The 57,671-nt window shown below is 72.6% G+C and carries 43 protein-coding genes (2 of these 43 cut by a window edge); 19 read left to right on the plus strand and 24 right to left on the minus strand.

Features of this window, described 5'->3' with window-relative positions:
• The 4 genes from ACWDAS_RS06295 to ACWDAS_RS06310 form a co-directional block, all read right to left on the minus strand.
• Positions 1-761, minus strand: the beginning of a protein-coding gene (locus ACWDAS_RS06295) for a BTAD domain-containing putative transcriptional regulator (protein ID WP_450387674.1). It extends 2,161 nt beyond the left edge of the window; 761 of the gene's 2,922 nt are visible here — the first part of the coding sequence; the start codon lies at positions 759-761; the stop codon falls past the left edge of the window.
• Entirely contained in the window at positions 742-1,629 is an 888-nt protein-coding gene (locus ACWDAS_RS06300; protein WP_450387675.1) for a dioxygenase family protein, read from the minus strand. Before ACWDAS_RS06300 ends, ACWDAS_RS06295 begins: the two co-directional genes overlap by 20 nt.
• The gene (locus ACWDAS_RS06305; RefSeq protein ID WP_450387676.1) at positions 1,622-2,725 is read right to left on the minus strand and encodes a maleylacetate reductase; all 1,104 of its coding nucleotides are present in this window, start codon (positions 2,723-2,725) and stop codon (positions 1,622-1,624) included. Before ACWDAS_RS06305 ends, ACWDAS_RS06300 begins: the two co-directional genes overlap by 8 nt.
• Positions 2,726-3,019: 294 nt before the next feature.
• A complete protein-coding gene (locus ACWDAS_RS06310; protein ID WP_450387677.1) occupies positions 3,020-4,114 on the minus strand; it encodes an ABC transporter permease in 1,095 nt (364 codons plus the stop codon).
• Positions 4,115-4,180: 66 nt separating this feature from the next.
• Between ACWDAS_RS06310 and ACWDAS_RS06315 the strand changes: the two genes are divergently transcribed.
• Positions 4,181-4,630, plus strand: a complete 450-nt coding sequence (locus ACWDAS_RS06315; RefSeq protein ID WP_450387678.1) for a MarR family winged helix-turn-helix transcriptional regulator — start codon at positions 4,181-4,183, stop codon at positions 4,628-4,630.
• A gap of 156 nt (positions 4,631-4,786) precedes the next feature.
• On the opposite strand, the gene ACWDAS_RS06320 is transcribed toward ACWDAS_RS06315, so the two are convergent.
• Together ACWDAS_RS06320 and ACWDAS_RS06325 are read right to left on the minus strand one after the other, a co-directional pair.
• A complete protein-coding gene (locus tag ACWDAS_RS06320; protein ID WP_450387679.1) occupies positions 4,787-5,485 on the minus strand; it encodes an anti-sigma factor family protein in 699 nt (232 codons plus the stop codon).
• Positions 5,482-6,039 carry a sigma-70 family RNA polymerase sigma factor gene (locus tag ACWDAS_RS06325; RefSeq protein WP_450387680.1) on the minus strand — a complete coding sequence of 186 codons (558 nt, stop codon included), beginning with the start codon at positions 6,037-6,039 and terminating at the stop codon, positions 5,482-5,484. The genes ACWDAS_RS06320 and ACWDAS_RS06325 overlap by 4 nt, the downstream gene beginning before the upstream one ends.
• 300 nt (positions 6,040-6,339) lie before the next feature.
• On the opposite strand from ACWDAS_RS06325, the gene ACWDAS_RS06330 reads away from it, so the two are divergent.
• The 3 genes from ACWDAS_RS06330 (at position 6,340) to ACWDAS_RS06340 (ending at position 9,672) form a co-directional block, all read left to right on the plus strand.
• Complete coding sequence (locus ACWDAS_RS06330; RefSeq protein ID WP_450387681.1) at positions 6,340-7,443, plus strand: hypothetical protein; 1,104 nt, start codon at positions 6,340-6,342, stop codon at positions 7,441-7,443.
• Positions 7,444-7,534: 91 nt separating this feature from the next.
• Positions 7,535-8,602 carry a right-handed parallel beta-helix repeat-containing protein gene (locus ACWDAS_RS06335; protein ID WP_450387682.1) on the plus strand — a complete coding sequence of 356 codons (1,068 nt, stop codon included), beginning with the start codon at positions 7,535-7,537 and terminating at the stop codon, positions 8,600-8,602.
• Positions 8,599-9,672 carry a methyltransferase gene (locus ACWDAS_RS06340; protein ID WP_450387683.1) on the plus strand — a complete coding sequence of 358 codons (1,074 nt, stop codon included), beginning with the start codon at positions 8,599-8,601 and terminating at the stop codon, positions 9,670-9,672. The genes ACWDAS_RS06335 and ACWDAS_RS06340 overlap by 4 nt, the downstream gene beginning before the upstream one ends.
• Before the next feature lie 4 nt (positions 9,673-9,676).
• On the opposite strand, the gene ACWDAS_RS06345 is transcribed toward ACWDAS_RS06340, so the two are convergent.
• The 10 genes from ACWDAS_RS06345 to ACWDAS_RS06390 all read right to left on the minus strand — a co-directional run bounded on the left by ACWDAS_RS06345 (position 9,677) and on the right by ACWDAS_RS06390 (position 18,605).
• Positions 9,677-11,023, minus strand: coding sequence for an acetyl-CoA carboxylase biotin carboxylase subunit (locus ACWDAS_RS06345; protein WP_450387684.1), 1,347 nt, complete (start codon positions 11,021-11,023; stop codon positions 9,677-9,679).
• Positions 11,024-11,029: 6 nt separating this feature from the next.
• Positions 11,030-11,662: an acetyl-CoA carboxylase biotin carboxyl carrier protein gene (locus ACWDAS_RS06350; protein ID WP_450387685.1), complete on the minus strand. Its 633-nt coding sequence runs from the start codon at positions 11,660-11,662 to the stop codon at positions 11,030-11,032.
• On the minus strand, positions 11,659-13,407 hold the full coding sequence (gene accA, locus ACWDAS_RS06355; RefSeq protein ID WP_450387686.1) for a carboxyltransferase subunit alpha: 1,749 nt from the start codon (positions 13,405-13,407) through the stop codon (positions 11,659-11,661). Before accA ends, ACWDAS_RS06350 begins: the two co-directional genes overlap by 4 nt.
• A gap of 1 nt (position 13,408) precedes the next feature.
• Entirely contained in the window at positions 13,409-13,741 is a 333-nt protein-coding gene (locus ACWDAS_RS06360) for a TcmI family type II polyketide cyclase (RefSeq protein ID WP_450387687.1), read from the minus strand.
• Entirely contained in the window at positions 13,738-14,199 is a 462-nt protein-coding gene (locus tag ACWDAS_RS06365) for an SRPBCC family protein (RefSeq protein WP_450387688.1), read from the minus strand. Before ACWDAS_RS06365 ends, ACWDAS_RS06360 begins: the two co-directional genes overlap by 4 nt.
• A 2-nt stretch (positions 14,200-14,201) precedes the next feature.
• Positions 14,202-14,459 carry an acyl carrier protein gene (locus ACWDAS_RS06370; RefSeq protein WP_450387689.1) on the minus strand — a complete coding sequence of 86 codons (258 nt, stop codon included), beginning with the start codon at positions 14,457-14,459 and terminating at the stop codon, positions 14,202-14,204.
• 29 nt (positions 14,460-14,488) lie between these two features.
• Positions 14,489-15,709, minus strand: coding sequence for a ketosynthase chain-length factor (locus ACWDAS_RS06375; RefSeq protein ID WP_450387690.1), 1,221 nt, complete (start codon positions 15,707-15,709; stop codon positions 14,489-14,491).
• On the minus strand, positions 15,706-16,974 hold the full coding sequence (locus ACWDAS_RS06380) for a beta-ketoacyl-[acyl-carrier-protein] synthase family protein (RefSeq protein ID WP_450387691.1): 1,269 nt from the start codon (positions 16,972-16,974) through the stop codon (positions 15,706-15,708). The genes ACWDAS_RS06375 and ACWDAS_RS06380 overlap by 4 nt, the downstream gene beginning before the upstream one ends.
• The gene (locus tag ACWDAS_RS06385; protein ID WP_450387692.1) at positions 16,971-17,408 is read right to left on the minus strand and encodes a cupin domain-containing protein; all 438 of its coding nucleotides are present in this window, start codon (positions 17,406-17,408) and stop codon (positions 16,971-16,973) included. The genes ACWDAS_RS06380 and ACWDAS_RS06385 overlap by 4 nt, the downstream gene beginning before the upstream one ends.
• 90 nt (positions 17,409-17,498) lie before the next feature.
• Entirely contained in the window at positions 17,499-18,605 is a 1,107-nt protein-coding gene (locus tag ACWDAS_RS06390; RefSeq protein ID WP_450387693.1) for a SchA/CurD-like domain-containing protein, read from the minus strand.
• Between the two features lie 140 nt (positions 18,606-18,745).
• On the opposite strand from ACWDAS_RS06390, the gene ACWDAS_RS06395 reads away from it, so the two are divergent.
• Both ACWDAS_RS06395 and ACWDAS_RS06400 read left to right on the plus strand, forming a co-directional pair.
• Positions 18,746-20,383 (plus strand): FAD-dependent oxidoreductase, encoded by a 1,638-nt coding sequence (locus ACWDAS_RS06395; protein ID WP_450387694.1) that lies wholly within the window; start codon positions 18,746-18,748, stop codon positions 20,381-20,383.
• Between the two features lie 104 nt (positions 20,384-20,487).
• Positions 20,488-21,525 carry a phosphatidylinositol-specific phospholipase C domain-containing protein gene (locus ACWDAS_RS06400; RefSeq protein WP_450387695.1) on the plus strand — a complete coding sequence of 346 codons (1,038 nt, stop codon included), beginning with the start codon at positions 20,488-20,490 and terminating at the stop codon, positions 21,523-21,525.
• A 39-nt stretch (positions 21,526-21,564) separates the two neighbouring features.
• On the opposite strand, the gene ACWDAS_RS06405 is transcribed toward ACWDAS_RS06400, so the two are convergent.
• The 5 genes from ACWDAS_RS06405 to ACWDAS_RS06425 form a co-directional block, all read right to left on the minus strand.
• Positions 21,565-22,446 (minus strand): scabin-related ADP-ribosyltransferase, encoded by an 882-nt coding sequence (locus ACWDAS_RS06405; RefSeq protein ID WP_450387696.1) that lies wholly within the window; start codon positions 22,444-22,446, stop codon positions 21,565-21,567.
• A gap of 290 nt (positions 22,447-22,736) precedes the next feature.
• Positions 22,737-23,339 (minus strand): ATP-binding protein, encoded by a 603-nt coding sequence (locus tag ACWDAS_RS06410; RefSeq protein ID WP_450387697.1) that lies wholly within the window; start codon positions 23,337-23,339, stop codon positions 22,737-22,739.
• Between the two features lie 149 nt (positions 23,340-23,488).
• Positions 23,489-24,256, minus strand: coding sequence for an enoyl-CoA hydratase/isomerase family protein (locus ACWDAS_RS06415; RefSeq protein WP_450387698.1), 768 nt, complete (start codon positions 24,254-24,256; stop codon positions 23,489-23,491).
• Between the two features lie 64 nt (positions 24,257-24,320).
• Entirely contained in the window at positions 24,321-25,502 is a 1,182-nt protein-coding gene (locus ACWDAS_RS06420; RefSeq protein WP_450387699.1) for a L,D-transpeptidase, read from the minus strand.
• 199 nt (positions 25,503-25,701) lie between these two features.
• Entirely contained in the window at positions 25,702-26,853 is a 1,152-nt protein-coding gene (locus ACWDAS_RS06425) for a L,D-transpeptidase (protein WP_450387918.1), read from the minus strand.
• Positions 26,854-27,144: 291 nt separating this feature from the next.
• Here ACWDAS_RS06425 and glgX point away from each other — a divergent pair, with 291 nt between their 5' ends.
• The 6 genes from glgX (at position 27,145) to ACWDAS_RS06455 (ending at position 39,008) form a co-directional block, all read left to right on the plus strand.
• Positions 27,145-29,382 carry a glycogen debranching protein GlgX gene (glgX, locus tag ACWDAS_RS06430; protein ID WP_450387919.1) on the plus strand — a complete coding sequence of 746 codons (2,238 nt, stop codon included), beginning with the start codon at positions 27,145-27,147 and terminating at the stop codon, positions 29,380-29,382.
• A gap of 135 nt (positions 29,383-29,517) precedes the next feature.
• Entirely contained in the window at positions 29,518-30,717 is a 1,200-nt protein-coding gene (locus tag ACWDAS_RS06435; RefSeq protein ID WP_450387920.1) for an MFS transporter, read from the plus strand.
• A gap of 34 nt (positions 30,718-30,751) precedes the next feature.
• Complete coding sequence (locus ACWDAS_RS06440) at positions 30,752-32,620, plus strand: ABC transporter ATP-binding protein (RefSeq protein ID WP_450387700.1); 1,869 nt, start codon at positions 30,752-30,754, stop codon at positions 32,618-32,620.
• Positions 32,617-34,485: an ABC transporter ATP-binding protein gene (locus tag ACWDAS_RS06445; protein WP_450387701.1), complete on the plus strand. Its 1,869-nt coding sequence runs from the start codon at positions 32,617-32,619 to the stop codon at positions 34,483-34,485. The genes ACWDAS_RS06440 and ACWDAS_RS06445 overlap by 4 nt, the downstream gene beginning before the upstream one ends.
• 272 nt (positions 34,486-34,757) lie before the next feature.
• Complete coding sequence (locus ACWDAS_RS06450; RefSeq protein ID WP_450387921.1) at positions 34,758-36,314, plus strand: M4 family metallopeptidase; 1,557 nt, start codon at positions 34,758-34,760, stop codon at positions 36,312-36,314.
• A 318-nt stretch (positions 36,315-36,632) separates the two neighbouring features.
• Positions 36,633-39,008 (plus strand): M4 family metallopeptidase, encoded by a 2,376-nt coding sequence (locus ACWDAS_RS06455; RefSeq protein ID WP_450387702.1) that lies wholly within the window; start codon positions 36,633-36,635, stop codon positions 39,006-39,008.
• Positions 39,009-39,093: 85 nt separating this feature from the next.
• Here the strand turns inward: ACWDAS_RS06455 and glgP are convergent, their stop codons facing one another.
• On the minus strand, positions 39,094-41,730 hold the full coding sequence (gene glgP, locus ACWDAS_RS06460) for an alpha-glucan family phosphorylase (protein ID WP_450387703.1): 2,637 nt from the start codon (positions 41,728-41,730) through the stop codon (positions 39,094-39,096).
• A gap of 569 nt (positions 41,731-42,299) precedes the next feature.
• Between glgP and ACWDAS_RS06465 the strand changes: the two genes are divergently transcribed.
• The 4 genes from ACWDAS_RS06465 (at position 42,300) to glgB (ending at position 50,381) form a co-directional block, all read left to right on the plus strand.
• Positions 42,300-44,297, plus strand: coding sequence for an alpha-1,4-glucan--maltose-1-phosphate maltosyltransferase (locus ACWDAS_RS06465; RefSeq protein ID WP_450387704.1), 1,998 nt, complete (start codon positions 42,300-42,302; stop codon positions 44,295-44,297).
• Positions 44,294-45,994, plus strand: a complete 1,701-nt coding sequence (treS, locus tag ACWDAS_RS06470; RefSeq protein WP_450387705.1) for a maltose alpha-D-glucosyltransferase — start codon at positions 44,294-44,296, stop codon at positions 45,992-45,994. The genes ACWDAS_RS06465 and treS overlap by 4 nt, the downstream gene beginning before the upstream one ends.
• A gap of 252 nt (positions 45,995-46,246) precedes the next feature.
• A complete protein-coding gene (locus tag ACWDAS_RS06475) occupies positions 46,247-47,734 on the plus strand; it encodes a maltokinase N-terminal cap-like domain-containing protein (protein ID WP_450387706.1) in 1,488 nt (495 codons plus the stop codon).
• A 37-nt stretch (positions 47,735-47,771) separates the two neighbouring features.
• The gene (gene glgB / locus ACWDAS_RS06480) at positions 47,772-50,381 is read left to right on the plus strand and encodes a 1,4-alpha-glucan branching enzyme (RefSeq protein ID WP_450387707.1); all 2,610 of its coding nucleotides are present in this window, start codon (positions 47,772-47,774) and stop codon (positions 50,379-50,381) included.
• 325 nt (positions 50,382-50,706) lie between these two features.
• On the opposite strand, the gene ACWDAS_RS06485 is transcribed toward glgB, so the two are convergent.
• Entirely contained in the window at positions 50,707-52,077 is a 1,371-nt protein-coding gene (locus tag ACWDAS_RS06485) for a cation:dicarboxylate symporter family transporter (RefSeq protein WP_450387922.1), read from the minus strand.
• A 142-nt stretch (positions 52,078-52,219) separates the two neighbouring features.
• Between ACWDAS_RS06485 and ACWDAS_RS06490 the strand changes: the two genes are divergently transcribed.
• Positions 52,220-53,854: a sensor histidine kinase gene (locus tag ACWDAS_RS06490; RefSeq protein WP_450387708.1), complete on the plus strand. Its 1,635-nt coding sequence runs from the start codon at positions 52,220-52,222 to the stop codon at positions 53,852-53,854.
• Complete coding sequence (locus tag ACWDAS_RS06495) at positions 53,851-54,534, plus strand: response regulator (protein WP_450387709.1); 684 nt, start codon at positions 53,851-53,853, stop codon at positions 54,532-54,534. The genes ACWDAS_RS06490 and ACWDAS_RS06495 overlap by 4 nt, the downstream gene beginning before the upstream one ends.
• A gap of 50 nt (positions 54,535-54,584) precedes the next feature.
• Here the strand turns inward: ACWDAS_RS06495 and ACWDAS_RS06500 are convergent, their stop codons facing one another.
• Positions 54,585-55,610 (minus strand): ATP-dependent 6-phosphofructokinase, encoded by a 1,026-nt coding sequence (locus tag ACWDAS_RS06500; RefSeq protein WP_450387710.1) that lies wholly within the window; start codon positions 55,608-55,610, stop codon positions 54,585-54,587.
• 159 nt (positions 55,611-55,769) lie between these two features.
• Here ACWDAS_RS06500 and pta point away from each other — a divergent pair, with 159 nt between their 5' ends.
• A protein-coding gene (gene pta / locus ACWDAS_RS06505) for a phosphate acetyltransferase (RefSeq protein WP_450387711.1) crosses the window boundary here: on the plus strand, positions 55,770-57,671 show its 5' portion. The gene runs 177 nt beyond the window's last position; only the first 1,902 of its 2,079 coding nucleotides appear in the window; the start codon lies at positions 55,770-55,772; its stop codon lies beyond the right edge, outside the window.

Here is a 57,671-nt window from a genome sequence, read left to right on the forward strand (position 1 = left end):
CGGTCCGGGGAGGACAGCCCCAGGGCGTTCGCGGCGTCGGCGGTCACCTCCTCCAGCAGGCTCGTGGCGACCAGCAGCGTCACCTCGGCGTCGGTGAGCTGCCGCAGCAGGTCGGCGGCGAGGAGGTCGAGCCTGCCGGAGGGGGCCGGGGGTTCGGTGGCCCACCAGTCGTGGAGGACTCCGGTGGCCCAGCCCCCGGTGGCCTCCACCCTGAACCGTGCCTCCCCTTCGCGCCCGTCGGGGCGCAGGGCGCGCGCGGCCTCCGAGACGTCGAAGGCGAGGTCGGCGTCGTCGAGGAGGGCGACGCGGTGGAGGTCGCCGAGGCCTCCGACGCCCTGCGCCGGCCCGGTCCGGGAGACGAGCACCAGCCGCAGGTCACGGGGTGGTTCGGCGACCAGAGCGGTGAGCGCCCGCTCGGCGGCGGGGCGCCCCGTGAGGTGTTCGAGGCCGTCGACGACGAGCACGGACGCCCCCGCGCCGGGAGCGGGCACGGCCGCCGCGAGGCGGTCGCGGAACGCCTCGCCCGCGCTGTCGCCGGCCGGGAGCCCGCCGGGCCCGATCCAGCCGACCGGGCCGGGCAGGGCCCGCGCCGCCTGGAGCACCGCGGTGGTCTTGCCCGCTCCGGCCCGGGCCGCCACGACGAGTACGGCGTGCCCGGCGAGCGCCTGCAGGACCTTGCGCGTCACCCGCGGCCGGGGGGTGACGCGCGCCGGGAGCCCGGGCAGGGCCGAGTGCCGCCCGTCAGGGGTGCCGCGGGTCATGAGCCGACCGTCCCGGCTCGAGCACGAAGGTGTGCCGCAGCAGGGTGTACGGCTCGTCGGTCCCGGTGGCGAACGGTCCGCTGCCGGCCGGATGGGTCGCGTACTCGGCGACGAGCGACTGCTTGACGCCGAAGACCGGGTCCTGGTCGAGGTAGGCGTCGTCGGAGGGGAACAGCATCGTGGTCACGCGCTGGAACCCCGGTGCGGCGATCCTCAGGTGCAGATGCGCGGGCCGCATGACGGACCGGCCGGTGGCCCGCATCATCTCGCCGACGGTGCCGTCGTCGGGGATGGGGTACGAGGAGGGGCGGATGGAACGGAAGCGGAAGCGGCCGTCGCCGTCGGTGCGCAGCAGGGCCCGCATGGCGGGGTCGGCGAGGCCGGGGACGTCCACGTCGTAGTGGCCGTCCGCGTCGCTGTGCCAGACGTCGACCTGGGCGTCGGCGACCGGTGTCCCGTGGTCGTCGGTCACCAGCCCCTCGAAGAAGAAGGGCGTGCCCGGCAGTCCCTCGGAGATGTCGGCGCCGTCGGGCAGGGCGGGGCGGTCGTCGCGGAAGAAGGGCCCGAGGACGCTGTTCTGCGTCGAACCGGCGGAGCGCCGGTTGCCGAGCGCGTCGACCAGCATCGTCACGCCCAGCACGTCGGAGAGCAGGATGAACTCCTGCCGTGTGGCGCTGCACTTCTGCCCGGTCCTGGTGAGGAAGTCCACGCCTCGCGCCCATTCCTCCTCGGTGAGGCCGGTCTCGCGCACGAAGTCGTGGACGTGCCTGACCAGCGCCTGGAGGATCTCGGCGAGGCGGGCGTCCTTGGCGTCCCGCACCGTGGCGATGACCGCCTCGGTGATGGTGTCGTCCGTGAGGTCACGCATGGCGGGCTCCCGTGGGGTCGTCGGAGTGGTGGGGGGTGGCCAGGGGCGGTTCGCCCGCCCAGGCCCGTTCGAGGAGGTCGCGCACGGCGTCCCGGTGCACCGGCCGCGGGTTCCAGTACCCGTCGCGGACGACCAGGTCGGCGGCCTCGCGGATGCCCGACTCGGGCATGCCGAGGTCCTTCAGCGCGCGGGGGGCGCCGAGCCGGCCGGCGAATCCGAAGACCGCGGCGGCGGGATCGGCGCCGGGCAGCGCCCGGCCGATCCGGGCCATGGCCGGGGCGGCCGCCGGGGCGTTGTACGCGATGACGTGGGGCAGCACGACGGCGTGGGTCTCCGCATGGGGCAGGTCGAAGGTGCCGCCCAGGACGTGGCACACCTTGTGGTGCAGTGCCATGCCGACGGTGCCGAGGCAGGTGCCGGCCAGCCAGGCGCCGTAGAGGGCCGTGCCGCGCGCCTGCGGATCGGCGGGATCGCGCAGGATCGCCGGCAGCGCGGCGGCGAGGGCGTCCAGGGCCTCCCCCGCCGCGAGGAAGGCGAGCGGGTCCCGGTCCTGGGCGTACAGCGCCTCCACGGCGTGGGCCATGGCGTTCAGCCCGCTCACCGCGGCGACGTGGGCAGGCAGGGTGAGGGTGAGGTCGACGTCGTAGACGACGGTCCTGAGCAGCACCTCGGGCAGCCGCCGGGTGGTCTTCGCGCCGCCCTGGGTCTCGCCGAGGATGGGCGTCATCTCGGAGCCCGCGTAGGTGGTGGGGAGCGCGATGTGCGGCATTCCGGTACGCAGGGCGACGGCCTTGCCCAGGCCGATGGCCGAGCCGCCGCCGACGGCGACGACGCAGTCCGCGCCGGCCGCCCGGGCGGCGTCGACCGCCTTCTCGGTGACGGCGACGGGAGTGTGGGGGGCGGCCCCGTCGAAGACGCCGGAGGCGAGCGGTCCGAGCAGCTCGCTCGCCTCCTGGGCCTGGCCGGTCTGCCCGGGGGTGCACAGCACCAGCGCCCGGCCCCGGCCCAGCGCCCTGACCTCGTCGGCGACACCCCTGCGCGTTCCGCTGCCGAAGACCACTTTCGTGACCTGTCCCCGATGCACGAACGACTTCATGGCTGTTCCTCGCAAATTCTTTACGGGAATCGGAGTCTCACGGGCCGCGCGATGACGCGTCAATGAATCGTCCGCATGATGACGCGCCGTCGGCTCCGAATACCGCGTTCGAGCGACGGCTCATGCAACTGGCAGGTCAGGGGCGCTTGCGATATCCCTCATCCGGGCGATGCACGCGACGGGGAACGGGGCGAGAATGCATTCCTGAAACCCCCCGGACGCAATTCACCGCGGTGTCCGCGAATGTCCGGAGGGAATGTCTTGAGTGACCGGGGGTGCCCGAGTCCGCGCCGCTCAGCGGGTGGCCGCGTGGACGATCCCGGAGGTCGCCGCGATGCGGTCGAGCAGGTACATGGTGCCCACGCACGCCGCGATCCAGCAGCAGAGGATGATCACCCCTCGGGTGAGGCCGTCGTGGTGGAAGTAGGCGAGTCCGTCCATGGCGCGGACGCCGACACCGGCCGGCATCACGGAGGCCAGTGGCTGGAGCCAGCCGGGCAGGAAGGACGGCGGCAGGACGCCGCCGCTGGTGGCGTTCCCCATGATGAGCATGAAGATGGAGCCGAGGGGGACGCCGACCGGGCCGAAGATGCGGATGAGCGCGACGGTGGCGGCGCCGACGGCCCCGGCCATGAGGGTGACGACGCCGAAGATCCCGAGGAAGGAACCGGGTATCGCACCGAAGGCCGTACAGGCGATCAGGGCGGTGGCCAGTCCGCCGATGACGGCGAAGAGAGCGAGGCTCAGGACACGCTGGTTGAAGGAGAGCCGTGGAGCGACCTGGTAGGTCATCTGGCCGAAGAGGAAGCCGGCCAGGACGAGGCCGAAGGAGGCGTAGAAGACCGAGAGGCCTCTGCTGTCGCCGTCGGACAGCGGGAGGATGTCGACCACCGGGATCTTGTGCCCCTCTCCGTGCGGGACGGCGGCGAGCGGGGTGACCAGGGCGGAGACGGCGGGGCCGTTCGCACCCGCGTAGACGACCTTGGGCTTGCCGCCGTCGGAGAGGTAGGCCGCGTAGGCCTGCCGGTGCTCGACGGCGTTCCGGGCCGACGCCGCGTCGGGGTAGCGGTCGATCTGGAAGGCCTCGGGCGCGATGCGCTGCAGCCGGACGTCGAACAGTGCCGCCGAGTGGTCCGAGGCGACGACGGCGACGGGCAGCCGGTGCGCCTTGGGGGTATGGAAGGCGGCGAGGAAGACGGATACGAAGGCGAGCCCGACGGCGAGCACCGTGATCACCGGGCTGATCACGGCCCGCGATCCGGTCAGCCCGGGACGGGCGGGCGGGGCGTCGGTCTGCGGCCCCGGGACGTGCCGGTGCCGATGACGGTGGCGCGACGGGTTCGGATCCGCCGGCGGGTGCGCATCGGTGATGATCACTGTGTCGGCCACGGAGAAGCTCCTCCCGATATGTAAGCTGACTTATATAAGTTAACAGACAAAAGGAAGGTGCCCGGCATGCCTGTGGGCGACCCGAGCAAGCGCGTCGGCTATCTGATCTGGCAGCTCTCACAGGCGTACGCGCTCCGCATCGAGCAGGCGCTCCGCCCGCTGCAGCTGACCCAGGCGCAGTTCAGCGCCCTGATGCGGCTCGGCATGGACGGGGCCACGTCCGGCGCGGAACTGGCCCGCCGCTGCGGGGTGACCGCCCAGTCCATGGGCACGGCCGTCCAGGGGCTGGCCGAGCGCGGGCTGGTCGAGCGGCGGGCCCATCCGACGCACGGCCGGATCATCGAGATCAGCATCACCCCGGAGGGCGAGGAGCTGGCGATCCGCGCCCAGCAAACCCTCATGCCGGCCGAGGAGGAGGCGCTGGCCCCCTTCACCGCGCAGGAACAGGCGCGCCTGCGGGCCGATTTGAGGCGGATGCTGGCGACGCTCAACCCGCACGCCCTCCCAAGTGATTGAACCTTCAGATGTTGAAAATCCAACCGTTCCTACGGGAAGCGGCACGCGCGGCCCGACGACATCGCGCTGCTGCTCGCCGGCCGGCCCACGGCTGACTCCGCCCGGGCGAACGCGGCACCGGGACACCCCTCCCCGGTGCCGCGTCCCGGACGGCGGTCAGAGCTCGGCCGTCACGTAGCGCTTGCCGGCGGCGTTCTCCACGACGACCGCGGCGACGTCCCCCGGGGACATCGCCGCCGAGCCGTCGAGGCTGACGCCCCGGCCCTCGCCGGCCGCCGACACCACCCAGCTGCCCGCGATCTGCCGGCTGCCGTCCCGCGCCACCACCACGAGCAGGCAGTGCTCCCCCGCCGGGATGCCGCTGACCGCTGCCTTCAACCGCACCCACTCCGTGGCCGGGGTGAGCCGCACCGCCAGCCGGGCGCCGGTCGCCGGGTCGGTGGCCGAGGCGGCCCGCGAGGGGCCGGGCGCCGAGGCGGCGACCGGTGGCCGGACGGCGGGGTCGCCGCGGTGCTCCCCGGTCAGCACGCCGCCGTAGAAGAGGGTGGCCGCCACGGCCGCCGCGGCGAGCCCGGCGGCCGCCCACCGGCGGCGGCGCGCGCCCGCGCGCTCGGCGCGCACCTGACGCAGCGTCCGCTGCAGCAGCAGGTCACCGCCCCCGGGCGGGCCGTCCAGGAAGGCCTCCGGCGGGACTTCGCCGAGGGCCTGCTCCATGGTGCGCAGCTCGTCGAGTTCGGCCCTGCAGGGGTCGCAGGACGCGACGTGCTCGTCGACGGCGCGGACCTCCTCCTCGTTCAGCGCGCCCAGGACGTAGGCGGTGAGCGCCTCGTTGTCGTGCCGCTGTCCCGTACTCATGCCGCCACCTCCCGCATCGCGACGGGCTTGTTCAGACAGAAGTCGCGCAGCGCCTTGAGTGCGTAGTGCGACCGGGACTTCACCGTGCCCGGGGGGATGCCCAGGGCCTTCGCCGCCTCGGCCACGCTCTGCCCCCGGAAGTAGATCTCGTAGAGCACGTCGCGGTGGTCCGGGGAGAGCCGTTCCAGGGCCTCCATGACGACCACGGAGTCCACCACCGCCTCCGCGTGGTCCCGCTCCACCGGCGGGGTGGCCGGCGACTCGGCGACCTCCGTGGGACGGGCGGCTCTGGCCCGGTGGCGGTCGGTGATGATGTTCCGGGCCACGGTGAGCAGCCAGCCGCGCACCGAGCCCTTGCCGTTGAGCAGCGCGTCGGGGTGACGCCAGGCGCGGATCAGGGTCTCCTGGACGACATCCTCGGCCGCGGCGCGGTCGCCGGTGAGGCGGGTCGCGTACGCGAGCAGGGCTCTGCCGTGTTCCTCGTAGAGCGCTCTGACGAGCGCCTCGTCACTCGTGCCCCGGCTCTGCCGAGCGCGGGACCGCAATGCCGCCATCCACTCACTCCGTCCGCTCACCGACCGTGCCGCGGTGCCTTCAGGCAGACACGGCCGCCGCCCGGGCCGGGTTCAGGTGAGCCGTCTCACACCGGGCGCCCGCCGGGACGGCCGGCGGGAGGTGTTCCGGTGCGCCGGGCCGGTCCAGGCGCAGGTCCGGCCGCCGTACGGGGAGGTGTGCCGGGCGGTCGCGGGGCCCGGAGGCGGCGGGCCCCGGGCCGGATTGAACCGGAGCCCGGCGCCGGCCGTGTGTGGTCACACGCCCCGCGTGCCCGGCCCGTCTCCAGGAGGAGAGGAACGATGCGGTACAGCCCCGCGAGGAGGACCGTCCGCCTGCTGGCGGCGGCCGCCCTCCTGTTCGCCGTCGCCCCGTCCCCCTCCCGCGGAGCCGCGGACCCCTCCCCCACCGTCCCGGTGCGGCTCGTGCCGGAGTTCGGGCCGGAGCCCGGGCGCGCGTCCGGCGCCCGTTCCCGGATCCCGGAATCCGCGCCGCCGATCGGCACGGCCGTGTCCCGCCCGCCGAGCGGCGGGCTCGGCCGGCTGCCCGCGGGTGCGACAGCGGTCGGTGCCGGCGGTGTCGCGCTGCTGGCCGCTCTGGCGGCCGCCCGCCGTCCGCTCGGCCGGGCACTGCGGCGGCGCCGCAGGGCGGCGCTCGGCCGGCGGCTGGCCGCGGACACCCGCACGCCGCTGGTGGTCCGGCACGCCCTGCGTGAACTGGCCCTGGCCGGACGGCCCGGCAGTCCGGTGCGGGTACGGGGCGTGCTCGCCGAGCCCGGCCGCGTGCTGGCCACGGTGTCGGCGTGCGGGCCGGCCCCGGAGCCGTGGACGGCACTGACCCCGACCCGTTGGGAGCGCACCGGCCTCGTACCGGCCGAGGCGGCCGCGTCCGGACCCGGGCCGCTCCCCCAACTGACGCGGCTCGGCGCGGTCGGTCGGGGGCAGGTGCTGGTGAACCTCGCGCGGATCGGCGGCGTCCTCAGTGTGCTCGGCGATGCGGCCGTTGCCCGGGACGCGGTGATCGCCCTGGTGGACGGCCTGTTGGAGACGGCTCCCGCGGGGCGCACCGTGGTGGTCGCCGTCGGTCCCGGTGCCCGCGACCTGCCCGGCCCGCCCGCCGTCGTCCGGGTCCGGAACGTGCGTCAGATCGCCGGCCCGCGCGGGCCGCGCTCGGCGGACGTACCGGCCGGGCTGATCGTGCTGCTGCACCGGCCGGACCCCGAGGAGGCACGGGCGTTGGCCGCGCTGGCCGGGCCGAAGGGCGGCGGCTGGACGATCCTGACGGTCGGCCATGTCCCGGGCGCGCGCTGGCGTTGGTACGCGTCGGCCGACGGGACGGTGGACGCCGGGGTGCTCGGTCACCGGGTGGTCGTGCCCGTCCGGCCGTCCGCCGGATGCCGCCTCTGACGCCCCGGCAGAGTGGCGATACGCCAGAACCACTCATAGCGTGAGTTTTCGGGCGGCTCCGGAGTCCGCTCGGAAAGCAGGTACGGCAGTCATGACACTTCGTCGGCCCCCAGCGGCCGCGCTCGCCGCGGCCGTCGGTGTTCTGGGGCTGTGCGCCGTTCCCCGGGCGGAGGCCGCGCCGGGCGCACTCGTCGTCCATCCGGGAGAGTCCGTGCAGGCCGTGGTGGACCGTGCCCGGCCGGGTGACGTCATCAGGATCCGGCCCGGGACCTATCCGGGCGCGGTCACCGTGACCACCCCCCGGCTGACACTGATCGGCGAGGGCCCGGACACTGTCATCACCCCGAGCGCCAAGGCGGACGAGAACGCCTGCGCCACGGCCGGCCACGGACTCTGCGTCACCGGAACGGAGCAGAGCCCGCTGGCCGGCGTGCGTGTGCTGTCGCTCACGGTCGCCGGCTTCCGGAGGAACGGCATCGACGCCTCCTGGACCGACCGCCTGGAGATCAGCGACGTGACCGCCGAGGCCAACAGGGAGCAGGGCATCGGCATCCAGCACTCGGTCCGCGCGCTCCTGCGTGACAACCACTCCCGCAACAACGGCGAGTCGGGCATCTTCCTGGCCAACACGGCGGACGCCGAGGGCGGGGCGCTGGACACCAAGCGCTCCCGCGTCAGCGGCAACGACCTGACGGGCAACCGGATCGGGATCGTCCTGCGCCGGGTGCGCAACCTCGGTGTCGACGAGAACCACATCACCGCCAACTGCGGCGGCGTCTTCGTCGTGGGCGACGAGGGCGTCCCCCGCGCCGGGGGGCTGACCGTCGCCGACAACCTCGTGGCGGCGAACAACAAGTACTGCCCGCCCAACGCCCGGCTCCCCTTCATCCAGGGTGCCGGGATCGTGCTGACCGGGGCAGAGCGGACCCTGGTGGTCCGCAACCGGGTCGTGGACAACCACGGCACCTCACCGATGTCCGGCGGGATCGTCCTCTTCCGCAGCGTGGTGGGCGCCCCCAACACCGGCAACACCGTCCGGGGCAACACGACCCTGGGCAACAGCCCGGCCGATCTGGCCGACCGTGACCAGGGCACCGGAAATGTCTTCCGCGACAACGAGTGCCGCGTCTCCGAACCGAAGGGGTTGTGCAAGGAATGACCTTGACAGAAACCACCACCGACGACGGCACCGCGACCCCGGCGTCCGCCGAGGCCGCCACGCCGCCGGCGATGCGCCTGCGCGAGCTCGTCTTCGGCGCCGCCTGCGCCGCCGCCGTACGGGCCGCGGCTAGGCTCGGTGTGCCCGACGCGCTCGGCAAGGAGCCCTCGACCGTCGACGAGCTCGCGGCCATGGTCGGCGCGGCGCCGCGCCAGCTGCGCCGGCTGCTGCTCGCCCTCGCCTCGTACGGGGTCTTCGAGGAGCAGGCGGACGGCCGTTTCGCCCACACCGAGATGTCGCGGATGCTCCGCAAGGACTCGCCGAACAGCCTGCACTACATCGCCCTGTGGTGCACCGAACCGTGGACCTGGGAGGTCTGGCCGCGGCTGGACGAGGCGGTGCGGGGCGGCCGCAACGTCTTCCCCGAGGTCTTCGGCAAGGAGTTCTTCCAGTACCTGCACGACGACGCGCGGGAGAGCGCCCGGGTCTTCGACCGTGCCATGACCTCCTCCAGCCGGCAGTCCGCCGAGGACATCGCCGGGCTGCTCGACCTGACCGGCGTCCGCTCGGTCGCCGACATCGGCGGCGGCCAGGGGCACGTGCTGGCCGCGCTGCTGGAGAAGCACCCCGAGCTGCAGGGCACGCTGCTTGACCTGCCGAAGGTGGTGGCGGGCGCCGACCCACGGCTGCGCGAGGGCGGCCCGCTCGCCGGGCGCGCCCGGCTGGTGCCCGGCGACTGCCGGGTGGAGATCCCGGTGGCCGCGGACATGTACATCATCAAGAACATCCTGGAGTGGGACGACGACAGCACCCGCCGCACCCTGCGCAACGTCGTCGCGGCGGGCAGCCCCGGCGCGAGGGTGGTCGTGATCGAGAACCTCGTCGACGACACGCCGTCCATGCGCTTCACCACCGCCATGGACCTGCTCCTGCTGCTGAACGTCGGCGGTCAGAAGCACTCGCGGGACAGCCTGGTCAAACTGATGACCGAGGCCGGGCTGCAGGTGGGCGAGGTGGCTCCGGTCAACGCCTACCTGCACGCCCTGCACAGCACGATCGGCGCGCGGTGACCGGCTAGCCGGTCATCTCCGCCACCAGTCCGGTGGTGTGCCGGCCCGCCCGGAACTCCGGGCGGGCCAGCACCGTCCGCAGGAAGCCGGCCGTGGTGCACACGCCCTCGCCGTGCACCCGCAGTTCCTCCAGGACGCGGTCCATCCGCGCCAGCGCCCGGTCCCGGTCCGGGGCCCAGACGACGGCCTTGGCGAGCAGGGAGTCGTAGTCGGGGCCGATCCGCCAGCCGGGGAAGGCATGGGTGTCCACCCGTACGAAGGGCCCCCCGGGAACGTCGAACGCGGTCAGCAGACCGGGGGTCGGCGCGAAGTCGCGTGCGGGGTCCTCGGCGTTGACCCGGCACTCCACGGCGACGCCGCGGTGCACGACGTCCTCCTGGCGCAGGGTCAGCGGATGTCCGGCGGCGACCAGGATCTGCTCGCGGACCAGGTCGATTCCGGTGACCATCTCGGTGACCGGGTGCTCCACCTGGAGACGGCAGTTGACCTCCATGAGATGGAATTCGCGGTCCGGGGTGAGCACGAACTCGAAGGTGCCCACACCCGTGTAACCGACGGCCCGGGCGCCGCGGACGGCCGCGTCGCACATCGCCGACCTCAGTCGCGCGGGCAGGTCCGGGGCCGGGGTCTCCTCGATCAGCTTCTGGTGGTGCCGCTGCACCGAGCAGTCGCGCTCGCCGAGGTGCACGACCGCGCCGTGCCGGTCGCAGAGCACCTGCACCTCCACGTGGCGGGCCCGTTCGACGTACCGCTCCAGATAGAGCCGCTCGTCACCGAAGACGGCGCGGGCGTGCGCCGAGGTCCGCCGGTAGAGGTCGAGGAGCCGGTCCGGGTCGGTGACCACGGCCATACCGCGTCCACCGCCGCCCGCGACGGCCTTGAGGATCACCGGGTAACCGGTCTGCTGAGCCGCCTCCTTCGCGTCGGCGGCGCCGGTCAGCGGGCCCGGGCTGCCGGGCAGCACGGGCAGGCCGGCTTCGGCCATCAGGGCGCGGCAGGCGGCCTTGTCGCCCAGCCGGGCGAGCACCTGCGGTGAGGGGCCGATGAAGGTGAGGCCGTTCGCCTCGCAGACCTCGGCGAAGTCCGGGTCCTCCGACAGGAAGCCGTAGCCGGGGTGGACGGCCTGCGCGCCGGTGCGGCGGGCGGCCTCGATGACGGCGGGGATGTTGAGGTAGCTCGCCCTCGCGGGGGGCGGTCCGATGTGCACGGCCTCGTCGGCGAAGCGCACCACGGCCGAGTCGCGGTCGGCGGTGGAGTACACCGCGACCGTGCGGATGCCGAGTTCACGGCAGGCGCGGGCGACGCGCAGCGCGATCTCGCCGCGGTTGGCGACCAGGACGGTGGAGAACACGGGCCCTCACTCTCCCCCCGGTATCGGCTCCAGTGCGATCAGCCGCTGGTGGAACTCCACGGGCTGCCCGTCCGCGACGACGACCTCCACGACGCGGCCGGCCACGTCCGCCTCGACGGTGCTCATCATCTTCATGACCTCCAGGACGCCCACGGGCTGGCCGGGGCGGACGAGGTCGCCGACGGAGACACAGGGACGCTCGCCGGGTTCGGGGGCGTGGTAGAACGTGCCCACCGTGGGGGCGCACACGTAGTGAAGCGACGAGGAATCGTGCGCTCCATGCGCCTCTTGCGCCTCCGGTGCGACCTGGCCCTGTCCGGCGGGCGGGGCCGGTGCCGGCTCGGCCGCGGGGGCGGCGGGGGCGGCCGCGGCCGGCTGGACTGCCCCGGCCCGCGGCCCGGAGGCATACGCGGCGGACTGCTCCCGCGGGTCGGCCCACTCGATCTCGACCGCGGTCTGCCCGTGCCTCAGCCTGATCCGCCGCGGCGGGGCGGGCATGGCGCCGGCCAGCTCGGTGGCGCTGCGGCAGACGGCCTCCAGCGCGGAGTGCGCGGCCGATGGGCCGCCTGGCGCCGTGCCGTTGAGGGCCTTGCCCGCGCCCGGGGGGCGGGCCGTCCTGTCGTCGCCGTGGAGTGTCACGGTGCTGCCTCCTCCTCCAGTCGGCCGAAACGGTGGAACCGGTCGCGGCGCTCGGCGAGCAACCGGTCGGGGGCCCAGGGACGCAGTTCGTCCAGGGCGGCCGAGAGCGCGCCCCCGACGAGGGCGGCGGCGTGGGCGTGGTCCTCGTGTGCGCCGTCGGGCGGCTCGGGGACCACGCCGTCGACGATGCCCAGCCGGAGCAGATCGCGGGCGTGCAGCCGCAGGGCGGCCGCCGCCGCGGGGGCGGCCCCGGGGTCCTTCCACAGGATCGCGGCGCAGCCCTCGGGGCTGATGACGGAGTAGATGCCGTTGGCGCTGACCAGGACCCGGTCGGCGACGGCGAACGCCAGCGCCCCGCCGCTGCCGCCCTCACCGGTGATCACGGCCACGACCGGCACGGGGAGCCGGGACATCAGCCGCAGGTTCTCGGCGATGGCGAGGGCCTGGCCGCCGCTCTCCGCCTCCGGGCCGGGGTTGGCCCCCGGGGTGTCGATGAGGGTCACCACCGGCATGCCCAGCTTGGCGGCCGTGCGCATCAGCCGGGCCGCCTTGCGGTAGCCGGCCGGGGTGGCCATGCCGAAGTGCCGCCGCCGGCGTTCCTCCAGCCCGGGGCCCCCTTTGTGGTGCCCGATGAGCATGACGGGGCTGCCGTGGAGCAGGCCCGGACCGCCGATGACGGCCGGACAGTCGGCGGCCAGCCGGTCGCCGTGCAGTTCGTGGAAGTCCTGGAGCAGATGACCGGCGTAGTCGGCCGCCGTGGGCCGCTGGGGGTGGCGGGCCAGCCGTACCGCCTCCCAGGCGTCCCGCTCCGGCAGCTCGTCCACCGCGCGGACGATGGGGACGGCGGGGCCGCGCGGGACGGTGGCCGGCCGGGCCCGGGGACGTGCGGCGGGCGGACGCGGTGTGCCGGCCCGCGCTCCGGGACTGTCCCGGTCGGCAGGACCGCCGGAGCGCATCCTCAGCAGCCGGGCCAGCGTCGGGCGCAGCGCGGCACGGGGCACGACGTCGTCGATGAGCCCGCGCGAGAAGAGGAACTCCGCGGTCTGGAAGCCCTCCGGAAGGCGCTGACCGGTGGTCTGCTGGATGACCCGCGGGCCGGCGAAGCCGAGCCGGGCACCGGGCTCGGCGAGGATGACGTCGGCGAGGGTCGCGTAGGACGCGGCGACGCCCCCGTAGGTCGGGTCGGTGATCAGGGAGACCACGAGGACCCCGGCCTCGTCGAGTTCGGTGAGCGCCTGGGCGGTCCTGGCCATCTGCATCAGCGACAGTGCGCCCTCCTGCATGCGGGCGCCGCCGGAGGCGGTCACGAGCAGCAGGGGGACGCGCCGTCGCAGACTGGCCCGGGCGGCCCGGGTGATGTACGAGCCCACGCCCAGCCCGAGGCTGCCGCCGAGGAAGCGGAAGTCCATCGCCGCGACGACGACCGGGTGCTGTTCGACGGTGCCGCGCACGCAGACGACGGCCTCGTCCAGCCCGGTCTCCGCGCGGGCCTCGCGCAGCCGCTCGGCGTACGGACGGGTGTCGGTGAAGTCCAGCGGGTCGTGCTCCGCGGGCCGCTCGCCGCGCTCCGCGGCGAGCGGCTTCTGGGAGCCGGGGTCCAGCAACTGGTCGAGCCGCTGCCGGGCCGTGAGCCGGCCGTGCGCTCCGCACTCGGGGCAGACGCGCAGCGCGCGGGCGTAGCGCTTGCCGTAGACGAGGGCGGCACAGCGCTCGCAGCGCACCCACTCCGGCTCGGCGGGGGCCATGTCAGCCACTCCGCTCCCAGCGGTAGAACTCCCGGGCCATGGCGTCCCTGGGCTCCCGCCAGGTCTCGGGGTCGTACGCCATGACGAAGGACGACAGCTGGTCGCTGATGTCCCGGAAGGCCGGGTGGTCCTTGTACTTGGCGACCTCGGGGCCGGGCGGCCGGTCGGCCTCGACGAGGTGCAGGTACACGTCGCCGAACTGGAACAGGCTGCGTCCGGTGACCCCGATCAGACCGGGCAGTTCGCCCCGGTCGGACTCGGCGAAGACCTGCGCCACCTGCTCCTCGACGCCGGGCTTCATCCTGGCCACGATCAGGCTGCGGTAGGTCTTCATGCCCCGCCGTCCCGGTGCCGCTGCACGATGCGCTCGCGGATCAGCTCCAGCTGGATCTTGGAGTTGTCGTTGATCCGGGCGGTCATCGCCTCGTCGTCGAGGGGGGCGCCGGGCTTCATCGCGAAGTCCTGGGTCCAGCGCATCCGCGTACCGCCGGGGGTCTCCTCGTACTCCCAGTGGATGTCCATGTACTGGAACGGGCCGGTCTCGACCCGGTGGGCGCGCACCGTGCGGGTGGCCCGGTCGGCGATCCGCTCGGAGACCCAGCTCCAGACCTGACCGTGCTCGTCGGGGTGCATGGTGAGCCGGAAGACGACCCGGTCGCCCTCGCGCTCCACGATCTCCACGGAGGCGTACTCGCTGAACAGGTCCGGCCAGCCCTCCAGGTCGTTGGTGATGTCCCAGACGACGTCCAGGGGGGCGGGGATGGTGATCTCGTTCTCGGTGTGGCCGGGCATGGTCAGACTCCTGCTGTGAGTGAGTTGTTGACGACGTTCAGGAAGGCGCCGGGCGTCTTGCACGAGTCGGCGTCGCCGGCGATCGGGATGCCGCGGTCGTTCTCCAGGGCGCCGACGATGCCGAGCAGGCCGAGCGAGTCCAGGCCGTACTCGGCGAACGGGGTCTCCGGGTGGCCGGTCAGGGCGGCCGGGTCGACGGTGATGCCGGCACTGGACTTCATCAGGGCGGCGAGTTCGCCGTAGGTCAGTTCCTTGTTCATGGAAGAGCTCTCCTTACACTGCTCCTGCGCTACGCCCGGACGACCAGGGCCGAGTTGGATCCCATGAGGCCGCGGCTGAGCACCAGCGCGGTCCGCAGATCCGCCGGCCGGGGCCGGCCGGTCACCAGGTCGAGGTCGTGGCAGGTGTCGGTGATGTTGGGGGTGGGAGGCACGACTCCGTGCCGCAGGGCGAACACGGCGGCGGCCACATCGAGCATCGGCGCGCCGCAGTAGGCGCGTCCGATGCCGGTCTTGGGAGCGGTCACGGGGATCTTCGGGGCGCGCTTGCCGAACACGTCGGCCAGGGCCAGAGCCTCCGCGCGGTCGGCCTCCGGCGTGCCGAGCGCGTCGGCGAAGACGACGTCGACGTCCCCCGGTGAGCAATCGGCCTCCGCGAGGGCCCCGCGAATGGCACGGGCCAGCCCCTCGCGGGACTCCGCCCAGCGCGAGGCCCCGGTGAAGGTGGCGCCGTGCCCCGCGATGACGGCCCTTACCTCGGCCCCGCGGCCGGCGGCGTGCTCGGGGTCCTCGACCACGAGCATCGCGCCGCCCTCCGCGGGGGCGAAACCGCAGGCCCGCCGAGTGAAGGGCAGATACGCCCGGTCAGGTTCCTCCTCCAGGCTGAGTTCCTCGTACCCGAGCTGGCAGACACCCGAGTACGGCGCCAGCGGTGCCTCGGCGGCACCGACGACGACGGCCCGGGTTCCGTTGCCGCGGGTGATGTTGCGGCAGGCGTGGGCGATGGCGTCCAGACCGCCGGCCTCGTCGCTGGCCACCACACCGCAGGGGCCCTTGAAGCCGCCGCGGATGGAGATCTGGCCGGTGCTGGCGGCGTAGAACCACGCGATGGACTGGTACGGGCCGACGAAGCTCGGTCCCTTGCCCCACAGGTGCTGCAGTTCGCGCTGGCCGAACTCACCGCCGCCGGAGCCGGCCGCGGTCACCACTCCGATGTCGAAGGGGGCCTCCTCGTCGGAGCGCAGGCCCGAGTCGGCGAGAGCCTGGTCCGCGGCCGCCATCGCGAAGTGGGTGAACCGGTCGGTCTGCACGGTGTACCGGCCCTCGACGACCGCCGACACGTCGAAGCCGCGGACCTCGCCCGCGACGCGCAGCGGCAGGTCCCGGCAGCCCTCGCGGGTGACAGCGTCGAGGACGGCGACACCTTCCCTGGTCGCCTTCCAGAAGGCGTCGGCGCCGATGCCGTTCGGGGCCACGACGCCGATGCCGGTGACCACCGCTTGCGTGTTCATCGCTGGCTCCCCTCCGGGCGGTTGAGGACCACCGCGGACTGGAAGCCGCCGAATCCGCTGCCGACGGACAGCACGGTGCGCAGCTTCAGCTCGCGGGCGGTGCGCGGGACGTAGTCCAGGTCGCACTCCGGGTCCGGGGTCTCGTAGTTGGCGGTCGGCGGCACCACGCCGTGGGCGAGGGCCAGGGTGCAGGCGGCCAGTTCGATGGCGCCGATCGCCCCCAGGGAGTGGCCGACCATGGACTTGATGGAGCTCATGGGCGTGGAGTAGGCGTGCGCGCCCAGCGAGCGCTTGACCGCCGCCGTCTCGTGGCGGTCGTTCTGCTTGGTGCCCGAGCCGTGCGCGTTGACGTAGTCGACGGCGGACGGGTCGAGCCTGGCGTGGTCCAGTGCCTGGTCGATGGCCTCGGACATCTCCAGTCCGTCAGTGGTGAGCCCGGTCATGTGGTAGGCGTTTCCATAAGTGGCGTAGCCACCGATCTCGCAGTAGATCCGTGCGCCGCGGGCCCTGGCGTGCTCCAGTTCCTCCAGGATCAGCACGGCGCCGCCCTCGCCCATGACGAACCCGTCGCGGCGGGCGTCGAAGGGCCGGGAGGCGTGGGCAGGGTCGTCGTTGTTGGGGGAGGTGGCCTTGATGGCGTCGAAGCAGGCCACCGTGATCGGGGAGATCGGGGAGTCGGACGCACCGGCGATGACGATGTCGGCGCGGCCCTCCTCGATGGTCTGGAACGCGTAGCCCACGGCGTCGAGGCCGGAGGTGCAGCCCGTGGAGACGGTCTGCACCGGGCCGCGGGCGCCGTGCCGTTCCGCAATCTCCGAGGCGAGCGCGCTGGGCGCGAACGCCCGGTGCAGATGCGGCCCCGCCTTGGTGTGGTCGACGTCCCAGCGGGCGCCGTGCTCGCTGACGCGTATGTAGTCGTGTTCCAGCCGGGTGGTGCCTCCGACGGCGGTGCCGAGGGAGACCCCGACCCGCCATGGGTCCTCGTCGTCCAGCTCCAGTCCGGCGTCGCGGACCGCCTCGGCGGTCGCGACGAGCGCGAACTGGACGTACCGGTCGGCGCGATCCACGTCCCGCGGGCTCAGCCCGCAGGCCGCCGCGTCGAAGTCGACCTCCGCGGCGATGCGGGACCGGAAGCCCGTCGGGTCGAAGAGCGTGATCCCGCGGGTCGCCGTCCGGCCGGCGGTGAGCAGTTCCCAGAACGCGGGGACCCCGACACCGCCGGGGGCGACGACACCGGCCCCGGTGACCGCCACCCGGCGGGTCATGACGCCGCGTCCTGCGTCGGCTCGGTGACCTCGGTGTCGACGTGGCCGAGCTCCGGGCGCGGAGCGAGCGGCCCGAGGTGGAAGACCAGCCGGGCCTCGGTGTCCCCCACGTTGCGGAAGCGGTGGCGGACGTAGGCCGGGATCATCAGGCCCTGCTCCGGGCGGAGCGCGTAGGGCTCCCCGTTGAGGTCCACCTCGAGGGCACCGCACACCACGTACACGAACTCCTCCGAGTACGGGTGGTAGTGCTCGCCGATCCGGTCACCGGGCTCCACGAGCGCCACGCCCATGAAGCCGCTGGTGGCGCCGACCGCGGTCGGGGTGAGCATCGCCCGCAGGTCGCCGCCGCGGCGGCGGTTGGGCGGGGTGTCGCCCAGGTTCACGATCGTCGGTGTGAACGGGACGTTCCGGTCGTTGGTCAGAAGATCTTCCATGCTTGCCTCCTCCGGCGGGGCCGGCCCCGGGGCGCACCCCTGGGCCGGCCGCAACCTGCCGGCTGCAGATGGCTCGGACGGGTCAGGACGTCAGGACGTGGCCGCGCTGCGGTCGGTGACCATGCGCATGTCGTGTTCGACGAGGAACCGCTTGAGGCCCTGCTCGTCCGCGAGGTCCCAGTCGGGGCCGAGGTCGAGCAGCCGGGCGAGGACGCCTGCCTTGTGCTTGCCGGCGGCGCCCACGGCGACGAGTGGGGCCTCCTCGACCGGGACCCGCAGGTCGACCAGGCGCACCACGATGTCCTCGCTCTCGCGCAGGTAGACGGTGCTGCGCGCGAGCGGCCCCTTGGGGACGTCCACGGCCTCCTCGTCCTGCTGGGCCAGCATCTTGGCGACGGCCTGGCCGGAGCCCGCCTTGGCCGGGTAGATCAGGGCGTGGCGGCTCAGGGCGTCCGGCCGGTCGTTGCCCCTGGCCACGTGGTGCACGGCCGGGAGCGCGGCGCGGGCGAAGAACTCCCGTGCCGAACCCGGGTCGTTGAGGTCCCGGTCCACCTCCAGGTAGGGGTTGATGGCTTCCTCGACCGCCCGCACCTCGGGCTGGCGGGCGACATGGCGCAGCGCCCTGGCCAGGTCCCCCTCCACCTCCACGGCGCGCACGACGCGGTTGCCGTGCATGAACAGCGAGGTGCGGCGCAGCCGCGTGGTCTCGTCGGCCACGGCCTGCGGCGAGCTGTAGCCGGCCAGGATGTCGGCCACCTTCTGCTCGCTGCCGGGCTTCACGGTGAACGTGATGGCATGGCGGATGACCCCGTCGCCGACCCTCGGCACGGTCTGCATGCGACCGGACTCGAAGGAGGTACGGGTCTCCCGCAGCACCCCGAAGCGGAGCGAGCGGGTGTCCTTCACGCAGCCGTGCATCGGCTGCACCATCTCCAGATGTGTCGGGCTGTCCACCCAGGCGAGGAAGTGCAGCGCACTCTCCCACTCACTGGTGATCAGCCATTGCGAGGGATTTTCGATGGACTGGCAAAGCTGGTCGCTGACGTGCCCTGGCACGGCAGCGACGTGGCGGCACATTTGGTCATACGCGTCAAGAAACCGCTGCTCGGCACCGTCCTCGACATCAAGCATGAGGACGACGCGCAGGCGATTGCCATCGAGCGCGGACTGCGAGACCTTTTCGGCCTGGGCCGGCATATTCCACCTCTTCCGAGAGCGAGCAACCCCCGAGGTCCGTCGTCCAACGATCGTGCTGTGGTGGCCCAACCGGTGCGAGATATGTGATCCAATTGGGTGACGGGCGAAAATAACCCCACCAATCGGGCATCAAGGGAGCTATGACTCCACAGGCCGAAGACCGGGTCCCGGTCCTCATCGTGGGGGGCTCCCTCGTCGGGCTCTCCAGCTCAGTCTTCCTGGGCCGGCTCGGCGTCCGGCACGTCCTCGTCGAGAAGCACCCGGGTACCTCCATCCACCCCCGTGGCCGCGGCAACAACCTGCGGACCATGGAGCTGTTCCGTACGGCGGGGGCCGAGCCGTTGATCCGGCAGGCCGCCTCCGTACTCGCCGACAACCACGGCATCCTGCAGGCCGAGTCGCTGACCTCGGACAACGCCGAGTGGCTGTTCCGGGAGATCGACCCGGGCGGCCGGCTGTCCGGCATCAGCCCCAGCGGCTGGTGCCTGTGCAGCCAGAACGACCTGGAGCCGGTGCTCCTTGACTACGCCCGCAAGATGGGCGGCGACCTGCGCTTCAGCACCGAGCTGGTGTCGTTCGCCCAGGACGACGACGGTGTCACCTGCGAGCTGATGGACCGGGAGACCGGCGAGCGCAGCACGATCAGGACCGACTACCTGCTCGCCGCCGACGGCCCGCGCAGTCCGGTGCGCGACGCCCTGGGCATCGGGCACACCGGCCGCGGCGACCTCTTCGCCAACATCAGCGCGACCTTCCGCGCCAAGCGGCTCGCGGACGCGGTCGGCGACCGCTACTTCATCGCGTGCTACCTGACCAACCCGGACGCCGACGGGGTACTGCTGCCCGTCGACAACCAGGAGAACTGGGTCTTCCACGCGCCCTGGCACCCGGAGCGGGGCGAGACGCCGGAGGACTTCACGGACCAGCGCCTGGCCGCGCACATCCGCACCGCGGTGGGCGTGCCGGACCTGGAGGTCGAGATCACCGGCCGGGCCCCCTGGCGGGCGGCGGAGCGGGTCGCGGACTCCTACGGGCGCGGGCGGGTGCTGCTGGCCGGCGACTCGTGCCACGAGATGTCCCCCACCGGCGCCTTCGGCTCCAACACCGGCATCCAGGACGCCCACAACCTGGCGTGGAAGCTCGCCGCGGTGACCGGCGGCTGGGCCGGGCCTGAGCTGCTGGAGACGTACGAGGCCGAGCGCCGCCCGGTCGCCGTGGCCACCAGCGAGCGGGCCTCCGCCCGTTCCGCCGAGCACGCCCACCCCGGCTACGCGCCGCCGGCCGGCGGCGGCCCCCAGAAGGGGGTCCTGGTGGTCGCGCTCGGCTACCGCTACCCCGAGGGCGCCTTCCTGGGCGGCGACCCCGGCCGCCCGGTGGTACCGGAGGACTTCCGCCCGGTCGCCGAACCCGGTGGCCGCTCCCCGCACGTGTGGGTGACCTCCCGGGACGGGAAGCGCCGATCCACGCTGGACCTGTACGAGCGCTCCATGGTGCTGCTCACCGGTGACGGGCCGGAGGGCGCCGCCTGGCACGAGGCGGCCGGCGCGGTCGCGGAGCGCCTCGGGGTGCCGGTGGAGGCGTACCGGCTGGGCGACTCGGCGCGGGCCGAGCTGACCCCCGAGGGGGACACCGACTGGGCGGCGCTGCACGGGATGTCGCCGCGGGGCGCGATTCTGGTCCGCCCGGACGGGTTCGTCGCATGGCGGAGCCGGGACGCCGTCCCGGATCCCGAGCAGACGCTGAGCGGCGTGCTCACCTCGGTGCTGCGGCTCGGTTGAAAGTCGCGCCCCCGGCCCCGGGGGTTCGGCAAGGGGCTACCCACGGGTAGGCCAACCTCCGTACGCTGCCGTCGACTTGTTGCGCAAGCGACCGAGGAGACGGCATGGGGAGACGGCTGAACGGATTACTGGCGGCCACCACGCTCGCGGGAGCGCTGGTGGCCGCCGGTCCTGTCGGGGCCGGCGCGGCGACGCCGAAGCTTTCGGGCACCACGGCGATCGGCGTGCACAACGCCTACGACAAGAGCAAGTACACGTACTTCGCCGACGCCCTCGACTCGGGGGCGTCGTTGCTGGAAATCGACATCTGGAACGACAGCCTCACCAAGCGCTGGCGGGTCAGCCACAGCAACCCGCTCGGCAACGACAACAACTGCGAGGCGGCCGACGAGCCGTCCGAGCTCCGCAGCAAGAAGCGCAACCAGGATCTGGGCGGTTGCCTGGACAACATCCGGGCCTGGCACCAACTGCACCCGGACCACCGGCCGATCGTCTTCAAGATCGAGATGAAGAACGGCTTCAACAACAAGGGCGGCCTCGGTCCCGACGAGTTCGACGCCCTGATCTCGGCCAGGCTCGGCAGCATCGTCTACCGGCCCGCGGACCTGCTCGGCGGCACCTACGCCACCCTCGACGACGCCGCCCGGGCCGACGCCTGGCCCAGCCGCGAGGCGCTGGCCGGCAAGGTGCTCTTCGAGCTGATCCCGGGCACCTTCGAGCAGTCCAACCCCTTCGACTCCTACTGGACCGACGAGGAGTACGGCGACCACCTGCGCGACCTGAAGGCCGCCGGCGCCATCGCCCAGGCGCAGATGTTCCCCGCCGTCCTGGGCGCGGCCGCCGGGGACCCGCGGACGCCCCGGTACGACAGCGGCATCCGGCCGTGGTTCGTGGCCTTCGACGGCGACGCCGCCGCCTACGTGAACAACGGCTGGGACACCGCCTGGTACGACGACCGCCACTATCTGCTGATCACGACGGGCGCGGCAGGCGTCTCCCCCGCGATCTCCGCCACCTCCCCCACCGACCAGGAGGCCCTGGACCGGCTGGCCCTGCTCGCCCGGGCCCACGCGAGCATCATCACCTCCGACTGGTCCGGCAAGTCCGCCTCGGTCCTCGGTGCGGTGACCGGCCGGGGCTGACCACCGCACCGCGCGTCGGACGGGACGGACACCGCCCCCTCAGCCGACCGGGCCGCCCCCGCCCTCCTCGGAGACGCGGGAGCCGCCCGTCGGGACGGCGGAGGGCGCCGACGGCGCCGCGGGCGCGGGCTTCACGGGCGGCGCGACAGGCTGTGCCGGCTTCTGCGGCGCGGCAGGCGCGGGCCGTGCCGGCTCCTGCGGCGCGGCGGGCTGCGCCGGCTTCTGCGGCGCCGCGGGCACGGACGGCGCCGCGGGCACGGCCGAGGGCGCGGCCGGCTCCTTCACCCCCGTCCAGTCGGGGGCGGGCCAGCCGCGCCACGGGGAGTACGAGGGGTTGGCCACACACCGGGCCGTGAGCTCGGCCTTGGTGGCCTTGTCCACGGGACAGGCCTTCACGACGAACTGCCGGGCGATGCCGCCGGGGAAGACCACACCGGTGCGGGCCGACCGCAGCTCGCGGGTGCCGAGGGTCTCGTTGAGCTCGATTCCACCGGGTGCGTCGATGTAGTAGTGGTAGGCGACGGCCTGCTGCCCCAGGCTCCCGCGGTCATAGGTGGTGGCCACGAACGGCGAGGGCTGCTCCCGGCGCGCGTAGGCCTGCAGGTCGTACTCGCCGTCGGTCACGTCCTCGGGGCGGAGGCCGTCCTTGAAGACGGTCTCGGGCGGCCGGTCGTCGCCGCGGAAGAGGGCGTCGCAGTTGGTGCGCCAGGTCGGCTCGTCCGGCCTGATCCGGTCGAGGTCGACACTGGTGTCCGCGGCGGCGTAGAGCCGGTCGGGGACGACGGGGCACCATTCGGGAACGGCCGGTTCACCTGGAAGGCCCGGGGCGACGGCCGCGGCGGCCGTGCAGACGGGGAGTGCGAGCACCCCCAGCGGAAGAACGGCGGCGCAGAGCCGGCGCAGTGTGCGAAGTGTGATCATATGCTCACGATCGCCCCGGCATCGCCGGGCCGCCGGTAGGTCACCCGTTTGTCGGCGTGTCCCGCCGGAAGACGAAAGAGGCCCCTGCGCATCGTTGTGGGACGCTGCCGGGGCCTCTCGATTCGTCGTGGAACCAGGGGGTGTGATCCACGACGCCATGGAACGACCGAGCCCGGGTCAATGGGGGCCGTTGCTCACAACTATACGAGACATCGCAGTCGAAACCTCACGATGTGGGAGTGAGGTGGGACACTGACCTTGCAAACGCAGGTTTGCTGTTCATTCTGCGTTCAGCGGTCCATGACCCGCATTTCGAACCAGGTCGTCTTGCCCCGCGGCAGCAGATCCACGCCCCAGCGGTCGGCGAGCCTGTCGACCAGGAAGAGCCCCCGCCCGCTCACGTCCATCTCGCGCACCGGCATCAGGCACGGCAGCGCTCTGGACGGATCGCGCACCTCCACCCGGATCCAGCCGCGGCGGCGCAGCATGCGCAGGCCGAAGGTACGGGCCCCGGTGTGACGCACGGCATTGCCGACGAGTTCGGAGACGAGTAGTTCGACGACGTCGTTGAACTGGGGCAGCCCCCAGAGCCGGAGCACCGAGCGGCTGAGCCGGCGGGCCGTGGCGGCGGACTCCGGACGCGAGGAGAGCCGCACCTCGTCCACGGAGGGATTCCCCACCAGATCGAGGGATGTCGCCGCCAGGTCGTCGACCGCCGTGGGCGGCCACCCCGCAGCCGGGATCGTTACCCGCTGCGGCTGCTCAGATGCTCCCTGCTGCCCCGCCATGCTCTCATGATGGCCGCACGCAACGGCAGTTCGGGGCGGATCGGGGGAATTGGCCGGGCGGAACGGGTCATTCCGAGTTGCCGTACTGGCATATGTCAAGGGCAATGATGGATCTCACACGGCCATCCTCACCTGCGCGAACGAGGCGCGGCCGGCGACTCGGCGGCGGATCCGGCTCAGGTCGCCTTAAGGCCCTCTTAAGGTTGGCTTAAGGCGACCCGGCCGGTGCCCGCTGTCACTCAACCGGGTTGGTCCTAGCGGAACTTCGCCTTGCCCGGGCCCTCCTCGACGAAGCTGCGCATGCCCGTCGTACGGTCCTCGGTCGCGAACAGCCCCGCGAACAGATTGCGTTCGATGGTGAGGCCGGTCTCCAGATCGGTCTCCAGCCCCGCGTCCACGGCCTCCTTGGCGGCGCGCAGCGCCAGCGCCGGCCCGCGGGCCAGCCGCTCGGCCCAGGCGCGGGCCTCGGCGTACACCTGCTCGGCCGGGACCACCTTGTCCACCAGGCCGATGGTGAGCGCCTCGTCGGCCTTGACCATGCGGCCGGTGAAGATGAGGTCCTTCGCCTTCGCGGGGCCCACCAGCCGCGACAGCCGCTGCGTGCCGCCGGCGCCCGGGATGAGGCCGAGCAGGATCTCGGGCTGGCCGAGCTTGGCGTCCTCCGCGGCGATCCGGATGTCGGCGCAGAGCGCGAGTTCGCAGCCGCCGCCGAGGGCGTAACCGGTCACGGCGGCCACCACCGGCTTGGGGATCCGGGCGACCGCCGTGAAGGAGTCCTGCAGTGCGCGGGCTCGCACGGCCATGGCCTCGTAATCCATGACCTGCATTTCCTTGATGTCCGCGCCCGCCGCGAACACCTTCTCGCCGCCCCAGATGACGACGGCCCGTACGTCCTCGCGCCGGGACGCCTCCTCCGCCAGCTCGCGGAGCCGGTCCTGGGTCGCGATGTCCAGGGCGTTCATCGGGGGGCGGTCCAGGCGGATGGTGCCGACACCCTCGTCGACCTCGAGATTAACTGTCATGGCCGACGAGGGTATCCGTGAACGCCCGTTTACGCTGCGACGTGCCTCACGGGGCGCCGTCGCGTCAGGAGGCGGGGGTCCACTGGCTCCACGGCAGGTTCCAGCCGTTGAGCCCGTTCCACCACTGCACGGTCTTGTCGTGGGAGTTCTTGACCTCCACGACGTCACCGATCATCGAGTTGTTGTAGAACCAGGACGACGGGGTGTCGCCGTTGCCGCCGCGCACGTCCCGCAGACCCACGCAGCCGTGGCTGACGTTGGCGTTGCCGAAGGTCCCCGGGCTGGCCCAGTAGTTGCCGTGGACGAAGGTGCCCGAGGTGGTCAGGCGCTGGGCGTTCGGCACGTCCTTGATGTCGTACTCGCCGCCGAAGCCCACGGTGTCGCCGTTCATGCGGGTCACCTTGTACCGCTCGGTGATGACCATCTTGCCGTTGTACGTGGTCGTGCCGGGACCGCCGGAGGTGATCGGGATCGTCCGCAGCAGCTTGCCGTCGCGGTAGACCTTCATCGTGTGCTTGGCGGCGTCGACGATGCTGACCTGGCTGCGGCCGACGGTGTAGTGCACGTCCTTGGACTGGGTGCCGTAGACGCCGTGCGCGCCCTGGACGCCGTTGAGCCGCAGGGAGAGGGTGATCTTGGTGCCCTTGGCCCAGTACTTCTCGGGACGGAAGTCGATGCGCTGGTCGCCGTACCAGTGGCCGACGACGGGAACCGACGGGTTGGCGGTCACCTTGATCGCGTTCTGGACGGCCTTCTTGTCGGCGATCGCGCGGTTGAACTTGAGGGAGACCTCCATGCCGACGCCGACCGTCTGGCCGTCCTCGGGGGTGAAGAAGCCGATGAAGGTGTCCTTCGGGGTGACCGTGGTGAAGCTCGCGTGCTTGGCGGACTCACGGCCCGCGCTGTCCTTGGCTATCGCGTCCACCGAGTACTTGGTGGCGGTGCCGAGCGTCTCGGTCGGCTCCCAGCTGGCGCCGTCGGCGGATATCTTGCCCTCGACGGCGTCGCCCTTGTCGTTCTTCACGACGACGGAGGTCAGCTTGCCCTTGCCGGCGGTGACCTTCAGGTCCCCCGTGGTGGACACCTCGTCGGCGCCGTCCTCGGGCGCGATGGTGACGACGGCCTGCGACTCGGTCGTGTCGCCCTTGCCGCCGCCCTGCGAGGCCGAGGCGCCCGGCCTGGCCTTGCCCCCGTCCTTGCTGTCACCGCTGGCGCTGCCCCCGCACGCGCTGACAAGGAGCAGCATCGCTCCCACCGCCAGGGCCAAGGTGGTCCGCCTCGCGCCCGGCGCTCCCTGTATCGCCTTCAACTCTCGTCTCCCCAAACCCGGCCAGAGGCCCGTGGCCCGTGTGAGTCCCCCTCACCTTGCGCTTAGGTAACCACACGAAGACAGCGTTGAGGATCCCGGTATTGTCACCGTTCCGTCCCAGTCGCCGGCCCCGGCCTCAGCCGCCGGCCACCCACTGTTCCCAGGTCATGTTCCAGCCGCCCAGGCCGTTGTCCGGGGCGACCGTGCGGTCGTGGGAGTTGACGACGGTGATCATGTCGCCGACGAGCGAGTGGTCGAAGAACCAGCCCGCCGGGGTGCCGAGCCCGCCGCCCTTCACGTCGTACAGGCCGACGCAGCCGTGGCTGGTGTTGGCCGCGCCGAAGGTGCCGGGCGCGGCCCAGTAACTGCCGTGCACGAAGGTCCCGGAGCGGGTGAGCCGCATGGCGTGCGGGACGTCGGGAATGTCGTACTCGCCACCGAACCCGACCGTGTCCCCGTTCATCCGGGTCAGCCGGAGCTTCTCGGAGATGACCATCGCGCCGTTGTACGTCGGGTTGGAGGGGGCGCCCGCAGAGATCGCCAGGACACGCGTCACCTGACCGCCGCGGCGCACCGTCAGGGTGTGGGAGGCGGCGTCGACGGTGCTGGTCTGGTCCCGGCCGATGTCGAAGCGGACGTCCTTGGACTGCACCCCGTACACCCCGGGGGCGGTCTCGATGTCGCGCAGCCGCAGGGAGAGCGTCACCTTCGTGCCGGGGCGCCAGCGCATCCGCGGGCGGAAGTCCAGGCGCCGGTCGCCGAACCAGTGCGGGGCGACCTCCACGGCGGGCGACGAGGTGACGCGGACGGCGCGTTCGACGGCGGCGCGGTCGGCGACCGGCCGGTTGAAGTCCAGCGAGACGATCATGCCGGTGCCGACGGTCTGGCCGTCCTCGGGGGTGAAGTAGCCGATGAGGGTGTTCTTGGGGACGAGGGTGGTGAAGACCGCGTGCTTGGCGGCGCGCCGGCCCGCCTCGTCCTCGGCGACGGCGTCCACGGTGTACTTCGCGGACAGCGCCAGCCTGGCGCGCGCGTGCCAGCTGGAGCGGTCGGCGCTGAACACGCCGTCGACCGCGTCCCCGTCACCGTCCTCGACCTGCACGGAGGTGAGCCGGCCGTCCTCCGCCTCGACCGTCAGCGGGGCGTCGGCCTCGACGTCGTGGGCGCCGTCCCCCGGCGTGATCCTGATCCGCGCCTCGGACACCTTCGGGGTGTCGTCGGTCACCGCACCGCTGTCCTCAGGACCGAACCCGAGCCCGCACGCCGTCAGCATCCCGGCCAGCCACATGGCGGCGGCAAGCCCCGCCCCCGCGCGCAGAGCGCGCCGCACCGCAGTCGTCACGTTCGGTCAACGACCGGGCGGCCCCGGGGAAACGTGTCCGAGGCGTCCGATCGATCACGCGTGTGACGCCGCAGGGTGAACGGGAAGGTAAAGCTGGAGGGCGCGACGCGCGCGGGAGGGACACCGCGCCGCGAACGGGTACGGCCGGCGCCGGCCGGGTCCGGCGTCCCCCGAGCCGCAGGAGGCGAGCACGTGTCCGAGACGCGCGAGGACGAAACGGTCGACGGGGCCGGAAAGCTGCGCAGCAACGGCCACCGGACCGCCCCCGTGGCCGTGCCGCTGCCGCGCCCGGAGGCCGCGCCGGCCGTGCCCGGTCCCGGCGGGGCCGGGCACGCCGTGGTCTGGCCGGGCAGCCCGCAGCCGCTGGGGGCCCGCTTCCACGCGGGCCCGGACGGGCGCCCGGGCACCAACTTCGCCCTGTGGGCGGGCGGCGCCGAGTCGGTGGAGCTGTGCCTCTTCGACGACGAGGGCGCCGAGACCCGGATCCCGCTGACCGAGCTGACCCATGAGATCTGGCACGGCTTCGTGCCCGGGGTGCTGCCCGGCCACCGGTACGGCTACCGGGTCGGCGGCCGCTGGGACCCGTGGACCGGAGCCCGGTGGAATCCGGCCAAGCTCCTGCTGGACCCGTACGCGCGGGCGGTCGACGGCGACTTCACGCTGCCCCCCGAGGTGTACGGGCACGTCCGGGACTGGCCGGAGCACGAGGTCGCCGACACCGTGCGCGACAACCGCGACTCGGCCCCGTACGTCCCCAAGGGCGTCGTGGTGGACGACGACGACCCCTGGACGGACGACAGGCGCCCCAAGACGCCGTGGGCCGACTCCGTCATCTACGAGCTGCACGTCCGCGGCTTCACCCGGCGGCACCCCGGCATCCCGCCCGAGCTGCGCGGCACCTACGCGGGACTCGCCCACCCGGCGGCGATCGAGTACCTCACGGGCCTGGGCGTGACGGCGGTGGAACTGCTGCCGGTGCACCAGTTCGCCCACGAGGACCATCTGCTCCGCCGGGGCCTGCGCAACTACTGGGGCTACAACTCGATCGGCTACTTCGCCCCGCACGCCGCGTACGCCGCCACCGGCACCCGCGGGCAGCAGGTGGGCGAGTTCAAGCGGATGGTGCGCGCCCTGCACGACGCGGGGCTGGAGGTGATCCTCGACGTCGTCTACAACCACACCGCCGAGGGCAGCGAGTTCGGGCCCACCCTCTCGCTGCGCGGCATCGACAACCGCGGCTACTACCGGCTGCAGGGCGACGCCCGCCGCTACGCCGACTACACCGGCTGCGGCAACACCCTCCACGTCGTGCAGCCCCAGGTGCTGCGGCTGATCACCGACTCGCTGCGCTACTGGGTCACCGAGATGGGCGTCGACGGCTTCCGCTTCGACCTCGCCGCCGCGCTCGCCCGGTCGATGCACGACGTCGACATGCTCTCCCCCTTTCTGGCCGTCATCGCCCAGGACCCGGTGCTGCGCCGGGTCAAGCTGATCGCCGAGCCGTGGGACGTGGGCTCCGGCGGCTACCAGGTCGGCGCCTTCCCGCCGCTGTGGACGGAGTGGAACGACCGCTACCGCGACACCGTCCGGGACTTCTGGCGCGGTACCCACCACGACGTGCGCGACCTGGGCTATCGGCTCTCCGGCTCCAGCGACCTGTACGCGTGGGGCGGGCGCCGACCGTACGCCTCGGTCAATTTCATCACCGCGCACGACGGCTTCACCTTGCGCGACCTGGTCAGCTACGAGCGCAAGCACAACGAGGCCAACGGCGAGGACAACCGCGACGGCACCAACGACAACCGGGCCTGGAACTGCGGGCACGAGGGCGAGACCGACGACCCGGCCGTGGGCGAGCTGCGCCGCCGCCAGCTGCGCAACATGCTCTCCACGCTGCTGCTGTCCACCGGGGTGCCGATGCTGGTCGCCGGTGACGAGGCGGGCCGCACCCAGGGCGGCAACAACAACGCGTACTGCCAGGACAACGGGATCAGCTGGCTGGACTGGTCGCTGCTGAAGGAGCCGGGCTGGGCCTCTCTGCACGAGCTGACCGCCCGGCTGATCGCGCTGCGCCGCGCCCATCCCGTGCTGCGCCGCCGGGCCTTCTTCTCCGGCCGGCCGCAGTCCGCCGAGGGCCTGCGGGACCTGGCCTGGTTCACCGCGCAGGGACGGGAGATGACCGACGCCGACTGGTACGGCCCCACGTCCACGCTCGGCATGTACCTGTCCGGAGCCGACATCCCGCACCGCGACGCGCGCGGCCTGCCGGTCACCGACGACAGCTTCCTCGCGGTCTTCCACGCGGCGCACCGCCCGGTGCGTTTCACCCTGCCGGGCGGGCCGTGGGCGCGGGAGTACGAGCTGCTGCTCGACACCTCGCGCGAGGACCAGGCGGAGCCGCCGGGCACCCGGCACCGGGGCGGGCGGGCGCTGACCGTGCCGGGGCGGACCGTGCTGCTGCTGCGCGCCGTCTGAGGGGCGAGACGTCACGGCAAAGGTGTGGACTCGACCAATTGGTCCAGTCCACACTGGTCGTCCGTGACCTCCGCGCCTCCGCCCTCCCCGCCGTGCGCATCCGGCCGCACCGCGGCAGCCGACCCCCGGGACCGCCTGTGGTCGCGGGGGTTCACCCTGTACTTCACGGCCCGCAGCGTCGCGATGCTCGGCGACTCGATGCTGCCCGTCGCCCTCTCGGCCGGGCTGCTGCAGCACGGCTACGGCGCGGGCGACATCGGCTACGCCATGGCCTCGTTCACCGCCTGCTTCGCGGGACTGGTCGTGTTCGGCGGGGTGTTCGCCGACCGGTTCAGCGCCCGCGGCCTCATGATCGGCGCGGACCTGGCGCGCGTCGGCACACAGTCACTGGCCGCCTGGCTCTTCTTCTCGGGGCACGTCGTGCTGTGGCAGATCTGCCTGATCGGCGCCGTCAACGGGGTGGCGGGCGCCATGTTCCAGCCGGGGGTGGCCAGTACGGTCCCCCAGGTCGCACGGGACGTCCAGGAGGCCAACGGGGTGGTGCGCACCGCCGAGTCGCTGATGGCGCTGGCCGGCCCGGCTCTCGCCGGCGTGCTGGTGGCCTTCGCCTCCGCCGGCGGGGTGTTCGCCGTGCACGCCGGCACGTACGCGGTGAGCGCCGTCTGCCTGCTGCTGCTCCGGCTGCCCGGGCGGCCCGCGCGCGGGCCGCGGGACGCCGTCCGGCGCAGCAGTTTCCGGGCCGACCTGACCGAGGGCTGGCGGGAGTTCCGGGCCCGCACCTGGATGTGGTCGGTGATCGTCATCTGGATGGCCTTCATGATCCTCGTCATGGGCCCGGTGACCCCGCTGGCGGCCGGGGAGATCCTGCCCGCGCACGGCCCGAAGGCGTACGGCCTGGTCTCCTCCGCCCTGGGCGCGGGCACCGCGCTCGGCGGGCTGCTGGCGATACGGGTGCGGCCCGCCCGGCCGCTGCGGGGCGGGGCCGTCGCGCTGTTCGGGTTCGCGCTCTACCCGGCGGCGGTCGGCGCGGGACTGCCGGTGCCGGTGGTCGCGGCGGCGGTGCTGGCGGCCGGGACGGCCTGGGCGTTCTGGAGTGTGATGTGGGCCACCAGCGTCCAGACCCAGGTGCCCGGCGAGATCCTCAACCGGATCCACGCGTACGAGGTCGCCGGCTCGGTCGCCATGCTGCCCGTCGGCCAGGCCCTCGCGGGGCCCGCCGCGGACGTCTTCGGGGCGCGCCCGGTGCTGCTCGCCGGGGGCGCGGTGACCCTGCTGGTGTGCGTGGCCCTGCTGGCGGTGCCCGCCGTGCGGGACCTCGGCCGAAAATCCGGATGAGCGTTGTCGGTGGTCGCCCGTAGTCTCTGAAACGATGCCTGAGTCGACCATCCAACCCGCGCCCGAACGTCCCCGACCCGCTCTGCGCTCCCTGCTGCGCCTGTGGCCGTATGTGAGGCCGGTCAGCCATCGGCTGTTCGGCTCCGCCGGTGTGGCCGTGGTCGCGTCCTGCCTGGCGCTGCTGATCCCGCTGGTCCTGAAGTGGATCGTGGACGGCCCGGTCGCCGACCGGGATCCGTCCGGGGTGTGGCTGGGCGGTGGGCTGGTGCTGCTGCTCGGCCTCCTGGAGGCGGGGCTCTTCGGCGTGCGGCGCTGGCTGGTGGCCCGCCCGATGGCCGGGCTGGAGGCCAGGATGCGGGCCGATCTCTACCAGAGGCTGCAGCGCCTGCCGGTCTCCTTCCACGACCGCTGGGGCTCGGGGCAGTTGCTCTCCCGCGCCACGAACGACCTGCAGATCCTGCGGATGTTCCTGACCTTCCCGACGGTCTTCCTGGCGGTCAACACCGCCACGATCCTGGCGGGCTTCGGCATCCTGTTCGTGCAGCGCTGGTCGCTGGGGCTGATCCTGCTGATCCCGGTCGTGCCGCTGGTGATCCTCTGCTCCTACTTCGAGTCGCGCTACCAGCTCGCCTCCCGTACGGCGCAGGACCAGGTCGGCGACCTGACCACGCTGGTCGAGGAGTCGGTGCTCGGCATCCGCATCATCAAGGCCTTCGGCCGGCACCGCAGCCAGGCCGAGGCCTTCCGCCGGCAGTCGCGTGAGCTGCGCGGCACCGAGCTTCGCAAGGCCCGGCTGCTGGCGGACCTGTGGATGGTCATCGTCGGGCTCCCGGACGTCGCGCTCGGCGCCGCCCTGGTCCTCGGCGCGGTGCAGGTCGCCGACGGCGACCTGTCGGCGGGCACGCTGGTCGCCTTCCTGTCCACGGCGCTCGCGCTGCGCTGGCCGGTGGAGTCGCTGGGCTGGCTGCTGTCCTTCAGCAACGAGGCGGCCACCGCCGCCGACCGCGTCTTCGAGGTCCTGGACACCGAGGTGCCGCCGGAGACCGGGACCGCGGACAGGGCCGGCACGGACGAGGACACGGACAAGGTCGCGGGCGACGGCGAGGGTGCGGAACCCGCCGACGGCATCCGCTTCGCCGGCGTGCGCTTCCGCTACCCCGACGCCCCCGAGGGCAGCCCCGACCTGATCACCGGGGTCGACCTGCACATCCGCAGCGGCGAGACCGTCGCGCTGGTCGGCGCGACCGGCAGCGGCAAGACGACCGTGACCTCGCTCATCCCGCGGCTGTACGAGCCGACCGGCGGCCGCATCACGCTCGACGGCACCGACGCGGCTCTGCTCACCCGGTCCGCGCTGCGCTCCCTGGTCGCGACGGCGTTCGAGGAGCCGACGCTGTTCTCCGCGAGCGTCCGGGAGAACGTGCTGATGGGCGCTCCCGACGGCGACGAGGCGGATCTGCTGCGGGCCCTGGAGATCGCCCAGTGCGACTTCGTCCACAAGCTGCCGCAGGGCGTGGACACCCAGGTCGGCGAGCAGGGCCTGAGCCTGTCCGGCGGGCAGCGGCAACGGCTCGCACTGGCCCGCGCGGTCGTCGGCCGCCCCCGCTTCCTGGTGCTGGACGACCCACTGTCCGCCCTCGACGTGCACACCGAGGCCCTGGTCGAGGCGGCCCTGCGCCAGGTGCTGGCCACCACCACCGCGCTGGTGGTCGCCCACCGTCCCTCCACGGTGATGCTCGCCGACCGGGTGGCGCTGCTGTCCGGGGGCCGGATCACCGCGGTCGGCACCCACCACGAACTCCTCTCCTCCTCCCCGGCCTACCGCCGCCTGATGTCCGGCCAGGACGAAGCCGCTCCCACCGCGCCGGACCGCCCGCAATTCGAAGGGAGCAGCACCCGATGACCTCCGTCGCGGAGTCGCAGCCAGCCGAGCAGTCGGCCGACGAGGCCCCGGAAGGGCACCGGGACGTCCTGGACGGCGACCCCTTCGACCGGGACCGGCTGCCGTCGCCCGAGGGGGCGTCACGGGCCCTGCTGCGCGAGCTGGTGGCGCCGCACCGGCGGCGCGTGTGGCTGGCGGCCGTGTTCCTGCTGCTGCAGCAGGCGGCCGTCCAGGCGGGTCCGCTGATCGTGGCGGTCGCCATCGACCGGGCCATCCCGGCGCTGCGCCGTGACGACCACGGCCCGCTGATCGCGGTGGCGGTCGCCTACATCGGCTGCGCCGTCGTCGGCGGCCTGCTGCAGCGGACGTTCATCCGGCAGGCCGGACGGGTCTGCCAGGACGTGCTGGTCGAACTGCGCGGCCGGATCTTCCGGCACGCCCAGGCGCTCGGCCTGGACTTCCACGAGCGCTACACCTCGGGCCGGATCATCGCCCGGGCCACCTCCGACGTGGAGTCGATCCGGGAGCTGCTGACCGAAGGCCTCCAGGAGCTGCTCAACGTCGGGCTCTCGGTGCTCTACATCTCCGCGGTGCTGCTGTGGCTGGACTGGCGGCTCGGCCTGTTCGCGCTCGCCACCGCCGTGCCGCTGGTGTTCACCATCCGCGTCTTCCGGCGCCGTTCGGCCAAGGTGTACACGCGCCGGTCCGCGGCGATCGCCGCCGTCATCGTGCGCTTCACCGAGACGATGAACGGCATCCGGCCGGTGCAGGCGTTCCGCCGCGAGAAGGCGAACGACGAGGCCTTCGACGAGCTCAACGCCGCCCACCGGCAGGCCAACGGCGACGCGATCCTGGAGATGGGCCGCTTCATCGTCGGCTCCTGGCTGATCGCCAACACCTCGGTGGCGCTGGTGGTGCTGTGGGGCGCGTACCGCGTGGCCTCCGGCTCGCTCGCGCTGGGCGTGCTCGCCGCCTTCGTGCTCTACCTGCGGCGGCTGTACGCGCCGATCGACCCGCTCGGCATGTTCCTCAACTCCTACCAGTCGGCGGCCGCCTCGCTGGAGAAGATCGCCGGTCTGCTGGCCCAGCGCCCGTCGGTTCCCGAGCCGCAGGCGCCGCGGGCGCTGCCGGCCACGGTGGCGGACATCCCCGGCCGCGAGGTGGTCTTCGACGGGGTGCGCTTCGCGTACCGCACGGGCGGCGAGGTCCTGCCCCGCTTCGACCTGAAGCTGACCGCCGGGCAGACGGTCGCGGTGGTCGGCGCCACGGGCGCCGGGAAGTCGACGCTGGCCAAGCTGCTGGCGCGGTTCTACGACCCGACCGACGGCCGCGTCACCCTGGACGGCGTGGACCTGCGCGACCTGGCCCTGCCGGAACTGCGCCGCGGGGTGGTCATGGTGACCCAGGAGGCGTTCCTGTTCTCCGGCACCGTCGCCGAGAACATCGCCATCGGCCGCCCGGAGGCGAGCCGCGAGGAGATCGAGCGCGCCGCCCGGGCCATCGGCGCCCATGACTTCATCGCGGCGCTGCCCGAGGGCTACGACACCGACGTCCGCAAGCGCGGTGGCCGCATCTCGGCGGGACAGCGCCAGTTGGTGGCCTTCGCGCGGGCGCTGCTCGCCGACCCGGCGGTCCTCATCCTGGACGAGGCGACCTCCTCTCTGGACGTGCCGGGCGAGCGCGCGGTGCAGCAGGCGATGCGCGAGGTGCTGCGCGGCCGGACCGCCGTGATCATCGCGCACCGGCTGTCGACCGTGGAGATCGCCGACCGGGTGCTGGTGATGGACCAGGGCCGCGTCGTCGAGGACGGCACCCCCGCCGAACTCGTCTCGGGCGCGGGCCGCTTCGCGGATCTGCACCAGGCCTGGCGCGACAGCCTCGTCTGAGCCCGCCGGCATCCGCGGGGCGCGCTTCGTCCGGATAGCGGACGGGATGCGCCCCGCGCCGGACGAGATCCGGCCACTTCTGGTCGCGCGCATGACATTCACTCCCGTCGGCTGGCACGCTTCCGGACGGTCGTCGCGCGGCATCCCGCGCTCCCCACACGACTCTTGCTTCGCCCTGCCCTGCCGTTCACCGGCATTCCCTAAGGAGCGTAGAAGTGAGACGTCCCCGCAACCGGTCCCGCAGCGCGATAGCCACCGGCACTCTGGTGGCCATGGCCGCGCTGCTGGGCGTCGCCCTCCAGACCTCGCCGGCCACCGCCCGCGCCGATGAGGGCAGGGGGTCCACCGTCCGGGCTCTCCCCGACCCCGGTTCCCTGCAGGTCAGGCTCTCCCCCACCCGGCGGGCCGGTCTGCTCAGGGCCGCGGCAGCCGACCGCGCGGCGACCGCGCGGTCGCTGCACCTGGGAGCCAGGGAGCAGTTGGTCCCCACCGACGTCGTCGAGGACGCCGACGGCACCCTCCACACCCGCTACCAGCGCACCTACGCGGGGCTCCCCGTACTAGGCGGCGACCTGGTGGTCCACCGGGCGGCCGACGGTTCGACGGCCCGGGTCACCCGGGCGTCCAGCGCCCCGATCAGCCTCGTCACCACGACCGCGCAGCGCTCCGCCCCGGCCGCGGGCGCGCGCAAGGTGGTATGGGTCGGCACCGGCGCGGCCGTGCTCGCCTGGGAGACCGTCACCACCGGCACCCGGCACGACGGGACGCCGAGCGAGCTGCACACCATCACCGACGCGGCCACCGGCAAGAAACTGACCTCCTACGAGGCGGTCACGTCCGGCATCGGCAACAGCCAGTACAGCGGACAGGTGACCATCGGCACCGCGCTGTCCGGCTCCGTGTACCAGCTGACCGATGCGGCCCGGGGAGGCCACAGGACGTACGACCTGAACGGCGGCACCTCCGGCACCGGCACCCTGTTCACCGACGCCGACGACGTCTGGGGCAACGGCAGCACCTCCAGCCGCCAGACCGCTGGAGTGGACGCGGCCTACGGCGCCCAGGAGACCTGGGACTTCTACAAGAACACCTTCGGCCGCAACGGCATCCGCAACGACGGCGTCGGCGCCTACTCCCGGGTCCACTACGGGAACGCCTACGTCAACGCGTTCTGGTCCGACAGCTGCTTCTGCATGACCTACGGCGACGGCGCCGGCAACCAGCGGCCGCTCACCTCACTGGACGTCGCGGGCCACGAGATGACCCACGGCGTCACAGCGGCCACGGCCAACCTCCGCTACAGCGGGGAGCCCGGAGGCCTGAACGAGGCGACCTCCGACATCCTCGGCACGGCGGTGGAGTTCTACGCCGCCAACGGCAGCGACCCCGGCGACTACCTCATCGGCGAGAAGATCGACATCAACGGCAACGGCACCCCGCTGCGCTACATGGACAGGCCCTCCAAGGACGGCTCCTCGGCGGACTACTGGTCCAAGAACGTCGGACGGCTCGACGTGCACTACTCCTCCGGGGTCGCCAACCACTTCTTCTACCTGCTGTCCGAGGGCAGCGGAACCAAGACCGTCAACGGCGTGACCTACAGCAGCGCCACCTACGACGGGCTCGCGGTGCCCGGCATCGGCCGGGCCAACGCGGTGGCCGTCTGGTACAGGGCGCTGACCACCTACATGACCTCGCGCACCGACTACGCGGGGGCGCGGACCGCCACCCTGCAGGCCGCGGCCGACCTCTTCGGGGCGGGCAGCGCGACGTACAACACGGTGGCCAACACCTGGGCCGCGGTGAACGTCGGCACGCGCGTGAGCTGAGCCACACCCACGGGGAGCCGGGCGCTCGGGGGTCCGGCTCCCCGTCCGCAGGGCGGCAGATGTCCGTAAAGCGAACCAGCTGTTGCCCTCACAGGACGAATTCGGCCAACTTCTCGCCACGTACATGACACCAAGCCATGAACAGTGGCACTCTTCCCCCGGTCGGCTGTCAGTACGCCCACACCGCGCCGCTTCGTGCTGACACGCCCGGCCGAACTCCGCACGTCCCACCCGCACGGCTAGTTCCGCCCGGGCAGCACACCCCGTCTGCCCGGCTGTCCCCGGCCGCCAACCGCGGCCGACGCAGTAGGAGTCCGAGTGAGACGATCCCCCCGCAAGGCAGTCGCGGCCGCCAGCGTGGTCGCCACCGCCGCGTTCATCGCCGTCGGCATACCGGCCACGTCCGCCACGGCGAACGCCGCCCCCCACGCGAGCGGGCTCCGCACCGGAGCCCTCGAGGCGAAGCTCACCCCTGCCCAGCGCACCGCCCTGATCAAGAGCGCGAGCGGCAGCACGGCCGTCACGGCCCAGTCGCTCGGCCTGGGCAGCAAGGAGAAGCTGGTCGTCAAGGACGTCGTCAAGGACGCCGACGGCACGCTGCACACCCGCTACGAGCGCACCTACGCCGGGCTCCCGGTGCTGGGCGGCGACCTCGTGGTGCACACGCCCGCCAAGGGCGCCGGCACACTCGGCACGACGTTCAACACGAACAAGCGGATCACGGTCGCCTCGACGACGCCGAAGGTCGCCGAGTCCACCGCCACCACCGCCGCGCTCAAGACCGCCAAGGCACTGGACGCCAAGGCCCCCGCGGCCGACAACGCCCGCAAGGTGATCTGGGCCGGCCAGGGCACGCCGAAGCTCGCCTGGGAGACCGTGGTGAGCGGTCTGCAGGACGACGGCACGCCGAGCCGGCTGCACGTCGTCACCGACGCCGTCACGGGCAAGGAGCTGTACCGGTTCCAGGACGTCAAGACCGGCACCGGCAACACCCAGTACAGCGGCCAGGTGTCGCTCTCCACGACGCTGTCCGGCTCGACGTACCAGCTGAACGACACGACCCGCGGCGGCCACAAGACGTACAACCTCAACCGCGGCACCTCCGGCACCGGGACGCTGTTCACCGACGCCGACGACGTGTGGGGCGACGGCACCGGCTCCAACACCCAGACCGCCGGCGCGGACGCGGCCTACGGCGCCCAGACGACCTGGGACTTCTACAAGAACACCTTCGGCCGCAGCGGCATCCGCAACGACGGTGTCGCCGCGTACTCGCGGGTCCACTACAGCAGCGGCTACGTCAACGCCTTCTGGGACGACAGCTGCTTCTGCATGACCTACGGCGACGGCTCGGGCAACACCCACGCCCTGACCTCGCTGGACGTCGCCGGTCACGAGATGAGCCACGGCGTCACCTCTGCCACGGCGAACCTCACCTACTCGGGCGAGTCCGGCGGCCTCAACGAGGCGACCTCCGACATCTTCGGCACGGGCGTCGAGTTCTACGCCAACAACAGCACCGACGTCGGTGACTACCTCATCGGCGAGAAGATCGACATCAACGGCGACGGCACCCCGCTGCGGTACCAGGACAAGCCGTCCCGCGACGGCACGTCGCCCGACAACTGGTACTCCGGCGTCGGCAACCTGGACGTCCACTACTCCTCGGGCCCGGCGAACCACATGTTCTACCTGCTCGCCGAGGGCAGCGGCGCCAAGGTCATCAACGGCGTCAGCTACAACAGCCCGACCGCCGACGGCATCGCCGTCGCCGGCATCGGCCGCGCCGCCGCGCTGCAGATCTGGTACAAGGCGCTGACCACGTACATGACCAGCAGCACCAACTACGCGGCCGCCCGCACCGCCGCCCTGAACGCCGCCCAGGCCCTCTACGGCGCGGGCTCCGCCCAGTACGCGGGCGTGCAGAACGCCTTCGCGGGCATCGGCGTCGGCAGCCACGCGCCCGTCTCGGGCGTCACGGTCACCAACCCGGGCAACCAGAGCAGCACCGTCGGCACCGCCGTCAGCCTGCAGATCCAGGCCAGCAGCACCAACAGCGGCGCGCTGAGCTACGCGGCGAGCGGCCTGCCGGCCGGCCTGTCGATCAACAGCTCCACGGGTCTGATCTCCGGCACCCCGACCACCGCGGGCACGTACAACACCACGGTCACGGTCACCGACTCCGCCGCCAAGACCGGCACCGCCTCGTTCACCTGGACCGTCTCCACCCCCGGCAGCTGCACCTCGGCGCAACTGCTCGGCAACCCGGGCTTCGAGTCGGGCAGCGCCTCCTGGACGGCGACCAGCGGTGTGATCACCAACGACAGCGGCCAGGCCGCCCACGGCGGTTCGTACAAGGCGTGGCTGGACGGCTACGGCTCGACCCACACCGACACGCTCACCCAGTCGGTGACGATCCCGGCCGGCTGCAAGGCGACCTTCACCTTCTGGCTGCACATCGACTCCGCGGAGACGACCACCAGCACCCAGTACGACAAGCTGACCGTCACGGCCGGGTCGACCACCCTGGCCACCTACTCCAACCTCAACAAGGCCACCGGGTACACCCAGAAGTCCTTCAGCCTGAACTCCTTCGCCGGCTCCACCGTCACCCTGAAGTTCACCGGCACCGAGGACTCCTCGCTGCAGACGAGCTTCGTGGTCGACGACACCGCGGTGAACACCAGCAGCTGATCCCCGTCGGCTGACCGCACACGCCGGGCCCCGGCCGTCGTCAACGACGGCCGGGGCCCGGTCCCGTTCCCGGTGGAGGTCCGGCTCAGCGCAGCACGCCGGCCGTCATCCCCGCCGCCTCGGGCGGTACGGCGATGAGCCCGAGCTCCGCCACCGAGGCCAGCAGCCGGTGCATCGGCAGGACCCGCACGGTGTAGCCGAAGGGGCCCGTGCGGTCGAGGGTGAGCGGCCCCTCGTAGAGCCAGCGGCCCTCCAGGTCCGGCCGCCCGGCCGGTTTCAGGGAGACCACCGTCGGGTCGGCGATCCGGTCGGATTCGTCGACCCGGCCGGACACGACCTGCACGTCCACGTCCGCGGGCTCCAGGGCGCCGAGGGCCACCTGGACGCGCAGGGTGAGCGTGCTGCCCAGCTCCGGCGACCCTCCCACCGAGGCGCCGGTCTCCACGTGGTCGACGGCGACGCTGGGCCACTGCTCGCGCACCCGCCGCTTCCACGCGGCGAGTTCACCGGCCTCGGCGCCGCTCGCCAGACGGTGGGCTCCGGCTGCGGGCGCGTACAGCCGGGTGACGTACTCGCGCACCATGCGCCCGGCGAGCACCTTCGGCCCCAGCGTGCTCAGGGTGTGCCGGACCATCTCGATCCAGCGGACCGGCAGCCCGTGCCCGCCGCGGTCGTAGAACCGGGGCGCGACCTGGGTCTCGATCAGGTCGTAGAGCGCGGCCGCCTCGATGTCGTCGCGGCGGTCGGGGTCGCCGGCCGCGCCGAAGCCGTCAGCGGTGGGGATCGCCCACCCGTTGTTGCCGTCGAACCACTCGTCCCACCAGCCGTCCAGGACGGACAGATTGAGACAGCCGTTCAGCGCGGCCTTCATGCCCGAGGTGCCGCACGCCTCCAGCGGCCGCAGCGGGTTGTTGAGCCAGACGTCGCACCCGGGGTAGAGGTGCTGGGCCATGGCCATGTCGTAGTCCGGCAGGAAGACGATGCGGTGCCGGACCCTCGGGTCGTCGGCGAAGCGCACGAGCTCCTGCACCAGCCGCTTGCCGCTGTCGTCGGCCGGATGGGCCTTGCCCGCGACGACGATCTGGATCGGCCGGGTCGGGTGGAGCAGCAGCTCCATCAGCCGGTCCTGGTCGCGCAGCATCAGGGTGAGGCGCTTGTAGGACGGGACCCGGCGCGCGAAGCCGATGGTGAGCACGTCCGGATCGAGGACGTCGTCGACCCAGCCCAGCTCGGCCGAACCGGCGCCGCGCTGCCGCCAGGAGGCGCGCACCCTGCGGCGCACCTCCCGCACCAGCTGCTCGCGCAGCTCCCGTCGCAGTTCCCAGATCGCCGCGTCGGGGATGCGGGAGACGCTCTCCCAGGTGTCGGCGAGCCCGGTGGTCATCGCGTCCTCGGCGTTCTGGACGCCTGCCTGCTTGGCGCCGAGCCGGAACACCTCGGGCGCGACCCAGGTGGGGGCGTGGACGCCGTTGGTGATGGAGGTGATCGGCACCTCCTCCGGGTCGAAGCCCGGCCACAGCCCGGCGAACATCTCCCGGCTGACGCCGCCGTGCAGGGTGGAGACGCCGTTGGCGCGCTGGGCGAGCCGAAGCCCCATGACGGCCATGTTGAAGACGTTGGGGTCACCGCCGGGGTAGGTCTCCATCCCCAGCTCCAGCACCCGCTGGACGTCGACCCCGCGCAGCTCGCCGTCGTCGCCGAGGTGCCGGGCGACCAGCTCGCGGTCGAAGCGGTCGATGCCGGCGGGCACCGGGGTGTGGGTGGTGAAGACCGTCCCGGCGCGCACGGCCTCCAGGGCTGAGTCGAAATCCGGCCCTTCTCCGTCGGCCGTGAGCTCGCGGATGCGCTCCAGGCCGAGGAAGCCGGCGTGCCCCTCGTTGGTGTGGAAGACCTCGGGCTCCGGATGCCCGGTCAGCGCGCAGTAGGTGCGCACGGCGCGGACGCCGCCGATGCCGAGCAGCATCTCCTGGAGCAGCCGGTGCTCGCTCCCGCCGCCGTACAGGCGGTCGGTGACGTCCCGTTCGTTGGGGTGGTTCTCCTCGACGTCGGAGTCGAGGAGCAGCAGCGGGACCCGCCCGACCCGGGCCAGCCAGACGTGGGCGCGCAGGCTGCGTCCGCCGGGCAGGTCCAGGACGACAAGGACGGGGCCGCCGTCCTCGTCCCGCAGCAGGGTCAGCGGCAGCTCGTTGGGGTCGAGCACCGGGTAGTGCTCCTGCTGCCAGCCGTCCCGGGACAGGGACTGGCGGAAGTAGCCGTGCCGGTAGAGCAGGCCGACACCGATGAGCGGCACGCCCAGGTCGCTGGCGGCCTTGAGGTGGTCGCCGGCCAGGATGCCGAGGCCGCCGGAGTACTGCGGCAACGCGGCGGTGATGCCGAACTCCGGCGAGAAGTAGGCGACGGCGGAGGGAAGTTCCCCGGCCCCCCCGGCGCCCTGGTACCAGCGCGGGTTGCCGAGATAGTCGTGGAGGTCCTCGACGGCGGTACCGAGCCGGCGGAGGAACCTGCGGTCCTTGGCGAGGGCGTTCAGGCGGTCCTTCGAGACGGCGCCGAGCAGCCGCACCGGGTCGCCGGCCGCCGCTCTCCAGCCCTCGGGGTCGACGGACTGGAACAGTTCGCGGGTCTCGGTGTGCCAGGACCAGCGCAGATTCTGCGCGAGCTCCCCCAGCGGACGTAGTGGTTCGGGCAGGACGGTTCGCACGGTGAATCGACGAATAGCCTTCACATCTCCGACGGTAGCGGCATCTTTCGGTGCGGTGGTGACAACCGGGGGCCCAACACCCCGCGGCCGGCGGACGCCGCGCGCCGCCCGTACCCAGGCGTACCGGGACGCCCCGGGCGTCCCGCGGCCCCCGCACACCGCCCGGCGGACACCTCGTCAGCGTGTCGGGCGGCGGAGTACGCCGGCCGCAGCACAGCCGCCTGGCCGGGTGCACCGCGGAGGGTACGACGGGCGGCCCGCTCCGGGTCACGGGCGGCGGCCCGGCGCCCCGGCGGGCCGTGCGCGCCTCCCCGCCGGGCGGTGGCCGGTTGTCGGCGCATGGGCGCCGTCGCATCCGCCCGGCGCGCAACTTACGCGCCAGTACCCCTTCCCGGGGAGTATTCGACCGTCATCCAATGGGCAGGCTCACCCTTGCGCGACGCGGCGCCGAACCCTCCCACACCACAACTCGTATCCGCCCACCCGAGTGAACGCGGACAGGAGCGGTCATGCCCACAGGCAGGCATCCGAAGGAGCAGCTAAAAAGAGCGGAAGGTACCCGCCCGGCCACCGGCACGAACAGGTGAGGCGCAATGATCGGTCGTATCCCCGTCCTGGACGTCCGCCCGCTGGTCGACTGCGGCCGCCGCCCCGCCAAGGCGGTGGTCGGGGAGACCTTCCAGGTCACCGCCACGGTGTTCCGGGAAGGACATGACGCGGTGTCGGCGAACGTGGTCCTGCGCAATCCCGCGGGCCGCTCCGGCACCTGGACCCCGATGCGCGAACTCGCCCCCGGCACCGACCGGTGGGGCGCCGAGGTGACACCCACCTCCGAGGGCCGCTGGACGTACACGGTGGAGGCCTGGAGCGATCCGGTGGCCACCTGGCGGCACCACGCGGGCATCAAGATCCCGGCAGGCATCGACACCGAACTGGTCCTCGCCGAGGGGGCCGAACTGCACGAGCGTGCGGCGGCCGGAGTACCCAAGAAAGACGGCCGGGCCGTGGTGCTGGCCGCGGTCGACGCCCTGCGCGACGCGTCCCGGACGCCCGGCGAGCGCCACGCCGCCGCCCTGGGACCCGATGTGGTGGCGGTGCTCGCCCGCCATCCGCTACGCGATCTGGTGAGCGCCTCCCGGCCGGCGGCCCTCCAGGTGGAGCGGCCGCGGGCGCTGTTCGGGTCCTGGTACGAGATGTTCCCCCGCTCCGAAGGGGCGGTGGTGGATCCCACGGGCCAGGCGCCGCCGCGGTCCGGCACCTTCCGGACGGCGGCGCAGCGGCTGCCGGCGATCGCGGCGATGGGCTTCGACGTGGTCTATCTGCCGCCCGTTCACCCGATCGGAGCAGCGTTCCGCAAGGGGCCGAACAACACGCTCACCCCCGGCCCGCACGATGTGGGCTCGCCCTGGGCGATCGGCTCCCCGGAGGGCGGCCACGACGCCGTCCACCCCGATCTCGGCACGCTCGAGGACTTCGACTTCTTCGTGGAGCGGGCCCGCGAGCTGCGCCTGGAGATCGCCCTGGACTTCGCCCTGCAGTGCTCCCCCGACCACCCGTGGGTCGGCAAGCACCCCGAGTGGTTCACCCGCCGGGCGGACGGCTCGATCGCGTATGCCGAGAACCCGCCGAAGAAGTACCAGGACATCTACCCGATCGCCTTCGACGCCGACATGGCCGGCATCGTGGCGGAGACCGAGCGGGTGCTGCGGCACTGGATGGACCACGGGGTGCGGATCTTCCGGGTCGACAACCCGCACACCAAGCCGGTGGTCTTCTGGGAGAAGGTCATCGCCGACATCAACCGGACGGACCCCGACGTCATCTTCCTGGCCGAGGCGTTCACCCGTCCGGCGATGATGCACACGCTGGCCCAGATCGGCTTCCAGCAGTCGTACACGTACTTCACCTGGCGCAACGGCAAGCAGGAACTGACGGAGTACCTGACCGAGCTGTCCGGCGAGGCCGCGAGCTACATGCGGCCGAACTTCTTCGTCAACACCCCGGACATCCTCCACGCCTACCTGCAGCAGGGCGGCCGCCCGGCGTTCGAGGCGCGCGCGGTCCTGGCGGCGACCCTTTCCCCCACTTGGGGGGTGTACGCGGGATATGAGCTCTGTGAGAACGCGCCGGTGCGCGAGGGAAGCGAAGAGTACCTACACTCGGAGAAGTACGAGCTCAAGCCCCGTGACTGGGCGGCAGCCGAGGCCGACGGCCGTTCGCTGGCTCCGCTGCTCACCACGCTGAACCGGCTGCGACGCCGCCACCCCGCGCTCCAGCAGCTGCGCAACCTGCGCTTCCACCCGGTGAACAACGACGCGGTGATGGCGTACTCCAAGCGCTCGGGCGACGGCAGCGATGTCGTACTGGTGGTCGTCAACCTGGACCCGCACCACACCCAGGAGGCGACCGTCTCGTTGAACATGCCGGAACTCGGCCTCGCATGGCACGAGTCCACCCCGGTGCGCGACGAGCTCACCGGCGAGACCTACCACTGGGGCAGGGACAACTATGTGCGCCTCGAGCCGGGCCGTACGCCCGCGCACATCCTCACCCTGCGACCTACTCCATCGACAGGAGGGTCACCCACTTGATCGTCAACGAACCCGTACCTGACACGTTCGAAGACACACCCGCGAAGGACCGGGATCCCGACTGGTTCAAGCGTGCCGTCTTCTACGAAGTGCTCGTACGGTCCTTCCAGGACAGCAATGGCGACGGCATCGGCGACCTCAAGGGACTCACCGCCAAACTGGACTATCTGCAGTGGCTGGGCATCGACTGCCTGTGGCTGCCGCCGTTCTTCGCCTCGCCCCTGCGCGACGGCGGCTACGACGTCTCGGACTACACGGCCGTACTGCCGGAGTTCGGTGACCTGGCCGACTTCGTGGAGTTCGTGGACGCCGCGCACCAGCGCGGAATGCGGGTGATCATCGACTTCGTCGTCAACCACACCAGCGACCAGCACGAGTGGTTCCAGCAGTCCCGCACGGACCCCGACGGCCCCTACGGCGACTACTACGTCTGGGCGGACGACGACAAGCAGTACCAGGACGCCCGCATCATCTTCGTCGACACCGAGAGCTCCAACTGGACCTTCGACCCGGTACGCAAGCAGTACTACTGGCACCGCTTCTTCTCGCACCAGCCGGACCTCAACTACGAGAACCCCAAGGTGCAGGAGGAGATCCTGGCCGCCCTGCGCTTCTGGCTGGACCTCGGCATCGACGGGTTCCGGCTGGACGCGGTGCCGTACCTGTACCAGGAGGAGGGCACCAACTGCGAGAACCTGCCGCGCACCCACGACTTCCTCAAGCAGGTGCGCGAGGAGATCGACGCCCACTACCCCGACACCGTGCTGCTCGCCGAGGCCAACCAGTGGCCCGAGGACGTCGTCGACTACTTCGGCGACTACGCCAAGGGCGGCGACGAGTGCCACATGGCCTTCCACTTCCCGGTCATGCCGCGCATCTTCATGGCGGTGCGCCGGGAGTCCCGCTACCCGGTCTCGGAGATCCTGGCCAAGACCCCGGCCATCCCGCGGAACTGCCAGTGGGGCATCTTCCTGCGCAACCACGACGAGCTCACGCTCGAGATGGTGACGGACGAAGAGCGCGACTACATGTACGCGGAGTACGCCAAGGACCCGCGCATGCGGGCCAACATCGGCATCCGGCGCCGGCTCTCCCCGCTGCTGGACAACGACCGCAACCAGATCGAGCTCTTCACCGCCCTGCTGCTGTCCCTGCCCGGCTCGCCGATCCTCTACTACGGCGACGAGATCGGCATGGGCGACAACATCTGGCTCGGTGACCGCGACGCGGTGCGCACGCCGATGCAGTGGACCCCGGACCGCAACGCGGGCTTCTCCTCCTGCGACCCGGGCCGGCTCTACCTGCCGACCATCATGGACCCGGTCTACGGCTACCAAGTCACCAACGTCGAAGCCCAGATGAGCTCCCCGAGCTCGCTGCTGCACTGGACCCGCCGGATGGTCGAGATCCGCAAGCAGAACCCGGCCTTCGGCCTGGGGTCGTACACCGAACTGCCCTCCACCAACCCGGCGGTCCTGGCCTTCCTGCGCGAGTACAAGGACGACCTCGTCCTGTGCGTGAACAACTTCTCGCGCTTCGCCCAGCCCACCGAACTCGACCTGCGGGCCTTCAGTGGCCGGCACCCCGTCGAGCTGATCGGCGGGGTGCGCTTCCCCGCCATCGGTGAATGGCCCTACCTGCTGACTCTCGCCGGTCACGGCTTCTACTGGTTCCGGCTGCGCCGCGACACGGTGTAGGCGCACCCGCCGGGTGACGTCGACCCGGCGGCCCGGCACGGTTTCGTGCCGGTCCGCCGGGGCAGGCTCCCCCTGCCGAATCCAGCGTCATATCGGATGCTGTACGGGCCCTTGTCCCTCGTACGCCAAGTACGCCAATTGCTCCACGGCTCGGATGATATTCGTCCGACACGTCCCACTCGTCGGACCATCGCCGCAGCGCGCCCCTTCACTTAGGGAACCAGCAGGCCCGGCACCCGAGGAAAGGACGTCATGTCGGAGACCTCGTGGCTTCGCACTTCCACAGTCCGGCCGGGGACCACCGTGCCCCCCGCGCCGGGACTGCTCTCCGCACTCGGCCCGTTGCTGCGGGAGTGGCTGCCCCGGCAGCGGTGGTTCGCCGGGAAGGGGCGGCCGATCGGCGGCTTCGGACTGGTCTCGGCCACCGAGTTGCTGCCCGCCGACGGGCGACTGGGCACCCCCGGTCTGCTCCATCTCCTGCTCGACGTGCACCACGAGGCGCAGGAGCGCGTTCCCGGCGCCGCGCACGGCCAGCCGCCCGACACCTACCAGTTGCTGCTCGGCACCCGGGCACTGCTGCCGCCCGTGCTCGCGCCGGCGCTGATCGGGCACGCGGTCGGCGGACCTCTGGACGGCCTCACCATCTACGAGGCGCTGCACGACCCCCGTCTGACCTCCCTCCTGCTGGAGCGGCTGCGCGCCCCCGGTCGCACCGGGCATCTGCGCTTCGGCACCGAGCCGGGCGCGGTGATCCCGGCGGGGTCCGCGCCGCGGCTGTCCACCGCGGAACAGTCCAACAGCTCGGTCATCTACGGCGACAGCCACATCCTCAAGCTGTTCCGGCGGGTCGCCCCGGGCCCCAACCCCGACCTGGAGCTCTCGCTCGCCCTCGCGCGCGCCGGGTCCGCGCGCGTCGCGGCGCCCGCCGCCTGGTTCGAGGCGGTGGGCCTGTACGACGAACCCGCCACGCTCGGCGTGCTGCAGCGCTTCCTGCCCGGTTCAGCCGGGGCGTGGGAACTCGCCCTGCGGGCGGTGGAGGAGGGCACGGACTTCTCCGGCGAGGCGCACGCGCTGGGGTGCGCGACCGCCGAGGTGCACCTGGCGCTGGCGCGCGCCCTGCCGACGAGCACGCTGCGCCGCCCGCAGATCGAACTGCTCGCCGCCGCGATGGCCGGCCGGCTGGACGCCGCCGCGGCGGCGGTGCCGGCCCTGCGGCCGTACCGGGCGGCGCTGCGGAACGCCTTCGACGACCTCGCCGCGCTCGGCAGGAGCGGCACCGTGCTGGCCGCGCAGCGCATCCACGGCGACCTCCATCTCGGCCAGGCCCTGCGAACCGGGGCATCGCCGTCGCCCGCGGGACCGGGGGACTCCGGGGGATGGGTGCTGATCGACTTCGAGGGCGAGCCGGCCCGGCCGCTCCCCGAACGCCGCCGTCCCGCACCGCCGGTGCAGGATGTCGCCGGGATGCTGCGCTCCTTCGACTACGCCGCCCGGCACCACGACCCGTCGGCCCCCGGGGCGCCCGAGTGGGCGGAGACGCAGCGCGCCGCCTTCTGCGCGGGCTACGCGGAGGCCGCCGGGACCGATCCGAGGGACGAGCCCGTCGTCATACGCGCCTACGAGACCGACAAGGCCGTCTACGAAGTGCTCTACGAGGCCAGGCACCGACCCGCCTGGCTCCCCATCCCCATGGCCGCAGTGCGGCGCCTCGCGCAGCCGCTGCGCGACGGCACCCCCTGACCGGGCGCCCCCGCGCCCACCCGAGGAGGACCTGATCGTGACCGATCGCCAGCCGTTCCCCGACGCCACCCCCGGCCCGGGCGGGAACGGGCGGGCCCGCACCGCGCGTCCCGCACGCGGCACCGGATCCGAGGGCTCGGCGCCCCCGCCGCCCCCCGCCGCCCCGCAGGCCCCGCCGGTCTCGGCCACCCGGCCGCAGAAGGCCGCCGGAGCGAAGCCCGCGCGCGGGGGGAAGTCCGCGAAGTCCGGGGCCGGGCGTCCGGCCGCCGCGGGCCGCCCCCAGCCGGACGCGTCCGGCTCCTCCGAGGCCGTGGCGCGCGGCTACGACCCCGCCGGCTCCGAGCGGCCGCCCGCCTCGGGCACCGCTCCGCGCACGACCGCTCCCGCGGGGGTCGGCCACCAGGCGCGGCCCCCCGCCCCCGAGGTCGCCCCGGCCGCGGCGGCCGTCCCGGGCGACGTGCCGCCGGCCCCGGAGCTCGACCCCGGCGAGCGCCGCCGGCTGCTGGACGGCGCCCACCACGACCCGCACGGGCTGCTCGGCGCGCATCCCGTCACCGACGGTGTGGCCTTGCGCGCGCTGCGGCCGTACGCGCGGAGCGTGGCCGTCGTCAGCGGCGACGGGACGCGGACGGTGCTGCACGACGAGGGCGACGGGCTGTTCAGCGGCATGCTGCCGCCGGCCGCGGCCGCGGAGTACCGGCTGGCCGTGACCTACGACGGGGACGAGCGGGAGGTGCACGACCCGTACCGCTTCCTGCCGGCGCTGGGCGAGTTCGACCTGCATCTGATCCGTGAGGGGCGGCACGAACAGCTGTGGACGGCGCTGGGCGCCGAACCGATGACCCACGAGGGCGTCACCGGCACCCGCTTCACCGTGTGGGCGCCGAACGCGCGCGGGGTGCGCGTGGTCGGCGACTTCACCTACTGGGACGGCACCGCCTTCCCGATGCGCTCGCTGGGCTCGTCCGGCGTGTGGGAGCTGTTCCTGCCCGAGGTCGGCGAGGGACAGCGCTACAAGTTCGAGATCTGCGGGCCGGACGGGGTACGGCGGCTCAAGGCCGACCCGATGGCGCGCCGCACCGAGGAGCCGCCGGACACCGCCTCCGTCGTCACCGCCTCCCGCCACGAGTGGCAGGACGCCGACTGGATGGCCTCGCGCGGTTCCGTGCCCGTGCACGAGGCGCCCTTCTCGGTCTACGAGGTGCACCTCGCCTCGTGGCGGCCGGGGCTGTCGTACCGCGAACTGGCCGAGCAGTTGCCGGCGTACGTGCGCGACCTGGGCTTCACGCACGTGGAGCTGATGCCGGTCGCCGAGCACCCCTTCGGGGGCTCCTGGGGCTACCAGGTCACCTCGTACTACGCCCCGACCGCCCGGATGGGAACCCCGGACGACTTCAGGTGCCTGGTGGACGCGCTGCACCGGGCGGGCATCGGGGTCATCATGGACTGGGTACCGGCCCACTTCCCCAAGGACGACTGGGCGCTGGCGCTCTTCGACGGCACGAACCTCTACGAGCACCCGTGGCGCGGGGACCACCCCGACTGGGGGACGCTGGAGTTCGACTTCGGGCGCACCGAGGTCCGCAACTTCCTGGTGGCCAACGCGGTGTACTGGTGCGAGGAGTTCCACATCGACGGGCTGCGGGTGGACGCCGTCGCCTCGATGCTCTACCTGGACTACTCGCGCGAGGACGGCCAGTGGGCGCCCAACGCGTACGGCGGCCGCGAGGACCTGGACGCCGTCGCCTTCCTGCAGGAGATGAACGCGACCGTCTACCGGCGCTGCCCCGGCGTCGTCACCATCGCCGAGGAGTCCACCGCCTGGGACGGCGTCACCCGCCCCACCCACCACGTCGGCCCGGCCGGCTTCGGCGGTCTCGGCTTCGGCCTGAAGTGGAACATGGGGTGGATGCACGACTCGCTGGAGTACATCAAGCACGAGCCGGTGCACCGCAAGTACCACCACAACGAGATGACCTTCTCGATGGTGTACGCGTACAGCGAGAACTACGTCCTGCCGATCTCGCACGACGAGGTCGTCCACGGCAAGGGCGCGCTGGTGAGCAAGATGCCCGGCGACTGGTGGCAGCAGCGCGCGAACCACCGTGCCTACCTCGGCTTCATGTGGGCCCATCCGGGCAAGCAACTGCTCTTCATGGGACAGGAGTTCGCCCAGGGCGCGGAGTGGTCCCACGACCACGGGCCGGACTGGTGGCTGCTCGACGAGACCTACTCGGCGGCGGGCGACCACCGCGGCGTACGGGACCTCGTGCGCGACCTGAACACCGTGTACCGGGCCACGCCGCCGCTGTGGCAGCGCGACACCACGCCGGACGGCTTCTCCTGGCTCGACGGCGGCGCCGCGGAGGACAACGTCCTCTCCTTCGTTCGCCTCGACGCGGCCGGGGACCCGCTCGTCGCGGTCAGCAACTTCTCGCCGGTCGTCCGCCACGGCTACCGGATCGGGCTGCCGGACGGGGTGGAGGCACTGCGCGAGGTGCTCAACACCGACGCCGCCAGGTACGGCGGGGGCGACGTCACCAACCCCGAGCCGCTGAAGTCCGAGCCGGTGGGCTGGAACGGCCGGCGCCAGAGCGTGCAGCTCACGCTGCCACCGCTGGCGACGATCTGGCTGCGGCCCGCGTAGGCCCCGCCCAGGGCCGAGCGCCGCCGCGCGAACTCGCGCGGCGGCGCTTCGCGTTCCCGCCGAAGGGCGGCGCCCCGTCGAACGCGGGTGCCGCCCTTCGGGCTCGCCCGGGGTCCGGCCACCCCGTCCGCGGGGTGGGTGGGAGACCAGCGGGGAGAGGCGGGTGTCGAGGACGGGTGTCAGGTCGTCGGAACTGCGTCAGCGCCCGTCCCAGGACGCGTGACGGTCCCGGCGACACAGTGCATTACGTGCCCCCGCACGAAAGCGGGCCCCGCCGGGCGGAGGGGGATCCGCCCGGCGGGGCCGCTCGTGGGGTGACAGCGGGTCAGGCCGTCGTCACCGACTCCTTGCCGCTCCCGGCGGGGACGGGCTCGGGTGCCGTGCCGTGGCCGTCGTCGACGAGCGTGGTCTCGTCGAAGGGCAGCTCGCCGGCGAACACGCGCCGCGCCTGCTCGCGGTCGAACTCCTTGGTCCACGTGCCGATCAGGACGGTGGCGACCGCGTTGCCCGCGAAGTTGGTGACGGCGCGCGCCTCGCTCATGAAGCGGTCGATGCCGACGATGAGACCGACGCCGTCGACCAGGGCCGGCTTGTGCGACTGGAGTGCTCCGGCGAGGGTCGCCAGGCCGGCACCGGTGACGCCGGCGGCCCCCTTGGAGGCGACCATCATGAACAGGAGCAGGGTGATCTGCTGCCCGATGGCGAGCGGCTGGCCCATCGAGTCGGCGATGAACAGCGAGGCCATGGTCAGGTAGATCATGGTGCCGTCGAGGTTGAAGGAGTAGCCGGTCGGCACGGTGATGCCGACGACCGGGCGGCTGACGCCGAGGTGCTCCATCTTGGCGATCAGGCGGGGCAGCGCCGACTCCGACGACGAGGTGGAGACGATCAGCAGGAACTCCCGGCCCAGGTACTTCAGCAGCTGGAACAGGTTGACCCCGGCGAAGACCCGGAGCATCAGGCCGAGCACCAGCACGACGAAGATCAGGCAGGTGACGTAGAAGCCGAGCATGATCGTGGCCAGCGCCTTGAGGGCGTCCACACCCGCCGAGCCGACCACCGCCGCGATCGCGCCGAAGGCGCCGACGGGGGCCGCCCACATGATCATGGACAGGACGCGGAAGACCAGCTTCTGGATGTGGCCGACGCCGCGCAGGATCGGCTCGCCCGCCGACCCCATGGCCTGCAGGCCGAAGCCGACCAGCAGCGCCACCAGGAGGGTCTGCAGCACCTGCCCCTCGGTGAAGGCGGACACCAGGGTGACCGGGATGATGCCCAGCAGGAAGTCCGGCAGGTTCTCGGCCGGGGCGTCCTTGGCCTGGGCCTGGCCCGCGTCCTTCAGCGCGTCGGTCAAGTGGAGCCCGTCGCCGGGCTGGAGGATGTTGCCGACCACCAGGCCGATGGCGAGCGCGACGAACGACATCACCAGGAAGTAGCCGAGCGCGAGGCCGCCGACCTTGCCGACCTTGGCGGCCTGGCGGACCGAGCCCACGCCCAGCACGATCGTGCAGAAGATGACCGGCGAGATCATCATCTTGATCAGGTTCACGAACCCGGTGCCTATGGGCTTCAACTCGACGGCCGCGTCGGGCGCGACGAGGCCGACCACGGCGCCGGCGACCGCGGCGACGATCACCGCGATGTACAGGTAGTGGGTACGGTCCCTGCGGCCCTGGGTACGGCTCTGTACCGGCACTGACACCTTGGTCTCCTCGGTCCACCCGGGCGCCGTCCCTGGCGCCCGCGATCGGGTAGGTCCCGGTGACTATGCGCCCGCCCAGTGAGCCAGGTCACGTTTGCGTTCATTGAGTTCGCGGAAACTGTGCACACTGGTGGGCATGCCGCTCCTCGACCGCCTCCGCCGCCCCCGGCCGCGCCGCCGCCCGCGCAGCCTGGCGGGGCAGCTGTTCGCGATGCAGGTGGTCATCGTGGCCATGGTGGTCGCGGGCATCGCGGTGCTCGTCTACGTCAACGCCGCCGGTCGCGCCGAGGACGCGGCGCGGGACCGGGTCACTGCGGCCGCGCGGGCGGTGGCCGACGCCCCCTCGGTCGCGGCGGCGATCCGCGGCGAGGACCCCAGCGCATCGCTCCAGCCCTACGCGGAGCGGGTCCGCCAGGACACCGGTGTGTCCTTCATCACCATCATGAGCCCGGACGGCATCCGCTGGACGCACCGCGACACCACCCAGATAGGCCGTCCCTTCCTCGGGCACATAGGGCCCGCTCAGCGCGGCGAGACCTTCACCGAGACCTACACCGGCACGCTCGGCGCGTCCGTGCGCGTCGTCACCCCGGTCCGCGACGGCGCCCGCATCGTCGGGCTGGTCAGCGTCGGCATCACGGTCGAGACCATCACCGACCAGGTGCGCGGCCAGCTGACGGTGCTCATCGGGATCGCGGCCGCGGCCCTGGCGGTCGGCGGCCTCGGGACCTACCTGGCCAACGCCCGGCTGCGCCGCCACACCCACGGCATGGCCGCGGACGAGCTGAGCCGCATGTACGACTACCACCAGGCGACCCTGCACGCGGTGCGCGAGGGCCTGATCCTGCTGGACGCCGACCGCCGGGTCGCGCTGTGCAACGACGCCGCCCGCGAACTGCTCGGCCTGCCCGGGGACGTGGTGGGCTCGTACGTCGCCGAACTCGGGCTGCCCACCTCGCTGACCGGGGCGCTGCTGGCGGCCGAGCCGCGGGTGGACGAGGTCCATCTCACCGCGGAGCGCGTGGTGGTGGTCAGCACCTCGCCGGTGCTTGGCGGCGAGCGGCGCGGGACCGTGGTCACCCTGCGGGACCACACCGATCTGCAGGCCCTCACCGGTGAACTGGACTCCGTGCGGGGCTTCGCCGAGGCGCTGCGCTCGCAGGCGCACGAGGCCTCCAACCGGTTGCACACGGTCGTCTCGCTCATCGAACTGGGCCGCTCCCAGGACGCGGTGGAGTTCGCCACCGCCGAACTGGAGCTGGCCCAGGCGCTCACCGACCGCGTGGTGGCGGCGGTCGGGGAACCGGTGCTGGCCGCGCTGCTGCTGGGCAAGGCGGCGGAGGCGAGCGAGCGGGGCGTGGAGCTGACCGTGACCGAGGACAGCCGCATCGACGACGGTGTGCTGCCCGCCTCGCTCACCTCGCGCGACCTCGTCACCATCCTGGGCAACCTGATCGACAACGCCTTGGACGCGGCCGTCGAGGGCGCCGGCCAGGACGCCGCCCGCCCCCATGTCGAGGTCACCGCCCGCGCGGACGGCGGCGAGTTGCTGCTGCGGGTCGCCGACAGCGGGCGCGGGGTCGACCCGTCGGTGGCGCGCGAGGTCTTCCGGCGCGGCTGGACGACCAAGAGCCAGGGGCGCGGCCTCGGTCTCGCGCTGGTCGAGCAGACCGCCCGGCGCGCGGGCGGCGGCGTGCACCTGGACCGCGCGGCGAGCGGCGGCGCGGCGTTCACCGTACGGTTGCCGCTGCGCGGGGAGGTGCGGGCATGATCAAGGTGCTGGTCGTCGAGGACGACCCGGTGGCGGCGGACGCCCACCGGCTCTACGTCGAGCGGCTGCCCGGTTTCTCGGTGACCGCCGTGGCCCACTCCGGCGGTGCGGCGCTGCGCGCCCTCGAACGCCACCAGGTGGACCTGATCCTGCTCGACCTCAACCTGCCGGACGGGCACGGGCTGCAGGTGGTGCGCACGCTGCGGGCCGCCGGCCACACCGCCGACGTGGTGGCCGTGACCTCGGCCCGCGACCTGGGCGTGGTGCGCCAGGCCGTCTCCGTCGGGGTGGTGCAGTACCTGCTGAAACCGTTCACCTTCCCCACCCTGCGCGACCGGCTGGAGCGCTGGGCCCGCTACCGCGACGAACTCGCCGGCGGCGAGGCCTCGGGCCAGGACGAGGTGGACCGCGCCCTTGCGGCGCTGCGCAGTCCGGAGGGCTCCGTGCTCCCCAAGGGCCTCAGCGGCCCCACCCTGGAGGCGGTGACCACCGCGCTGCGCGAGGCGGAGGAGGGTCTGTCGGCGAACGCGGCCGCCCAGGCCGTCGGGGTCTCGCGGATCACGGCCCGTCGCTATCTGGAGCACCTGGTGGAGACCGGCCGTGCCGTCCGCGCCCCGCAGTACGGGCAGGTCGGCCGGCCCGAGCTCACCTACCGCTGGGCGTCGCGGCACCGTACGTGAGTCCGCCGCGCGCGCCCGCCGGACCGCGCGGCGCGTGACCGGACGCGTGCTCAGAAGACCGACTCCGCCTCCTGCATGCGGTCCTCCGGCACCCGCTTGAGCACCATCACCGCGTCGGCCAGCGGCACCAGTTCCACGGCGGTGCCCCGCAGCGCCGTCATGCAGCCGAAGGCGCCCTTGTGGGCGGCCTCGACGGCGTGCCAGCCGAAGCGGGTGGCGAGCACGCGGTCGTACGCGGTGGGGACGCCGCCGCGCTGGACGTGGCCGAGGATGACGGGGCGGGCCTCCTTGCCCATCCGCTGTTCGAGCTCGCCGGCGAGCCGGGTGCCGATCCCGGCGAAGCGCTCGTGGCCGTAGGCGTCGATCTCGCCGTGGGCGTACGGCATGGTCCCCTCGGCGGGGTGGGCGCCCTCGGCGACGCAGATGACGGCGAACTTCTTGCCGCGGGCGAAGCGCTCCTCGACCATGGCGACCAGGTCGGCGGGGTCGAAGGGCCGTTCCGGGAGGCAGATGCCGTGCGCGCCGCCGGCCATGCCGGACTCCAGGGCGATCCACCCGGCGTGCCGCCCCATGACCTCGACGACCATGACGCGCTGGTGGGACTCGGCGGTGGTCTTGAGGCGGTCGATGGCCTCGGTGGCGACGGTGACGGCGGTGTCGAAGCCGAAGGTGCGGTCGGTGGCGGAGATGTCGTTGTCGATGGTCTTGGGGACGCCGACCACCGGCATCCCCGCCTCGGCGAGCAGCCGGGCCGCGGTGAGCGTACCCTCGCCGCCGATCGGGATGAGGACGTCGAGTCCGTAGTCGGCGCACACGGTGCGCCAGTTGTCGGCGGCCTCGTGGAGGCGGGCGCGTTCCAGGCGGGAGGAGCCGAGGATGGTGCCGCCCCGGGCGAGGATGCCGCTGACGGAGTTGAGGTCGAGCGGACGGTAGCGGCCCTCCAGCAGGCCCTTGAAGCCGTCCTCGAAGCCGATGACCTCGTCGCCGTGGTAGGTCAGCGCCCGGTGGGTGACCGAACGGATCACGGCGTTGAGCCCGGGGCAGTCGCCGCCGGCGGTGAGGACTCCGATGCGCATGGCGCTCCACGCTCCCTCCGGTCGCGTGTACGGTCGCCTTTTTCGCATCGTAGGTCCGCACCGCACCCGCCGCGCGTCATACGCACACCGAACGGTAATGTCAAGAGGTATCCACCACCCGTCTGGGTGGATCCCGCCGGGCAGGAACGGAGAGAGCGCGTGACGCGCAGCGTGTACGTAACCGGGATCGGCAGGGGGGACGGCCGGCAGGTCGTCGAGCTGGGCGTGATGGAGCTGCTGACCCGGCAGGTGGACCGCGTCGGGGTCTTCCGGCCGCTCGTCCACGACACGCCCGACCGGATGTTCGACCTGCTGCGCAGCCGCTACCGGCTGACCCAGGACCCGGCGACCGCCCACGGCCTGAGCTACGAGAAGGCGGCCGCCCTCCAGGCCGAGCAGGGCCGGGACGCGCTGATCGCCCACCTGGTCGACCGCTACCACCTGGTGGCCCGGGACTTCCCCACCGTGCTCGTCCTGGGCTCGGACTTCCACGAGACCAACATCCCCGGCGAGCTGGGCGTCAACGCGCGGCTGGCGAACGAGTTCGGCGCCTCCGTGATCCCCGTGGTCGGCGGCCGTGACCAGACCGCCGACTCCGTCGTCGACGAGGTCCGCAACGCGCATCAGGCGTACACCGGGCTGGGCTGCGACATCGTCGCCATGATCGCCAACCGGGTGCCGCGCGAGGCGCTGGAGGAGGCCGCGACGCGGCTGCGCCGCCGGCTGCCGGTCCCCGCGTACGTGCTGCCCGACGAGCCCGCGCTGTCGGCCCCCACGGTCGCCCAGGTCGTCGAGGCGCTCCACGCGGAGGTGCTGCTCGGCGACCACAGCGGCATGTCCCGGGACGTGATGAACTTCGTCTTCGGCGGTGCGATGCTGCCGACCTTCATCCGCGCGCTGACCCCCGGCTGCATGGTGATCACCCCCGGCGACCGGGCGGACCTGATCATCGGCTCGCTGGCGGCGCACTCCGCCGGCTCCCCGCCCATCGCCGGCATCCTGCTCACCCTGGACGAGGTGCCCGGCCCCGAGATCATGGCGCTGGCGGCCCGGCTGGCCCCCGGCACCCCGGTCATGTCGGTGCCGACCGGCAGCTTCCCGACCGCCGCCGAGCTGTTCGCCCTGGAGGCCCGGATGGGCGCGGCCACCCCGCGCAAGGCGGAGATCGCGCTCGGGCTCTTCGAGAAGCACGTGGACCGTGCCGAGCTGAGCGACCGGCTGTCGGTGGTCCGCGGCGAGCGGGTCACCCCGATGATGTTCGAGCACGAGCTGATCGAGCGGGCCCGCGCGGGCCGCCGCCGGGTGGTCCTCCCCGAGGGGACGGAGGAGCGCATCCTGCACGCGGCCGAGGTCCTGCTGCGCCGGGACGTCTGCGACATCGTCCTGCTCGGCGACGAGGACGCGATCCGCAAGCGGGCCGGCGAGCTCGGCATCGACCTGGACGTGCCGGGCTGCACCCTGACCGACCCGCAGACCTCGCCGCTGCGCGAGAACTTCGCCGAGCTCTACGCCGGGCTCCGCGCCCACAAGGGCGTCAGTTACGAGCTGGCGTACGACATCGTGGCCGACGTCTCCTACTTCGGGACGCTGATGGTGCAGCAGGGGTTCGCCGACGGCATGGTCTCCGGCGCCGTCCACTCCACGGCGGCGACGATCCGCCCCGCCTTCGAGGTCATCAAGACCGCGCCGGGCGCGGCGATCGTCAGCTCCGTCTTCTTCATGTGCCTGGCCGACCGGGTGCTGGTGTACGGCGACTGCGCCGTCAACCCGGACCCGGACGCCGAGCAGCTGGCCGACATCGCGATCCAGTCCGCCGAGACCGCCGCCCAGTTCGGGGTCGAGCCGCGGGTCGCGATGCTGTCGTACTCGACCGGCACCTCCGGCTCGGGCGCCGACGTCGACAAGGTGCGGCGGGCCACCGAACTGGTCCGGCAGCGGCGTCCGGAGCTGATGGTCGAGGGCCCGATCCAGTACGACGCGGCGGTGGACGCGAAGGTCGCGGCCACCAAGCTGCCGGACTCGAAGGTCGCGGGGAACGCCACCGTGCTGATCTTCCCGGAC

The organism is Streptomyces sp. NPDC001070 (assembly GCF_053598835.1).

Bases quoted from the DNA above. Each gene is read 5' to 3' on its own strand.
- ACWDAS_RS06300 (WP_450387675.1), bottom strand. From the start codon at position 1,629: ATGCGTGACCTCACGGACGACACCATCACCGAGGCGGTCATCGCCACG.
- ACWDAS_RS06305 (WP_450387676.1), bottom strand. From the start codon at position 2,725: ATGAAGTCGTTCGTGCATCGGGGACAGGTCACGAAAGTGGTCTTCGGC.
- ACWDAS_RS06315 (WP_450387678.1), top strand. From the start codon at position 4,181: ATGCCTGTGGGCGACCCGAGCAAGCGCGTCGGCTATCTGATCTGGCAG.
- ACWDAS_RS06320 (WP_450387679.1), bottom strand. From the start codon at position 5,485: ATGAGTACGGGACAGCGGCACGACAACGAGGCGCTCACCGCCTACGTC.
- ACWDAS_RS06325 (WP_450387680.1), bottom strand. From the start codon at position 6,039: ATGGCGGCATTGCGGTCCCGCGCTCGGCAGAGCCGGGGCACGAGTGAC.
- ACWDAS_RS06330 (WP_450387681.1), top strand. From the start codon at position 6,340: ATGCGGTACAGCCCCGCGAGGAGGACCGTCCGCCTGCTGGCGGCGGCC.
- ACWDAS_RS06335 (WP_450387682.1), top strand. From the start codon at position 7,535: ATGACACTTCGTCGGCCCCCAGCGGCCGCGCTCGCCGCGGCCGTCGGT.
- ACWDAS_RS06340 (WP_450387683.1), top strand. From the start codon at position 8,599: ATGACCTTGACAGAAACCACCACCGACGACGGCACCGCGACCCCGGCG.
- accA (WP_450387686.1), bottom strand. From the start codon at position 13,407: ATGGCCCCCGCCGAGCCGGAGTGGGTGCGCTGCGAGCGCTGTGCCGCC.
- ACWDAS_RS06360 (WP_450387687.1), bottom strand. From the start codon at position 13,741: ATGAAGACCTACCGCAGCCTGATCGTGGCCAGGATGAAGCCCGGCGTC.
- ACWDAS_RS06365 (WP_450387688.1), bottom strand. From the start codon at position 14,199: ATGCCCGGCCACACCGAGAACGAGATCACCATCCCCGCCCCCCTGGAC.
- ACWDAS_RS06370 (WP_450387689.1), bottom strand. From the start codon at position 14,459: ATGAACAAGGAACTGACCTACGGCGAACTCGCCGCCCTGATGAAGTCC.
- ACWDAS_RS06375 (WP_450387690.1), bottom strand. From the start codon at position 15,709: ATGAACACGCAAGCGGTGGTCACCGGCATCGGCGTCGTGGCCCCGAAC.
- ACWDAS_RS06380 (WP_450387691.1), bottom strand. From the start codon at position 16,974: ATGACCCGCCGGGTGGCGGTCACCGGGGCCGGTGTCGTCGCCCCCGGC.
- ACWDAS_RS06385 (WP_450387692.1), bottom strand. From the start codon at position 17,408: ATGGAAGATCTTCTGACCAACGACCGGAACGTCCCGTTCACACCGACG.
- ACWDAS_RS06390 (WP_450387693.1), bottom strand. From the start codon at position 18,605: ATGCCGGCCCAGGCCGAAAAGGTCTCGCAGTCCGCGCTCGATGGCAAT.
- ACWDAS_RS06395 (WP_450387694.1), top strand. From the start codon at position 18,746: ATGACTCCACAGGCCGAAGACCGGGTCCCGGTCCTCATCGTGGGGGGC.
- ACWDAS_RS06400 (WP_450387695.1), top strand. From the start codon at position 20,488: ATGGGGAGACGGCTGAACGGATTACTGGCGGCCACCACGCTCGCGGGA.
- ACWDAS_RS06405 (WP_450387696.1), bottom strand. From the start codon at position 22,446: ATGATCACACTTCGCACACTGCGCCGGCTCTGCGCCGCCGTTCTTCCG.
- ACWDAS_RS06415 (WP_450387698.1), bottom strand. From the start codon at position 24,256: ATGACAGTTAATCTCGAGGTCGACGAGGGTGTCGGCACCATCCGCCTG.
- ACWDAS_RS06420 (WP_450387699.1), bottom strand. From the start codon at position 25,502: ATGCTGCTCCTTGTCAGCGCGTGCGGGGGCAGCGCCAGCGGTGACAGC.
- ACWDAS_RS06425 (WP_450387918.1), bottom strand. From the start codon at position 26,853: ATGTGGCTGGCCGGGATGCTGACGGCGTGCGGGCTCGGGTTCGGTCCT.
- ACWDAS_RS06440 (WP_450387700.1), top strand. From the start codon at position 30,752: ATGCCTGAGTCGACCATCCAACCCGCGCCCGAACGTCCCCGACCCGCT.
- ACWDAS_RS06445 (WP_450387701.1), top strand. From the start codon at position 32,617: ATGACCTCCGTCGCGGAGTCGCAGCCAGCCGAGCAGTCGGCCGACGAG.
- ACWDAS_RS06450 (WP_450387921.1), top strand. From the start codon at position 34,758: ATGGCCGCGCTGCTGGGCGTCGCCCTCCAGACCTCGCCGGCCACCGCC.
- ACWDAS_RS06465 (WP_450387704.1), top strand. From the start codon at position 42,300: ATGATCGGTCGTATCCCCGTCCTGGACGTCCGCCCGCTGGTCGACTGC.
- ACWDAS_RS06475 (WP_450387706.1), top strand. From the start codon at position 46,247: ATGTCGGAGACCTCGTGGCTTCGCACTTCCACAGTCCGGCCGGGGACC.
- ACWDAS_RS06490 (WP_450387708.1), top strand. From the start codon at position 52,220: ATGCCGCTCCTCGACCGCCTCCGCCGCCCCCGGCCGCGCCGCCGCCCG.
- ACWDAS_RS06495 (WP_450387709.1), top strand. From the start codon at position 53,851: ATGATCAAGGTGCTGGTCGTCGAGGACGACCCGGTGGCGGCGGACGCC.
- ACWDAS_RS06500 (WP_450387710.1), bottom strand. From the start codon at position 55,610: ATGCGCATCGGAGTCCTCACCGCCGGCGGCGACTGCCCCGGGCTCAAC.